This window comes from Leeia speluncae (assembly GCF_020564625.1).
GTDB lineage: Bacteria > Pseudomonadota > Gammaproteobacteria > Burkholderiales > Leeiaceae > Leeia > Leeia speluncae.
This window is the reverse complement of sequence record NZ_JAJBZT010000004.1, coordinates 288,357-345,895: the sequence shown is the minus strand read 5'-3', so window position 1 is coordinate 345,895 and position 57,539 is coordinate 288,357. Positions and strand designations below refer to the sequence as shown.

The 57,539-nt window shown below is 43.9% G+C and carries 61 protein-coding genes and 1 other RNA gene (2 of these 62 cut by a window edge); 14 read left to right on the top strand and 48 right to left on the bottom strand.

Going from position 1 to position 57,539, the window contains the following annotated elements; genetic code table 11:
- A protein-coding gene (locus LIN78_RS09600; protein ID WP_227180569.1) for a CHASE domain-containing protein crosses the window boundary here: on the bottom strand, positions 1–1,598 show its 5' portion. Its footprint begins 1,405 nt before the window's first position; 1,598 of the gene's 3,003 nt are visible here — the first part of the coding sequence; the start codon lies at positions 1,596–1,598; its stop codon lies beyond the left edge, outside the window.
- Between the two features lie 259 nt (positions 1,599–1,857).
- On the opposite strand from LIN78_RS09600, the gene LIN78_RS09595 reads away from it, so the two are divergent.
- The 4 genes from LIN78_RS09595 (at position 1,858) to LIN78_RS09580 (ending at position 7,241) form a co-directional block, all read left to right on the top strand.
- Positions 1,858–3,138 (top strand): S1C family serine protease, encoded by a 1,281-nt coding sequence (locus LIN78_RS09595; protein ID WP_227180568.1) that lies wholly within the window; start codon positions 1,858–1,860, stop codon positions 3,136–3,138.
- Positions 3,126–4,124 (top strand): FHA domain-containing protein, encoded by a 999-nt coding sequence (locus tag LIN78_RS09590; RefSeq protein ID WP_227180567.1) that lies wholly within the window; start codon positions 3,126–3,128, stop codon positions 4,122–4,124. The genes LIN78_RS09595 and LIN78_RS09590 overlap by 13 nt, the downstream gene beginning before the upstream one ends.
- Before the next feature lie 20 nt (positions 4,125–4,144).
- Positions 4,145–5,308, top strand: coding sequence for a pyridoxal phosphate-dependent aminotransferase (locus LIN78_RS09585; RefSeq protein WP_227180566.1), 1,164 nt, complete (start codon positions 4,145–4,147; stop codon positions 5,306–5,308).
- 313 nt (positions 5,309–5,621) lie between these two features.
- Positions 5,622–7,241 carry a cyclic-di-GMP receptor FimW-related protein gene (locus LIN78_RS09580; protein WP_227180565.1) on the top strand — a complete coding sequence of 540 codons (1,620 nt, stop codon included), beginning with the start codon at positions 5,622–5,624 and terminating at the stop codon, positions 7,239–7,241.
- A gap of 37 nt (positions 7,242–7,278) precedes the next feature.
- On the opposite strand, the gene LIN78_RS09575 is transcribed toward LIN78_RS09580, so the two are convergent.
- Positions 7,279–9,057 (bottom strand): AsmA family protein, encoded by a 1,779-nt coding sequence (locus LIN78_RS09575; protein WP_227180564.1) that lies wholly within the window; start codon positions 9,055–9,057, stop codon positions 7,279–7,281.
- 381 nt (positions 9,058–9,438) lie between these two features.
- Between LIN78_RS09575 and ffs the strand changes: the two genes are divergently transcribed.
- An RNA gene (gene ffs / locus LIN78_RS09570) (signal recognition particle sRNA small type) lies at positions 9,439–9,536 on the top strand.
- A 141-nt stretch (positions 9,537–9,677) separates the two neighbouring features.
- Positions 9,678–10,004, top strand: coding sequence for a helix-turn-helix domain-containing protein (locus LIN78_RS09565; protein WP_227180563.1), 327 nt, complete (start codon positions 9,678–9,680; stop codon positions 10,002–10,004).
- Between the two features lie 144 nt (positions 10,005–10,148).
- On the opposite strand, the gene hslO is transcribed toward LIN78_RS09565, so the two are convergent.
- The 4 genes from hslO to LIN78_RS09545 all read right to left on the bottom strand — a co-directional run bounded on the left by hslO (position 10,149) and on the right by LIN78_RS09545 (position 13,479).
- Entirely contained in the window at positions 10,149–11,018 is an 870-nt protein-coding gene (hslO, locus tag LIN78_RS09560; RefSeq protein WP_373307747.1) for an Hsp33 family molecular chaperone HslO, read from the bottom strand.
- A gap of 72 nt (positions 11,019–11,090) precedes the next feature.
- Positions 11,091–11,669, bottom strand: coding sequence for an Ntn hydrolase family protein (locus tag LIN78_RS09555; protein ID WP_227180561.1), 579 nt, complete (start codon positions 11,667–11,669; stop codon positions 11,091–11,093).
- Positions 11,670–11,734: 65 nt separating this feature from the next.
- Complete coding sequence (locus LIN78_RS09550) at positions 11,735–12,397, bottom strand: class I SAM-dependent methyltransferase (RefSeq protein WP_227180560.1); 663 nt, start codon at positions 12,395–12,397, stop codon at positions 11,735–11,737.
- A 134-nt stretch (positions 12,398–12,531) separates the two neighbouring features.
- Positions 12,532–13,479: a D-2-hydroxyacid dehydrogenase gene (locus tag LIN78_RS09545; protein WP_227180559.1), complete on the bottom strand. Its 948-nt coding sequence runs from the start codon at positions 13,477–13,479 to the stop codon at positions 12,532–12,534.
- A 181-nt stretch (positions 13,480–13,660) separates the two neighbouring features.
- Between LIN78_RS09545 and LIN78_RS09540 the strand changes: the two genes are divergently transcribed.
- Positions 13,661–14,404, top strand: coding sequence for a beta-ketoacyl-ACP reductase (locus LIN78_RS09540; RefSeq protein WP_227180558.1), 744 nt, complete (start codon positions 13,661–13,663; stop codon positions 14,402–14,404).
- 46 nt (positions 14,405–14,450) lie between these two features.
- Here the strand turns inward: LIN78_RS09540 and LIN78_RS09535 are convergent, their stop codons facing one another.
- Positions 14,451–15,251 carry a class I SAM-dependent methyltransferase gene (locus LIN78_RS09535; protein ID WP_227180557.1) on the bottom strand — a complete coding sequence of 267 codons (801 nt, stop codon included), beginning with the start codon at positions 15,249–15,251 and terminating at the stop codon, positions 14,451–14,453.
- A gap of 4 nt (positions 15,252–15,255) precedes the next feature.
- On the opposite strand from LIN78_RS09535, the gene LIN78_RS09530 reads away from it, so the two are divergent.
- Complete coding sequence (locus LIN78_RS09530) at positions 15,256–17,589, top strand: DNA internalization-related competence protein ComEC/Rec2 (RefSeq protein WP_227180556.1); 2,334 nt, start codon at positions 15,256–15,258, stop codon at positions 17,587–17,589.
- On the opposite strand, the gene LIN78_RS09525 is transcribed toward LIN78_RS09530, so the two are convergent.
- Complete coding sequence (locus LIN78_RS09525; protein WP_227180555.1) at positions 17,551–18,513, bottom strand: hypothetical protein; 963 nt, start codon at positions 18,511–18,513, stop codon at positions 17,551–17,553. The two genes, LIN78_RS09530 and LIN78_RS09525, sit on opposite strands and share 39 nt — an antisense overlap.
- Before the next feature lie 142 nt (positions 18,514–18,655).
- On the bottom strand, positions 18,656–19,432 hold the full coding sequence (locus tag LIN78_RS09520) for a ParA family protein (RefSeq protein ID WP_308443954.1): 777 nt from the start codon (positions 19,430–19,432) through the stop codon (positions 18,656–18,658).
- A gap of 266 nt (positions 19,433–19,698) precedes the next feature.
- On the opposite strand from LIN78_RS09520, the gene LIN78_RS09515 reads away from it, so the two are divergent.
- Together LIN78_RS09515 and LIN78_RS09510 are read left to right on the top strand one after the other, a co-directional pair.
- Complete coding sequence (locus LIN78_RS09515) at positions 19,699–21,927, top strand: RelA/SpoT family protein (protein ID WP_227180554.1); 2,229 nt, start codon at positions 19,699–19,701, stop codon at positions 21,925–21,927.
- Between the two features lie 122 nt (positions 21,928–22,049).
- Positions 22,050–23,354, top strand: a complete 1,305-nt coding sequence (locus LIN78_RS09510) for a DEAD/DEAH box helicase (RefSeq protein ID WP_227180602.1) — start codon at positions 22,050–22,052, stop codon at positions 23,352–23,354.
- 38 nt (positions 23,355–23,392) lie between these two features.
- Here LIN78_RS09510 and LIN78_RS09505 read toward each other — a convergent pair whose 3' ends face one another.
- Both LIN78_RS09505 and adh read right to left on the bottom strand, forming a co-directional pair.
- Positions 23,393–23,764: a DUF779 domain-containing protein gene (locus LIN78_RS09505; RefSeq protein ID WP_227180553.1), complete on the bottom strand. Its 372-nt coding sequence runs from the start codon at positions 23,762–23,764 to the stop codon at positions 23,393–23,395.
- A gap of 127 nt (positions 23,765–23,891) precedes the next feature.
- A complete protein-coding gene (gene adh / locus LIN78_RS09500) occupies positions 23,892–25,412 on the bottom strand; it encodes an aldehyde dehydrogenase (RefSeq protein ID WP_227180552.1) in 1,521 nt (506 codons plus the stop codon).
- A 381-nt stretch (positions 25,413–25,793) separates the two neighbouring features.
- Here adh and LIN78_RS09495 point away from each other — a divergent pair, with 381 nt between their 5' ends.
- From LIN78_RS09495 to LIN78_RS09480, 4 genes are all read left to right on the top strand, one after another.
- On the top strand, positions 25,794–27,653 hold the full coding sequence (locus LIN78_RS09495) for a sigma-54-dependent Fis family transcriptional regulator (RefSeq protein ID WP_227180551.1): 1,860 nt from the start codon (positions 25,794–25,796) through the stop codon (positions 27,651–27,653).
- Positions 27,650–28,621: an NAD(P)H-quinone oxidoreductase gene (locus LIN78_RS09490; RefSeq protein ID WP_227180550.1), complete on the top strand. Its 972-nt coding sequence runs from the start codon at positions 27,650–27,652 to the stop codon at positions 28,619–28,621. The genes LIN78_RS09495 and LIN78_RS09490 overlap by 4 nt, the downstream gene beginning before the upstream one ends.
- Before the next feature lie 7 nt (positions 28,622–28,628).
- Positions 28,629–29,468 (top strand): HDOD domain-containing protein, encoded by an 840-nt coding sequence (locus LIN78_RS09485; protein ID WP_227180549.1) that lies wholly within the window; start codon positions 28,629–28,631, stop codon positions 29,466–29,468.
- 112 nt (positions 29,469–29,580) lie between these two features.
- Positions 29,581–30,357, top strand: a complete 777-nt coding sequence (locus LIN78_RS09480) for an oxygen-binding di-iron domain-containing protein (RefSeq protein WP_227180548.1) — start codon at positions 29,581–29,583, stop codon at positions 30,355–30,357.
- A gap of 60 nt (positions 30,358–30,417) precedes the next feature.
- Here LIN78_RS09480 and rplQ read toward each other — a convergent pair whose 3' ends face one another.
- From rplQ to rplJ, 37 genes are all read right to left on the bottom strand, one after another.
- Positions 30,418–30,810 carry a 50S ribosomal protein L17 gene (rplQ, locus tag LIN78_RS09475; protein ID WP_227180547.1) on the bottom strand — a complete coding sequence of 131 codons (393 nt, stop codon included), beginning with the start codon at positions 30,808–30,810 and terminating at the stop codon, positions 30,418–30,420.
- A 10-nt stretch (positions 30,811–30,820) separates the two neighbouring features.
- Positions 30,821–31,804 carry a DNA-directed RNA polymerase subunit alpha gene (locus LIN78_RS09470; RefSeq protein WP_227180546.1) on the bottom strand — a complete coding sequence of 328 codons (984 nt, stop codon included), beginning with the start codon at positions 31,802–31,804 and terminating at the stop codon, positions 30,821–30,823.
- A gap of 28 nt (positions 31,805–31,832) precedes the next feature.
- Complete coding sequence (gene rpsD / locus LIN78_RS09465) at positions 31,833–32,456, bottom strand: 30S ribosomal protein S4 (protein ID WP_227180545.1); 624 nt, start codon at positions 32,454–32,456, stop codon at positions 31,833–31,835.
- 24 nt (positions 32,457–32,480) lie between these two features.
- The gene (rpsK, locus tag LIN78_RS09460) at positions 32,481–32,873 is read right to left on the bottom strand and encodes a 30S ribosomal protein S11 (RefSeq protein WP_018149798.1); all 393 of its coding nucleotides are present in this window, start codon (positions 32,871–32,873) and stop codon (positions 32,481–32,483) included.
- 19 nt (positions 32,874–32,892) lie between these two features.
- Complete coding sequence (gene rpsM / locus LIN78_RS09455; protein ID WP_227180544.1) at positions 32,893–33,255, bottom strand: 30S ribosomal protein S13; 363 nt, start codon at positions 33,253–33,255, stop codon at positions 32,893–32,895.
- Positions 33,256–33,310: 55 nt separating this feature from the next.
- Positions 33,311–33,424 (bottom strand): 50S ribosomal protein L36, encoded by a 114-nt coding sequence (gene rpmJ, locus LIN78_RS09450; RefSeq protein ID WP_227180543.1) that lies wholly within the window; start codon positions 33,422–33,424, stop codon positions 33,311–33,313.
- 27 nt (positions 33,425–33,451) lie between these two features.
- Positions 33,452–33,670, bottom strand: a complete 219-nt coding sequence (gene infA, locus LIN78_RS09445) for a translation initiation factor IF-1 (RefSeq protein WP_227180542.1) — start codon at positions 33,668–33,670, stop codon at positions 33,452–33,454.
- A 15-nt stretch (positions 33,671–33,685) separates the two neighbouring features.
- The gene (secY, locus tag LIN78_RS09440) at positions 33,686–34,999 is read right to left on the bottom strand and encodes a preprotein translocase subunit SecY (protein ID WP_227180541.1); all 1,314 of its coding nucleotides are present in this window, start codon (positions 34,997–34,999) and stop codon (positions 33,686–33,688) included.
- Positions 35,000–35,007: 8 nt separating this feature from the next.
- Positions 35,008–35,442 (bottom strand): 50S ribosomal protein L15, encoded by a 435-nt coding sequence (rplO, locus tag LIN78_RS09435; protein ID WP_227180540.1) that lies wholly within the window; start codon positions 35,440–35,442, stop codon positions 35,008–35,010.
- A 1-nt stretch (position 35,443) separates the two neighbouring features.
- Positions 35,444–35,629: a 50S ribosomal protein L30 gene (rpmD, locus tag LIN78_RS09430; protein ID WP_227180539.1), complete on the bottom strand. Its 186-nt coding sequence runs from the start codon at positions 35,627–35,629 to the stop codon at positions 35,444–35,446.
- 6 nt (positions 35,630–35,635) lie between these two features.
- Positions 35,636–36,142, bottom strand: coding sequence for a 30S ribosomal protein S5 (gene rpsE / locus LIN78_RS09425; protein ID WP_227180538.1), 507 nt, complete (start codon positions 36,140–36,142; stop codon positions 35,636–35,638).
- A 12-nt stretch (positions 36,143–36,154) separates the two neighbouring features.
- The gene (gene rplR, locus LIN78_RS09420) at positions 36,155–36,508 is read right to left on the bottom strand and encodes a 50S ribosomal protein L18 (RefSeq protein ID WP_227180537.1); all 354 of its coding nucleotides are present in this window, start codon (positions 36,506–36,508) and stop codon (positions 36,155–36,157) included.
- A gap of 13 nt (positions 36,509–36,521) precedes the next feature.
- Positions 36,522–37,055, bottom strand: coding sequence for a 50S ribosomal protein L6 (gene rplF, locus LIN78_RS09415; protein WP_227180536.1), 534 nt, complete (start codon positions 37,053–37,055; stop codon positions 36,522–36,524).
- A gap of 10 nt (positions 37,056–37,065) precedes the next feature.
- Positions 37,066–37,464 carry a 30S ribosomal protein S8 gene (rpsH, locus tag LIN78_RS09410; protein ID WP_227180535.1) on the bottom strand — a complete coding sequence of 133 codons (399 nt, stop codon included), beginning with the start codon at positions 37,462–37,464 and terminating at the stop codon, positions 37,066–37,068.
- A gap of 15 nt (positions 37,465–37,479) precedes the next feature.
- Positions 37,480–37,785: a 30S ribosomal protein S14 gene (gene rpsN / locus LIN78_RS09405; protein ID WP_227180534.1), complete on the bottom strand. Its 306-nt coding sequence runs from the start codon at positions 37,783–37,785 to the stop codon at positions 37,480–37,482.
- A gap of 7 nt (positions 37,786–37,792) precedes the next feature.
- On the bottom strand, positions 37,793–38,332 hold the full coding sequence (rplE, locus tag LIN78_RS09400; RefSeq protein ID WP_227180533.1) for a 50S ribosomal protein L5: 540 nt from the start codon (positions 38,330–38,332) through the stop codon (positions 37,793–37,795).
- Between the two features lie 2 nt (positions 38,333–38,334).
- Positions 38,335–38,652: a 50S ribosomal protein L24 gene (gene rplX / locus LIN78_RS09395; protein WP_227180532.1), complete on the bottom strand. Its 318-nt coding sequence runs from the start codon at positions 38,650–38,652 to the stop codon at positions 38,335–38,337.
- 9 nt (positions 38,653–38,661) lie between these two features.
- On the bottom strand, positions 38,662–39,030 hold the full coding sequence (rplN, locus tag LIN78_RS09390; protein WP_227180531.1) for a 50S ribosomal protein L14: 369 nt from the start codon (positions 39,028–39,030) through the stop codon (positions 38,662–38,664).
- Between the two features lie 137 nt (positions 39,031–39,167).
- Positions 39,168–39,425 (bottom strand): 30S ribosomal protein S17, encoded by a 258-nt coding sequence (gene rpsQ / locus LIN78_RS09385; RefSeq protein WP_227180530.1) that lies wholly within the window; start codon positions 39,423–39,425, stop codon positions 39,168–39,170.
- Between the two features lie 2 nt (positions 39,426–39,427).
- On the bottom strand, positions 39,428–39,616 hold the full coding sequence (rpmC, locus tag LIN78_RS09380; RefSeq protein WP_227180529.1) for a 50S ribosomal protein L29: 189 nt from the start codon (positions 39,614–39,616) through the stop codon (positions 39,428–39,430).
- Positions 39,616–40,032 carry a 50S ribosomal protein L16 gene (gene rplP, locus LIN78_RS09375; RefSeq protein ID WP_227180528.1) on the bottom strand — a complete coding sequence of 139 codons (417 nt, stop codon included), beginning with the start codon at positions 40,030–40,032 and terminating at the stop codon, positions 39,616–39,618. The genes rpmC and rplP overlap by 1 nt, the downstream gene beginning before the upstream one ends.
- The gene (rpsC, locus tag LIN78_RS09370; protein ID WP_227180527.1) at positions 40,016–40,717 is read right to left on the bottom strand and encodes a 30S ribosomal protein S3; all 702 of its coding nucleotides are present in this window, start codon (positions 40,715–40,717) and stop codon (positions 40,016–40,018) included. The genes rplP and rpsC overlap by 17 nt, the downstream gene beginning before the upstream one ends.
- 9 nt (positions 40,718–40,726) lie before the next feature.
- A complete protein-coding gene (rplV, locus tag LIN78_RS09365) occupies positions 40,727–41,056 on the bottom strand; it encodes a 50S ribosomal protein L22 (RefSeq protein ID WP_227180526.1) in 330 nt (109 codons plus the stop codon).
- 9 nt (positions 41,057–41,065) lie between these two features.
- The gene (gene rpsS, locus LIN78_RS09360) at positions 41,066–41,341 is read right to left on the bottom strand and encodes a 30S ribosomal protein S19 (RefSeq protein WP_018149816.1); all 276 of its coding nucleotides are present in this window, start codon (positions 41,339–41,341) and stop codon (positions 41,066–41,068) included.
- Between the two features lie 5 nt (positions 41,342–41,346).
- Positions 41,347–42,180 (bottom strand): 50S ribosomal protein L2, encoded by an 834-nt coding sequence (gene rplB, locus LIN78_RS09355; RefSeq protein ID WP_227180525.1) that lies wholly within the window; start codon positions 42,178–42,180, stop codon positions 41,347–41,349.
- A gap of 10 nt (positions 42,181–42,190) precedes the next feature.
- On the bottom strand, positions 42,191–42,487 hold the full coding sequence (gene rplW / locus LIN78_RS09350; RefSeq protein WP_227180601.1) for a 50S ribosomal protein L23: 297 nt from the start codon (positions 42,485–42,487) through the stop codon (positions 42,191–42,193).
- A gap of 2 nt (positions 42,488–42,489) precedes the next feature.
- On the bottom strand, positions 42,490–43,110 hold the full coding sequence (gene rplD / locus LIN78_RS09345; RefSeq protein WP_227180524.1) for a 50S ribosomal protein L4: 621 nt from the start codon (positions 43,108–43,110) through the stop codon (positions 42,490–42,492).
- On the bottom strand, positions 43,110–43,754 hold the full coding sequence (gene rplC, locus LIN78_RS09340) for a 50S ribosomal protein L3 (protein WP_227180523.1): 645 nt from the start codon (positions 43,752–43,754) through the stop codon (positions 43,110–43,112). Before rplC ends, rplD begins: the two co-directional genes overlap by 1 nt.
- 98 nt (positions 43,755–43,852) lie before the next feature.
- Entirely contained in the window at positions 43,853–44,164 is a 312-nt protein-coding gene (gene rpsJ, locus LIN78_RS09335) for a 30S ribosomal protein S10 (protein WP_227180522.1), read from the bottom strand.
- Between the two features lie 12 nt (positions 44,165–44,176).
- Positions 44,177–45,367, bottom strand: coding sequence for an elongation factor Tu (gene tuf, locus LIN78_RS09330; RefSeq protein ID WP_227180510.1), 1,191 nt, complete (start codon positions 45,365–45,367; stop codon positions 44,177–44,179).
- Between the two features lie 20 nt (positions 45,368–45,387).
- On the bottom strand, positions 45,388–47,484 hold the full coding sequence (fusA, locus tag LIN78_RS09325) for an elongation factor G (protein ID WP_227180521.1): 2,097 nt from the start codon (positions 47,482–47,484) through the stop codon (positions 45,388–45,390).
- Positions 47,485–47,530: 46 nt separating this feature from the next.
- Positions 47,531–48,001 (bottom strand): 30S ribosomal protein S7, encoded by a 471-nt coding sequence (gene rpsG / locus LIN78_RS09320; RefSeq protein WP_227180520.1) that lies wholly within the window; start codon positions 47,999–48,001, stop codon positions 47,531–47,533.
- A gap of 105 nt (positions 48,002–48,106) precedes the next feature.
- The gene (gene rpsL, locus LIN78_RS09315; RefSeq protein ID WP_227180519.1) at positions 48,107–48,481 is read right to left on the bottom strand and encodes a 30S ribosomal protein S12; all 375 of its coding nucleotides are present in this window, start codon (positions 48,479–48,481) and stop codon (positions 48,107–48,109) included.
- A gap of 123 nt (positions 48,482–48,604) precedes the next feature.
- A complete protein-coding gene (rpoC, locus tag LIN78_RS09310; RefSeq protein ID WP_227180518.1) occupies positions 48,605–52,780 on the bottom strand; it encodes a DNA-directed RNA polymerase subunit beta' in 4,176 nt (1,391 codons plus the stop codon).
- Positions 52,781–52,829: 49 nt separating this feature from the next.
- Positions 52,830–56,939 (bottom strand): DNA-directed RNA polymerase subunit beta, encoded by a 4,110-nt coding sequence (rpoB, locus tag LIN78_RS09305; RefSeq protein ID WP_227180517.1) that lies wholly within the window; start codon positions 56,937–56,939, stop codon positions 52,830–52,832.
- Positions 56,940–57,095: 156 nt separating this feature from the next.
- Positions 57,096–57,467: a 50S ribosomal protein L7/L12 gene (gene rplL, locus LIN78_RS09300; protein ID WP_227180516.1), complete on the bottom strand. Its 372-nt coding sequence runs from the start codon at positions 57,465–57,467 to the stop codon at positions 57,096–57,098.
- 53 nt (positions 57,468–57,520) lie between these two features.
- A protein-coding gene (gene rplJ, locus LIN78_RS09295) for a 50S ribosomal protein L10 (protein WP_227180515.1) crosses the window boundary here: on the bottom strand, positions 57,521–57,539 show its final stretch. The gene runs 482 nt beyond the window's last position; the window shows 19 of its 501 coding nt (coding positions 483–501); the start codon falls outside the window, past its right edge — the gene reads right to left on this strand; its stop codon occupies positions 57,521–57,523.

Genomic DNA, 57,539 nt, shown 5'->3' with positions numbered 1-57,539 from the left:
ACAGAGACATGCTTACCTAACACTTCGCGTTTAGATTTTGCACGAAGCATATCCAGCGTTGATTGATTGCAATCTAAAATGCCATGTTTATCTGAATGTAGTAAGTGTGCGTTTGGGGAGTAATCGAACATGACTTTAAAACGCGCTTCGTTTTGCAAGCGCTCGGTCACGTCTAACATTAACCAAACTTCGCCAAACGCCCACTCGCAGTGAGTGATTTCAACTTGCTTCTGCTCTCCGTCTTTACGGTGAATAATGAGCGAGGTTCGATCTGAATATTGTTGAGACTGCTTGAGCGCATCTAAATTATCGACGGGATCCGTTTCAACATCGGCAAACAAAATTTTGGCCCAGTCCGCTTTCGTAATCACTTCCGAGCGACCAAACCCGGTTATTTTTTCAGCCGCCGCATTTAGCATCATGCGCTTACCATCCATCAGCGCCGCACCAATTGGCATGTTTTCAACAATCATTCGAAAGCGTGCTTCACTATGCTGGAGAGACAATAATGATTTGGCGGCATGTTCCACTGCATGTTGTCTAGTTTTCAGGGCAAGTAACAGCAGCAACCACAAGAGCAGCGACATCACACAACCAACCGTAGCGGTGACAATCGTGACCTTTTCGCTAAAACGTCCATCAATCGTCGAATAGGCACTGGTTACTAATCGCCAATGAGCGCCGGCAAACTGCAGATCTCTATTGGCCACAAATGCCCGATTTTTCAAATAATCGTCAGCGTGTTCCTCTTTGCCTCTTGCGCCATCAGCTTCGAATAGCAGCGTCTCTTTACCCTTGTGTACGCTAAAAATTTCTACATCAATTTGCTTACCACTATCGGTGTAGATATCGCCCAATAACCTTGGCGCACTAATTGGAAGATATACCCAACCTAGCAAAGCCTCTTGACGATCCGCAAAAGAATCAACCAGCATCGTTGCCTGGAATACTGGCAGCATCAATAAAAAACCCAATTCTTTTTCTTTGGTAAACTCAAGTATTACGGGTTTTGTCATGATGGTTTTGTTTAATTTAACCGATTCCATCAAGGCACTTAGACGAAACGGCTCAGTTGCTAAATTAAAACCAATCACCGCTTGATTATGCTCAATCGGTTCCAACATCTCGACCAAGTCATATTCTTCTAAGCTAGATCGAGACGGCATTTTTACATCTAAGCCAGACTCCTGTTTTAGCTGCTGCAAATAAATGCCCAACATATCTTTCGGGACATGCCTAACAAATCCTAAACCAATGGCGCCAGGAAAGTTTTTGTAAAATTCAGCCATGCGTAGGTAATCTCGAAAATCTGCTCGAGATACCTTTTGACTGCCTGAAAACAACCCTCTAGCTCCCATTAAACCAAGTTCATAACGTTGAACTCGATCTTTAATGGCGGCTTCAATTTTATTGGTTTGTTGATGGAAGTAAATTTCAGCGTCTGCACGTTGCTCACTATGCACATACCAAGCCATCCAGAAGCTAGCAGCAAATCCAACCAGCAATACGAATAGCAAAAAGCAACGCGCTACCAAGCCAAGCCCTGCTTCAGGCCCAGCCTTTAGATCACGGTGCAAAATTCGATCTAGAATATCCAATCCGTTTACTCAATAACTTGTTAAGTTTGCGCTATGTTGGCACCAAGACGCTGGTGGAGCCGTCTATCAGATGCTTTGACCGTCAGCACAATTTGAAACCTGCATTCCTCTTCGTAAAGGGATACAATGCTTTGTTGCTTAACTAGGTGCTTTGCGTTATCCCAAATGCAATCTCATGCGGCTAGGCTAATCGCTAAATTTTCTTAGTGACCACCATTACAACTGAAAAATCATTTTAAAAGACATTTATACACCGTTGATGATAGCCCTTTTCCAACGCACCAAATGGATAATTTGGTCGATTATTGTCCTGATTATAGGCATTTCTGCAAAAACTGCCGTTGCGAATGAAGAACCCGCAACTGAGGCAGTTTTTGCGAATAGCCGTACAAAAATTGCACAAATTCGTATCCTTGAAAAAAGCTCTAACGCGAAAGCGTCATTAGGCTCCGGTTTTATTGTTAGCCCCCAAGGACTACTGATTACCAATTACCACGTGATATCCGACTTAGTCTTTCGACCAGATCTCTATCGAGGCGAAGTTTTTTTTGACGATGGCGAAAGCCGCCCGCTAAAACTAGTCAACTTTGACGTAGTGCATGATTTAGCCTTGCTATCCACCAATAAGAGTAGCCCACAATTTTTTGAAATCAATCCTGCTCCACAACCTAAGGGAAGCAGGGTGTATGCAATTGGCACGCCACACGATCTTGGCTTCACTATTGTAGAGGGAACATATAACGGGCTTCTTACAGGTAGCCTGTATGAGAAAATCCATTACACCGGAGCGATCAATAGCGGCATGAGTGGTGGCCCAGCCATCTTGCCGGATGGAAAAGTAGTGGGTATTAACGTGGCAACGGCGGGTAACCAAATTGGTTTCCTAATCCCATCTGTTTACGCGCTTCGATTAATTAAGCGACCGCCACAAACCCACCCCCACCCAATTGAATGGCTGCGCCAACAATTAATCAACAATCAAAGCAATATCGCCAACACCATTACCAAACAACCGATGCAAACCGCGAATTTCCATGGTTATCGCGTACCAGTGACGCTTGGTGATTTTTCAAAATGCTGGGCCGATACCGATCAACCCTCTGGCGGTGTTTTCGAGCGATTCTCCCAACAGTGCTCAACAGAGGACGATCTATTCTTATACCGTGATTACAGCACTGGAAAACTAGAGTTTCAGCACGACTTTATTCGTGCAGACAAATTAAGCCCACTTCGTTTTTACAACCTGTACCAACAGTTTTTTGCTCGCCCCTATGATGATATGGGCGGCCCACCAGAGGACATGGGGCAATTCGATTGCAAAACAGACTTTGTCAATCCTAATGGGCTAAAAATGAAATTGGCGTTTTGTGTTCGGCCATATAAACGCCTACCCGGTCTATACGACATGATCGTTAAACTAGCGACACTCAATCAAAACCATGCAGGCTTAATTAGTTCCTACCAAGTATCTGGAGTTAGCTTTATGAATGCCAGAAAACTGGCATACCAATACGTAGGAGCATTCGCATGGCAGAAGTAGTCTTTGTAGAAGTGCTCGACACGCATGGAAAAGTGTTTGAGCGCTATCGATTAGTCGACTTGCCCATCACGATTGGTCGCGATTATAAAAATACAATTATTATCGACGATCAAACCGTCTCCTTGCTGCACCTTTCCATTCAAAAAAATGAGGATGGGAAACTAGGTGTTTTAGATTGCGTGAGTGAAAATGGCACATGGCACGAAGAACGGCCAATCAAGTCAATTTTGGTTGGCAATGATCTTACGTTGCGCTTAGGTGAGAGTGAAGTTCGCATTCGAACAGAAGATACCGTACTCCCACCCACCATCCCTATCGACCCTGCGCGTTTACTTCGTCCAACCTTAAATAAAAAGCTCATCTTTTTTGCCTTATTTCTGCTTAACATTGGCGAAGCGGCTTTTGATGGATACTGGAATAGCTTTGCGCCTAAAGCACTCCCAGATATTTTGTTGACGCTAGCGCCTATTTTGATAGGGCTACCACTTTGGGCAACCATCTGGGGGATTATCGGCAGGATTTTTGCGGGCCGAGCTTTATTCTTTACTCACGGAAGTATCGGTGCAATTGCACTACTTTCATTACTGCTGGCGATCAAACTTCAGCATTTTATTGCCTTCGCCTTTAACGCCCCCGAATTAGCCAAATGGCTCGACCTAGGCCTATATGGAATAGGTATAGGGCTAACGAGTTACTTCCATTTACGTTTAGCTAGTCGACTAAGCCCCAACTTATTGAAAACAGTCAATGGCATCCTCATCGCTATGTTCTGGAGTGTCTGGCTACTAGGAGATTACGCATTTGGATTAACCTCTGAGGGTGAATTAGATGTTGATACGACATTGCTCCCACCTGCAGCACGCTTAACGCCAGAAAAATCTCTAGAGGAATTTATGCTAGAGACGGAAACACTAGGGGAAGACCTCCCCGAAGAACGCACGCCAGCGGTTAACCTCAGCCAGAATAATTCCGCATCAACAAAGTAACTAATATAGAAGTCACCCCCATGAGCCATTTTGCAGAACGTCTAAATCACATCGCCCCGTTTCATGTTATGGAACTGTTAGCTAGAGCCAAGGCACTTCAAGCAGATGGGCACGATGTGATTCATATGGAAATTGGCGAGCCCGACTTCACCACCCCCGCAACGATTGTCGAAGCGGGTATCGCAGCGTTGCAGTCAGGCAAAACAGGGTACTCTCCGGCATTAGGTATTCCAGAACTACGGGAAGCTATTTCACAGTTTTACAAAGATAAGTTCGGAGTGAATGTGCCGGCAAGGCGAATTGTGGTGACTGCAGGCGCATCTGGCGCACTCATGCTTGCGCTTGGTGCACTCGTTTCATCCGGATCAGAAGTATTGCTCACAGACCCAGGCTACCCTTGCAACCGGCACTTTGTTCGTACGCTAGAAGGCACTCCCATCAATATTCCTGTTGGTCCAGATAGCAAATATCAACTCACAGTCGAAGACATTGCACAGTATTGGACAGATAAAACGGTGGCAGCACTTGTCGCCTCTCCGGCCAATCCGACAGGGACGGTGCTAAGCCAAGCAGAAATTCAATCACTACATCAAGCATGTGCTCACAAAGGTGGCACCCTTATTGTTGATGAGATATATCAAGGATTAACTTATGGGTTTGAGCCACAAACAGCGCTAGCTATTTCAGACGATCTATTTGTAATTAATAGTTTTTCCAAATACTTTCAAATGACCGGCTGGCGACTCGGTTGGATGGTAGTGCCAGATGCGTATTTAGATGCGGTCACTAGACTGGCACAAAACCTATTTATTGCCCCACCAACCCCCGCACAATACGCAGCACTTGCAGCATTTACCCCGACCACCATCGAAATATTAGAGTCTAGAAGACATATCTTTGCTGAAAGAAAAGCCGCGCTGAAACCCGCCTTACTAGATATTGGATTTCAAATTCATGCAGATCCACAAGGCGCATTTTATTTTTATGCTGATTGCCAGCATATTGCAGAAGATAGTTACGCATTAGCTAAAAATGCGCTAGAAAAAGCCTATGTCGCCATCACCCCTGGCATCGATTTTGGCTCGCACTTAGCAAGCCAGCACATTCGGATTGCCTATACAGCAGAGACAAATATCCTGCTAGCGGCAGCAGAAAGACTCCAAAAGCTGATCAAGCAGGGCTAATGGTCAATTCCAGCGTATAAATAACCTTGCGAAACGCCAATTCGCTTTCTATGATGATAGTTGACTTTATGCATTTTGATAGCAATATGCATAAAGCATAATATATACTGAGCGTATTGATGAATACCTCCGCCATCATAAGCAATCGATGATGAACCAAGTGGTCTTTTCGCAGTCCATCAGACAGCGCATCACGCTTGCATAATATGATTTAGGCGCGAAAAAACAGCGTCGTACCTAGTTGATTTCAACACGGCAAAATTAGCGATTTGGGCAAGCTAATTGATAAGCCAGATAAGAAGAAGTAGACCACATGATCGAATTAAAAGATTTAGTCACCGCCTTATTAAGAAAACCCAAAGATGGGGAAGTTTATAATCTGGATACAGCAACCCAGATGATGAACAACATCACCACGCAAGAAATAGGCACTGCTCATCAAGCAATTCGACAATCGATAAAAGACCTAAACGAAAACGATAGCATCAATGCGAAAGAGCGATTTCGCACCCTAAAATATATTGATGACAAAGCACAGTCTATCCAACGCGGCCTAGAAACCGACGCACTTCGGCATATTGTGCTTCACCCTAAAACCAGCCGCCAAATGATCCTCTCGATTGCGGGTTATTGGCAATTATTGTCAGATGGTTATCGCATTCTGCTGCAAGAAATCCAAAGAAAAGGCGGTAAACTGCTCGTTCAGCAAATGCCTGAAATTACGATTCGAGCCATCTTTGGTTTTACAGAACAGGCACGCTGGAAAAGCATCTTATACCAACCAATTGACGACAAAATTTGGCGTAATCTAGACCGTCTGTTTTCGCTTGCAGAGCAAAACAAGTACGAGAAAGAAACGATCATCGTACATGGCAGAACGGTGAGTTGCGAATCGCTCTTTCTTCGCCCTCATCTACTCAATCTTGCGCAAACCGACACAATGACGCCAGGGCAAATCGATTCACTCGATAGATGGCTTCAAGCAAACTTACTGTCTCTTTCATTAGAAAAAGAAATCAAACCGCATAAACAAATTTATGCAATTAATTTAGAAGCACACCAGCCGGCACATCGATTACGAAGAAACATGATCGATGCAGGTTATCGCTATCTAAACACCACCCCTCTAATCGATGCAATGCAAGTCACCATGCAACGCGTGAAAAAGGGCGATACGCCTGTCCACCTTAGCTTGAGTGAACGATTTAGTGTAGAGCACGATCTAGCCGCTTTAGACAAAGCCGCACACTGCTGGTCTAAAGAAAATTATCCAAACCGTAAATTTGAGCGTAAACCCATTAATAAACCTGCCGTTGTTAAGTTTGGGCTGAACGGCATTTTTGAATTGCTAGAAGGTAAATATACCCCGCCTACTGGCACCCAAAGCACTGACAAACCTACTAGTATTGAATACGATATTCTAAAACGTCGTGGCGTTGGCCAATCACTAGGGGGTCATACCGAATCGCCACCACTATTTGACGAGAAAGAACTCACTAACTGGAGTCTATTGGACGAAAGCCAAAGTGGGGTGGGAATTGTTGGAGATGGAGAATTACCTAAAGGCGTAAAAATAGGTGAGCTAGTTGGCATCAAAAAAGACACCTTATTTTTTATTGGCATCGTTAGAAGAATCCAACGTAATAATTTATTGAAAATTGGTGTCGAGCTTTTCACCCATCAAGCAAGGTTAGTTTCTCTCTCCTTAGTAAATGGAGGAGAATCACACCTAGCCGTCTACTTAACCGAGGATAGCGAATCCCAGTTACCTCGAAACTTACTAACTAACAACTCTGAAGTCTGGCAATCAGCGAAGCCTTATGTACTTCAAGCAGGCAAGCAGAAATACAAGATAGAGCTAACCACCAATAATAGTAATCACGCAAATTATGGAAGATTTGCTTTCAAAGTCTTAGAAAAACTGGAAGGCTAGCGATAGCCCCTCAATAAAAAGCACTATCCAGTGCTTTTTATTGATCTGTATCTGTGACTGTATCCGCCACTTCCGTAGAAGCTTTACTAGTATCGACAGTTGAAACAGGCAACTTTACTCCGCCATGTCGAATAAACTTCCAAGCACCAGGAATACCATTTACTTGCCAGCCACTATTTGGCAAATGAAGCTTGCTAGAGGCTATAGACAAATTACCGGTAATTTTTTCCCCATCCGCAACCAGTGCGCCATTCGCCTCGACGGCCGCACCAATCAGACTCAGGTTAGATAAATTCCACTTACCATCACTAAGAGACAATTGAGTGGATAGCGAAAGAAATAGTGTTCGCCCACTCGCCTGGAACATTTTTTGATCCGATTGAGCTACGTCTAATAAGTCAGCACCAGACAAACTGCCGTTTGTCATTCTCATCTGACCAGTCAGTGCCATTCGTTTTAGAAGAGGCTCAGTGGCATTCAAGCCTAGTTGCATTTGAAGATTGCCAGACACATCGGCATCTGAAATTAATTGCAACGACTTAAACAAAGAAGTGCGTGATGGCACCCCTTTAATCCCTAAGTTAGCACTTAACATATCAGGAGATTGTGAAATTCTTGCAGAGCCAGAAATTTTTCCGCCATCTAATACGGCAGTCAGTTTTTCTATAACAACACCTTGCTTTGCCCACAAACCAGATACATCCGCGTTGTTTACTACAATGCCACCAATCGACATTTGTGGCGCAGCCCAATTAAACTGATATCCAACCGGTGAACGGTTTAGTTCTACCTGAACCGTTTTATCAGAATCCGACAAATTCAGTTTAGTTAAACGACCATTCTCAATACTGCCAGAACCAAACAAACCCGCCATCTCTCCGACAGAAGTGCCAATTTTAATGTTACTAAAGTCCACGGGTAATGTCGCCGGATAGCTAACATGCAGACCCTCCAGTAAATCCATAAGTTGAGCGGATTGCACCTCCACCCCACTAACAGAGAGAGAGGTAAGCTCTGTATCTTCTGCCCATAAACCAGACAACGATGTGCCAACCCCTAACTCTGACATCGCAGGGCACGCACCAGCCGCAGTAAGACCTTCGGCCTTGATATTGACCGAGGGTAGTAGTTGAAGTCGCACACCTTGATAGCTCGGCGCCTCTCCACATACTGCATTTAAGTGATGATTAATTGCAGTTGGATGCAAAGGTAAGGTGACAAATTGCATCCCGATCACACCTAGGACGCTAACAGCAACAATGGCACCGCCACTAATGATCAGCGGTTTAAATAACCGACGCACAGAAATAGTAGGGATTGTCAGTTTAGGTTTTTCTTTTTTTATCGGCTTTGGCGCAGGCTCAAATGCAGGAAACTGACTATCAATCTTACTTGTATTGATCGGTTTGTATGAACCAAATGAAGGATGCTGCGACGATGTAATCGGTTTCGATGTATCAACCATTGGCCTAGCAACAAGAAAGCTAGGCTCTACTCTTTCTTCTAGAATGGCAGATGCGGTAAGTTCATGAGCCGCCCCTTCTTCATGCACACTCGTCGGGGCAAGAACAGGACTCTCATCGATGGGACCAAAACTTCCGGCAGGAGCAATCAGCCCATCTCGCCATAATGAAGCAATATAGGCAGGGACATTATCTGTGCCTGGTAGCTTTTCAATTAATTCAGCAGCACTAATCTGGCCATCAATCAAGATCAACACCAACCTGGCATTTCTATCTAATTGAAGCCCCCGAGTACGAACCTCGTCTTCACCCTGCGGGGTTTTTTCAAAGATGAGCCCTTGCTGAATATTCATATTGTACTTTTTCGCCTAACAAACGATTCATCGACAAATGTCGATCTTACCCTTATTGAGAGTAAGTTTATTACAAAGAAAGGGGCATGCGTTACATACATCAAATTAATACTGAAAAAACACTTGCATGCGCCAATATATTTACATATTCATTACGAATATCACACAAAAACTCACTCCCGCTCAAGCGAGAGCCGAATGAGAAATTACGGCTTAAAACCTAGTACAAAGCACTAAAGCATGACCATCTGGTCAGTTGTTTACGTATGAAATGTCGAAATAATATGACATTGATTTATATCATAATTTTTTTTGAATAAACAGCATTAAAAGAATTGCTTTTTAAGAAATTTAGCTAGATAATCACGGGCTTGTATCAATGGTGGGCCGCCCCGCATTGCAAGATTGGAACCTGGTCAGGTCCGGAAGGAAGCAGCCATAACAGTTAACTGCAAGTGCCGGGGGAACGGCTCGCCACCTCACCGTCATAATTTTATTGCATTTGCAAGAAATTTGGTCTATATAGAAATCATGGGTGCCTGGATTTCGAACTTGACTCTTATTGATGTCTACAGGCATGAATGTGTTTAATAGGCAACTACTGGATCAAGGACCTCACCATGAAATTATTCGATAAAATCCCTAATCCTAGAGATATTCGTAAAAAACTAGGTCTGAACCAAGAAGAGTTCTGGACAAAGATCGGTGTGACACAAAGTGGCGGTTCTCGCTACGAAAGCGGTCGTAACATTCCAAAACCAGTTCGCGAGTTATTACGTCTTGTGCACGTTGAACACTTGGATCTAAGTAAAGTTCGTCGCGAAGATTTCGAAATTGTTGAATACCTAAGAGAACAGCATCCAGAACTATACAAAAAGCTGAAAAAAGCAGCTAAAGGCTGGAAAGCTGGCGGTGACGGCAAGATGGATCTTGAAGGCGATCTGTAAGTCTATCCCACAATTAAGCCTGTTAGTGCCCCTCGCCCGACAGGCTTAATGAAATCACATTACAACTAGATTTTGTAATGCGCATAAAAAAACCATCTATTTCCAGTAATAGATGGTTTTTTTGTTGCTAGCAAAGTCATTTGATCAATGCGCAGTAGCCCCAGCAGCCCCTTCATCACCAGAGAACAAAGCAACCACATCTGAAGTATCAAATACATAGCGAGTACGACAAAACTCACAAGAAATTTCAATGCTGCCTTGCTCTTGCAAGACATCTACCGCCTCTTCTTGTCCCATCATCTTGATCATATTGCCCACTTTGTCTCTTGAACAACGGCAGCCAAATTCGACAGCAGACTCGGTTAGCAACTTCACTGTATATTCATTGAATAAACGATAAAGCACTTCTTGTGCATCTAGATTCAATAACTCATCTGCTTTTAAGGTGCGAGCCAAATGGCCAACGGTTTCCCAATCTTCAGGCTCTCCATGTCCTTGTGGCAGCTTTTGAACCAAAAGCCCGCCGACACTCGTTTCACTAGAGGCCAGCATTAGGCGGGTATCTAGCTGCTCGGATTGCTTCATATAGTTTTCAAGCACTTCAGCAACGGTATTACCCTCCAAGGCCACAATCCCTTGATAAGGTTGTGCAACACCGATTTGGTCAATGGTAATCACAAACTGCCCATTACCCACCATTTCCGAAAAGCTTAAGCCGGCAAGTTCGCCATCCCACTTGGCTGTAGCTCGCACCACCAAATCGGAAGTACATTCCACTACGGCAAGCTTTAACTGACCTACACCTTGAATCTGTAAAATCAAGCTACCTTCAAACTTTAAGTTTGCACAGAATAATGCACTCGCCGCTAACAATTCGCCCAGAATGGTTTTTAACACCGCAGGGTATTCATGGCGCTTTAAGACTTCTTGCCAAGACTCTTCTAATTTAACGATGGCGCCACGAGATGGTGCATTATCAAAAATAAAACGCTGTAACTGATCAGACATATACATTCCACTAAAAAAACAAAACCTACCTGCCGAGAGTAGATTGCAGATAGGTAATTTACGCTATTCAACGAGGGATTAACGCGATTCACTCTCTGATGTCACGGAATACAGTGTCATCGGCAGGCTAGAGTTAATATCAAACATACAACCTGCTTCAACGCCAATCTTAGCGATCTCTTCGGCTGTTTCGCATTGGTCATAAACGGCATTCATAGCACCAATTGCAAATTCACGCCCACTACCAATCGCCCAAAAACGGGTATATTCGTACACCTCTCGCATTGAAAACACACCAAAAATCCCTTTGGGATTGGCTAGCAAGATAGACATATGATTCGACTCGTAGGGATCGTCCTCTTCTTCTTTGGGATTTAAGAAGAAATCATCCTTTAGCTTTGGATGTAGTTTTCGGAAGGTCTCAAATATTTCCGACCGACTGCCTAACGCCAATGATTTTTGCTTTTTCAATAACTGCTGCATCACTAAATCATGGGCTGCACTGCCAGAGATTCCCATGTAAGAACCTTTGATGGAAAAAATCTTATTCCAAGCAGCATCTAAACCAGATGAAATTCTTGTTTCACCAAATGTAGATTGGCTATCAGCAGCAATGACCATCTGATTATGCTTACGAACGACTACAATTGTCGTCATCAATGAGACTTTCTATTTTAATTTTCAATGGCTTATTTTAGCCGATGTTACAACGGCTGACACGCTTAACGCACATAAGCCAAGGTCATGCCATCGCCTAATGGCAACATTGCAATTTGAACACGCTCGTCTTCGTACACCATTTTATTAAATTCGCGCATGCTTTCAGTATCTTTATCGTCGAACTCTTCTTTTGCCACATTGCCATGCCAAAACACATTATCAATGATAATTAAGCCGCCTTTTTTCACCAGCCTTAAACATGACTCATAGTATTCAGGATAATGTGGTTTATCGGCATCAATAAATGCTAGATCAAAAGAGCCGGCAGCCCCTTCGCTTTCAAGTTCTGCCAGGCTTTCAACCGCTGGTCCAATACGTAAATCGACCCGATCAGAAAAGCCCGCTTTGTCCCAGAATACTTGCGCAATTTCAGCGTATTCTTCCCGACGTTCTAGTGCAACAATCGATGCATCACTGGGTAAGTTCAACCCAACTGCTAAGCTACTCCCCCCGGTAAAAACGCCAATCTCTAAATAACGCTTCACATTAAGCAACTTGACTAATAGTGCAAGCAATTGCCCCTGTTCAGGTGCTGTCGCCATACGGGACATCACCATGTCACTCGTATCTTCACGCAACTCTTTTTGCAGCGGGTGCTCTTTCACTGAATGCTGAATAAAATAGTGATAGAGATCTTCGGTTAGGGGGAGGGTTTTTTGTGTCATCGGCTTCCTCGCATTCTGACTGTTCTCAATATAAAGTGTGACTCACTTTAAATGCCGAAAGTTTTTATATTTACCTAGTGTAGATGCAATTAAAGAGGAGTTCAAACTCCCCCTTAATCGTAAAATCTGGATGGTTATTTCACCGTGTTTCTGGGGGTGCCATTGAAGAATGCTTCAATATTGCCAACTAGCTGTTTTGCCAAGCCATTCATTGCTTGCTGGCTTGACCATGCCACATGCGGTGTCACTATCAAGTTAGGTAACTGCACATTAATCAATGGATGACCCTTTCTTGGTGGTTCTTCTGGCAACACGTCAATCCCCGCACCACCAATTTTACCTTGTTGCAAAGCGCTAATTAATGCTTCTGCATCCACTAAGCCACCACGCGCGGTATTAATTAGAATGGCGGATGATTTCATCATCGCCAATTCATCATTAGAAATTAAATGCTTGGTTTCTGCGGTTAACGGACAGTGCAGGCTAATTACATCACTCTGTTTAAGTACGTCTTCAAATGACATTAACCCGTTTCGAATCGTCGTTTCACCTTTACGCTCTGCATAAACAACATTCATCCCTAGTGCTTCAGCTTTTGCAGCAAGCGCCTTTCCTAACTCGCCTCTGCCGATGATACCCAAGGTGCTACCGGCAATATCAAAGATAGGTTGATCAAACATACAAAAATGATCTGCCGTTTGCCAAGTGCCTTCAGATAACCGTTGTTGCCAGAGAGGCAATGCTCTACGCAAAGCCAATATCAATGCCAGTGCATGCTCCGGAACGGTTTGCAATGCGTAGCCTCGAATATTCGATACGTACACGCCATTCGCTCTACACCATGCCACATCAACATTATCTGTCCCTGTCGCGGCGACGGCGATTAATTTTAAATCTGGCAATTGAGCGAGTATTTCGCTCGTCATTTTTACCTTATTTAAGATAGCAACCGTAGCACCTGTTAATCGCTCAACAATTTCATCTGACGACGTTTTGTCGTATGTAATTAGCTCAACCTCGTAGGGAATCGTTGGGAGAGGTACAGGCAAAGATCCTTGGTCAAGAAAGACAACTTTATGCATCATGGCATCCAAATTTCATCAATGTTTGGAGGATAGCACAGGCCTTAACGCAATTTTTCGGCAAAAGTTGTAAAAGTCGCCTTTCGGATGTCATGTTTGCATGCTAGGATGATTTTGGGCCTCCAGCCTGAAAAGCGCGATTTCGCGCCATTAAACTAGACAAAGTTACCTGGAGAGGAACATGACTGCACAACAAAAAATTGCTTTAGTCACTGGTGGTATGGGTGGTATTGGAACAGCAATCTGCCGCAAATTAGCAGATGCCGGTTTTAAAGTAGCAACCACTTATAGCCGCCCAGGGAAAGAAGCGGAATGGCTGTCAGCACAAGCCGCAGAGGGTTATCAGTTTTACGCGTATCAATGTGATGTAACCGATACAGATGCAACAGCAGCTGCCATTCTGAAGCTCACCTCAGAACTAGGCTCAATCGATGTTCTTGTGAATAATGCCGGTATTACTCGTGATGGCACTTTCCGCAAAATGTCGAAGGATGCTTGGGACGCAGTAATTTCCACCAACCTTGACTCATTGTTTAATGTAACCAAACCAGTGATCGAAGGCATGTTGGAAAAGAGCTGGGGCCGTGTCATTAATATCAGTTCAATTAATGGACAAAAAGGCCAGTTTGGTCAAGCCAACTACTCTGCAGCAAAAGCAGGTATGCACGGCTTTACCATGGCATTGGCTCAAGAAGTTGCGAAAAAAGGCATTACCGTTAACACCATTAGCCCAGGCTACATTGGTACCGACATGGTAATGGCGGTAAAAGAAGAAGTACGTAATCAAATTATTGCTGGTATTCCAGTTGGCCGTTTAGGCAAGCCAGAAGAAATTGCAGGTTTGGTTGCTTACTTGGCAAGCGAAGATGCTGGCTTTATGACTGGTGCAGACCTTGCTATTAACGGTGGTCAGCACATGATGTAAGCGTCGTCTAACGACTGAGAAAAACGCCAGTTCTGCTGGCGTTTTTTTATGGTTTGATTGGTGCATATAAATCAAAGCGCGTACTTTCTCCAGATTGAGACCCTGAAGGCTTTAACCCAGCAAGAAAAGGCGCTTGTTTTGGCCGCTTCACCACCACTCGCTTCTTCGCCACTCGTCTAGCCAAATCTAATAAGCTATCCGCATCTGGGTCGCCACTTAGCAACTGCTGAAAAATAAACATGCTTTTTTTGGCTTTTGCTTGCTTCCCCTTTTCTGGAAACATGGGATCAAGAAAAACCACATCAAATGAAGCAGGCGCTTGTTTGGCAAGAAACTCATGTGCATCCACATGATTTAGCGTCATCCGTTGGATGATATGGCCCACCTCAGCATCATGAATCGCTCGGCGTAAACCATCTTCGAGCAATGCTGCCGCCAAGGCAGTGCGCTCACATAAAGTGACATGACACCCTAGACTAGCCAACACATAAGCATCCCCACCCAGTCCAGCAGTGGCATCCAACACTGTCAGTTGCTCGCCCGCTTTAGCACCCACCGCCCTTGCAACAGGTTGGCCAGCACCACCACCAAATTTGCGACGATGTTCATGCGCACCTTCTGCAAACTCGACTTTTAAAGGGCCTGGGGCTTGCGGACCACCAGACATTAATTGCAAACCTAGCTCATCCAGCATCAACCAAAATGCTAGATCGCCAGAAGGTTCCGCCTGAGAACACCATTCAAACCCATACGTTACAGAGATCTCTTTACCCAACTCTGACAGCGCAGCACTAGAAAATAGTGGCAATTGAGCAGATAAATCATTTATCATATTTTCATTTGTCATATAAATGCTTTTATTTGTTGCTAGTTGGCTACTTGGTGTCGTCATTTCGCTATGCTTACCTAGTTTGCCACCCTTCTCTTGGCTGTCTATTTTACTGGCTTTCGTTATTATTGGCGCTGGTATTCTGCAGCAACACTTTCGCTCACTGACAATCGCTGGTGTGGCCATATTATTCGCTCTAGGGACTACAATCCCAAGATTAGCTAGTCAGCAGCACCAGCAAATAGTTGTCTCAGAATTTCTCGACCACCATCTCAATCAGGCATTTACGGTTACTGGCCATATCGCCTCTATACCTGTCGTCAAACCACATTATCGCTCCGCCTTATTCACCGTTGACGCATCCGAGCAACTACCGGAAGCGCTTCATTTAATCAAAATATCTGCAACAGATGAAAGAGGCGCATCGCTTCCACAATGGCAAGCTGGTGAGTACGGTAGTTTTACGCTACGAATTCGCCCCATCCAAGGACAACTAAATCCGGGGCTACAAGATAAAGAAACGTGGAGTTTTCGAGAAGGTATTCAAGCAGAAGCCTACGTGGAAAAATATGCCCCAATTACCGCACAAGAAAGTTACGCATGGAATAGATTATTACTTCGCATGCGACATTATTTCCTAGCAAGTATCCAGCAAACACTAAAATCCGAGTCACAGTTTGGCATCATTACCGCACTCACGATTGGTGATCAGCAATATATTAGTCAGGACGAATGGAATTTATTTAGAAAGACAGGTATCACGCATTTAGTGTCTATCTCTGGATTACACATCACCCTATTTGCTTGGTTAATGAGCAAACTCAGCCTATTTCTCTGGAAACGGTCAGCCTATCTTTGTCGCCACATCCCAGCACCAACCGCCGCGCTAATTTCCGGCATGTGTTTGGCGACGATGTATACGGTGCTATCCGGGTGGTCGGTCCCGGCACAACGAACCTTATTCATGCTACTGATTATTGGCAGTATTCGACTAAGTGGCCGCCATATTCAAACCCTTCCACAATTGGCATGTGCACTTTGGCTAATTCTATTAATTGACCCGTTATCCGTGCTCGCACCTGGCTTTTGGCTATCATTTGGCGCTGTGGCTACCTTATTATGGGTCAGTGAGGGTTATTTAATATCACCTCATAAAATGACCATCTGGGTACGCACGCAATTAGGATTAACCTTGATTCTAACGCCCGCCCTACTTTTACTCTTTCAACAGTTTTCGATTATTTCTCCGATTGCCAATTTAGTCGCCGTCCCTGTTGTCAGTATTTTTATCACCCCTATTGCACTTGCGGGACTAATCTTTCATCCCCTCCTCATTCTTGCCGCGAAACTAATGACGTGCCTTATGTGGATCATCACGCCTTTAGGACAGCTAAGCTTTGCTAGTATCCAATTTGCCGCACCCAGTATTAGCCTAACCATACTCGCCACTTTGGGTGGAATCTTACTACTCACCCCAAAGGGATGGCCAGGCAAGTCGACGGCCCTCTTGTTAATTTCCCCGATCTTTCTACCAACCACCCAACGGCCAACAGTTGGGGATGTCCATATCGTCGTACTAGATGTCGGCCAAGGCTTATCCGTTTATATAGCGACAGCTGAACATGACATCATCTTTGACACGGGCCCCTCATTTAAAACTTACAAAGACAGTGGCCGGGACATCATTCTTCCGTTTCTGAAACAACAAGGGGTAAACCAACTGTCAGGATTAGTTGTCAGCCATAATGACAACGATCATAGCGGAGGGGCGAAAAGTATTTTAGAAACTCTGCCTGTGTCTAATTTTTATACCTCGCTAGACAGCCAACACCCACTGTCAAAGATTCAGGGACATCACGTCACGTGCAAAACTGGTTTAAATTGGAAGTGGGATGATGTTGCCTTTACCTTTTTATCCCCTGATCAATCGATTCTCGACGCAGAAAATATCGGGGACAACCACAAAAGTTGCGTACTTCGAATTAGCACCAAGTCTGGCGCCATACTTATACCTGGTGATGCAGAGATTCCAGAAGAAAATAGCATGATGGCAAACTGGGCCAAAGAACAATTGAAAAGTGACATTTTGGTTGCAGGCCACCATGGAAGCCAAACTTCCTCATCGCTAGCATGGATTCAAACGGTTCAACCCAAAGAAGTCATTTTTACGGCGGGAAAAAACAATCACTACCATCACCCTAATCGACAAGTCGTTGATCGCTTTAAAATGGAGAATGTCAGAACATGGACAAGTGCAACGGATGGGGCAATCTCGATTGATTTAAAAGATGGCAGGTATGAAATCAGTAAAATGAGATCAAGCAAGGCCAGTTTCTGGCATACACGTCACCACTGACACACCTAGACAATGTTTCTCACCTGACATTTCAAAAGAAGCTCGATGCAATGAAGACAACGTTGCAGGTGTTTTTCCAGGACGAGTCAGCGTAACAATGCAGTTGGCTAATTTCGTATGCATAACCGCATCTTTCGCGCCAACGCCAGGCATCGTAAACCGGGCAAAAAAGGCCGCAGGCGCTTGTACCTGCCCCTGAATTCTCACCCCCGCCTGCTTGGCATCAAACCGCCAAACCAACGATCCGGAATTATTATCTTCCATGATGCCATCACACAGACTATTGATTGCGTAAACACTTCCCGCATAGGTCAGGGTGAACATACTCATCCAAGGAGACCATTTTGCACCTAGCATCATTCTTTGTGTAGAACACTCAAAAAAAGCATGCGGATTATTATCAAACCCAACAACTTGTGCCCAAGCTAGTCTTCTAAATGTTTTTTGCCCTTGGTCATCCACCCTACTACCAAACCAACTACGCACCTCGATGGGTTCACCATCTAACCAGATCGTGCCATTAAACATTAAGTGTGATTGAACCGACTCGGTATCGACAGAAAGTAAAGGATTCGATTGCAATTGCTCAGTCAAAGGATGCATTTGCAAATCCCAAAACAAATGGCAATTATTACCAGGGGCAGAACCAGAAACTTGATCAGGCGTTAAGGTTGACTCATCTAAGCGAAGCTCATCAGTTTCATAGTTGATACGACAAAAAGAGTTAGGCACCTGCTGGCGTACATGCCACACAGCATTATGTTCACCATCGAAAAAGGCGGCTGCCACTTCTCCATTGCCAGATGTACCCGCTTGCGGCCCTGTATATGAAAGCCAAAGCGCTAGAGGACGAGTGGGATGATTCGCCCGAAGCACATGCACCTGAAACGGATGCGTCACCGCTGCCACACCATCTGCTGTCATTCAAACACCTATTCAAGTCTTTAGCTGGCAAATCTGAAGCGGGCGAATATATCGCTTCCAACACCGACTTGCAATCAACTTTTCGATAACTTGAGTATAGAATTTATCCTTGGCTTCGCAAGCCAAAATGGTGCAAAAAACCTTAAAGTGCCGCCTCCAAACAATCAAACAGTGATTGATAAGATTGGGTTAGCTTATGTTTCTTATCTAAGAAAATGAGTGGTGTTGATAATTGATGAGACTCACGAACAATCACAGAAGCGCCTAAATAAGCCGGCAATACTGGTAAGCCATCATTCGTTAATTGTTCGACTAACTGCTTAGGCAAACTCGCTCTCGGTTGGAATTGATTCACGACAATGCCTTCAATATCTAAGCTAGCATTGTGATCCTCTTTTAACTCTTTTACATTCCCCATCAAATGATGCAAGGCTTGCTGGGAAAACGTATCACAGTCAAAAGGTATCAAACATCTGTCTGCAGCTATTAATGCAGAGCGGGTGTAAAAACCTAATGCTGGTGGGGTATCAATATAAATACGATCAAATTCACTAGACAACTCTTCTAATACACTTTTTAGTTTATAGATCTTATATCTAGCTTCTAATTTATCCTCTAACTCAGCTAGCCTCGGACTAGAAGGCATGACAGATAAGTTTTCAAATCGGGTAGCATGGACAAATGCATTAGCCGGTTTGGCAAACACACTAACATTTAAGACTTGATCAAACATGTCGCAAGCAGTTGCTTCTAATGCATTCACTGCATCGCCTAGCAAATAGTGGCTAGCATTCCCCTGCGGATCTAAATCAACGACCAATGTTTTTAATCCACTTGCTGCGCTAACGGCCGCTAAGTTACATGTAATCGTGGATTTCCCCACCCCGCCCTTTTGGTTAAAAATCACACGTTTAATCACACATCCCCCTCATCACGCTTTGCGAACACAGTAGATTGATCGAATCCAATTGATTGTCATGCTGCAGTGCATTATTGATGAATAATAACGCAATTTCCAGCAAAAACATCAGCAATACTGAACGTTAGCAAGCAAACTAGGTACAAGAGAGTACAAAAGCAGCCTGCATATTCCCGAAATGCATTAAAAAAGTACAAAAGGGCATAGCAAGAGAGGCTGACGTCATGCAAAATATAAAGATTAGACGCTAGAATAAAATACACACCATGGTCTCTGTTGCTCATCCGCTCGCCAATCCTGATCCTCATTTACCAGATAACTTACTGGATGAGCTCGACCAAATTTGTGCACGCTTTGAAGAAAGCGAACAAAGAGCGATTCGTGCAGCCGCAGAAGTCGTACGTACCATCTATGCAGATCGCCTCAACAGCATTACCAACCTCCCACTGCTACAACATGCAATCGCGACCGCCGTCATGGTGGCCGATTTAAAACTCGATTATCACGCGGTGTGTGCCACCCTACTCTTTGCCACACCAGACTACTTGGTTAATTGGGAAGAAAATCTTGCGGACTTTGGTGCAGAAGTTGAAAAACTGATAGATGGCATCAATAAGGTAAGACAACTGCCATTACTAGCTGGCGACCATCTTACCGACCCGAAGCTCGCCACAAGACAAATCGAAATCATGCGCAAAATGATGTTAGCCATGGTAGAAGATGTCCGTGTGGTCTTGATTAAACTATGCTGGCGTACTCAAACCATGCACGGTTTGAAATACGCAGATCCGGAAAATCAAACCCGCGTTGCTAGAGAAACAATGGACTTGTTTGCACCGTTAGCAAACCGCCTAGGCGTCTGGCAAGTCAAATGGGAGCTAGAAGATCTCTCTTTTCGCTACCTAGAACCTATCCGCTATAAAAAAATCGCCCAACTGCTAGATGAAAAGCGGATGCAGCGCGAAGCGTACATTCAAGAAGTCTTAGATGTACTACGCAATGAACTAGCTGCAGCAGGCATCGAAGCAGACGTCGCAGGCCGCCCAAAGCACATCTACAGTATTTGGCGCAAAATGCAGAAAAAGCGCCTTGAATTTAGCGAACTATACGATATTCGAGCCGTTCGCATTTTGGTAAAAAGCATCAAAGACTGCTACACCGTCTTAGGCATTGTTCACCATTTGTGGCGCCCCATTCACGGCCAGTTTGACGATTACATCTCCCATCCAAAAGGAAACTTCTACCGATCCTTACATACGGCAGTTGTTGGCCCACATGAAAAAGGAATGGAAGTTCAAATCAGAACATTCGAAATGCACCAACATGCAGAAATGGGGGTTGCTGCACACTGGCGATATAAAGAAGGCGGACATCAAGATAATGCCTACGAAGAAAAAATTGCCTGGCTACGTCAACTATTGGCTTGGCGAGAAGAGATCAGCAAAGAGTCTGCCAATGCCGATACTCAAACAGAAATGGCAGAACAGTTTAAAAATGAACTGTTCCAAGATACTGTCTATGTGCTAACGCCTCAAGGCCGAGTAATTGATCTACCTGAAGGGGCAAGTCCTATCGACTTTGCCTATCACCTACATACAGACCTTGGCCATCGTTGCCGGGGGGCAAAAGTAAATGGACATATCGTCCCGCTAAGCTATGCGCTGCAAAATGGCGATCGTGTTGAAATTTTAGCAGCAAAAGAAGGTGGACCAAGTTTAGACTGGTTACGTCAAGGCATGCTAAAAAGCAGCCGTGCGATTGCCAAAGTACGCCAATGGTTAAAACAGCAACATCAAGATGTGCTCATCGAACATGGCAAGCAAGTCTTCGATAAAACCCGCCAAAAATATCATCCTGGTCAATTAGACCAAGAGAGAGTAGCGGAGAAACTCGGCTTTAAAAAACCAGACGAACTTTTTGCCGCCCTCGGTCGTGGTGAAATTGGTCCGAAAGCCCTATCAGAAGCGATGCTAGAAATTCCTCAAGTCACCCAAACAGTAGAGGTGACGGCAGAGGGAATGGTCAGAGAAAGCAGAACACCGCAAAACCAACAAGGCATCTTAATTGAAGGGGTAGACAACCTAATGACCTTGCTCGCCAAATGCTGCAAACCCGTCAAAGGGGATCCAGTAATTGGCTTTGTGACAAGAGGCAGAGGCATCTCCATTCATCGCCAAGGCTGCAAAACACTCGAACGCTTAGCCGCAAAAGACGAAGAGCGTTTAATCTCTGCCAATTGGGGCGTATTCAAAGAAGGTCGCTTCCCGGTCGATATTATCGTAGAAGCAACTGATCGGCCGGGTTTACTGCGTGATGTTTCAGAAGCGTTTAGTCGAGATAAATGCTACATCACCGCAGCGCAAACGCTCTCTCGCAACACAGAAGCAAGCTTACGCTTTACTGTCGAGATCACCGATCATGATCAATTACGCCAAGTACTCTCTCATTTGGCTAGTGTGCCAGGCGTAACAAAAGCGATGAGAAGACACTTATAGTCGAAATACAGCACGCCACTACAGCCCGCTTGTTGTAAATAGCACAAAGTAAACTATCGCAGTGAGTACTTCACGCTATAGCACTAGGTCTATTGTTGTCGCTCCGCTACAATACACTTAGCATGCTATTTAACGACTTACACCTATGTGATGAAATTATGCGCGCCATCACAGATCAGGGTTATGACGCGCCAACGCCCATTCAGGCAGCTGCCATTCCTATGGTAATTGCAGGTTCAGACCTGCTCGCCGCTGCTCAGACAGGAACAGGAAAGACAGCAGCGTTCACGCTGCCGATGCTTAACCGACTCCGTCCATATGGAAATACCAGCCCATCCCCTGCAAGGCATCCTGTCAGAGCCGTTATTTTAACGCCGACACGAGAACTAGCAGATCAGGTATATACCAACGTTCAAAACTACAGCAAATATTTACCCTTGCGTAGCACTGTGATCTTTGGCGGTATTTCAATGGACCCTCAAACCCAGGCTTTGCGTAATGGGGTTGAAGTCGTGGTAGCTACACCTGGCCGTCTATTGGATCATTTGAATCAAAAGAACATATCACTCGCACAAGTTGAATTTCTAGTGCTAGATGAAGCCGACCGTATGTTGGATATGGGCTTCATTAATGACATCAAAAAGCTGATGTCATTACTTCCATCTAAACGACAAACACTTTTATTTTCGGCGACATTCTCACCAGAAATTAAAGCGCTGGCAGATCAGCTACTCAAACAACCAGAAATTATTGAGGTAGCGAGACAAAACACCACTGCCGAAACAGTTACTCAGCAACTCTTCAAAGTTGAGGATGCTCAGCGTTACCGGCTACTCACCAAATTGCTTCGCCACCATGAGATGAAGCAAGTATTGGTGTTCACCCGCACGAAGCAAGCGGCAGAACGTTTAGCAAAGTCTTTGGTGAAAGATCGTTTTACCGCAGTTTCTATTCACGGCGACAAAGTTCAGTCCGCCCGATTAGAAGCACTTGCTGCATTTAAAGAAGGTAAGGCAACCGTCATGGTGGCCACCGACGTTGCTGCTCGCGGTATTGATATTGATCAACTACCACATGTGATCAATTACGAGCTACCAACATCGCCCGAAGATTACGTTCACCGTATCGGAAGAACAGGACGAGCCGGTGCAAAAGGCCACGCAATTTCTTTGGCTTCTCCAGAAGAAGAAAAGCAGTTACAAGGCATTGAAAAGCTGATTGGAAAACCAATTCCGCTAGAAGATAGCAAAGCAATGCTGTACAGCAGCCATAGTTTTGCAGCAACTCGCTCTCCACTCTATGTTGATCCAGGCATTATCCCTGGCCGAGCAGGTAGGCCAAGAGAAATTCCTGCTCTATTTCTACCGCCAAGACAGCCAAACGCAAATTCACTGACTGCTGTTAGCCAAGAAAACACAGAGCAATAATCCAACAAAAAAGCGCGACATTAAATGCCGCGCTTTTTTTACACCTTACCGGCCGAAACTAATTCCGCCCATTCATCATCTGCATACAACCTAGAACGCGTTAGAAATCGAACCCCTTCAGGCCCCTCAAGAGAAAACATTCCTCCACGCCCTTCTACAACATCAATAATTAAATGAGTATGCTTCCAGTATTCAAACTGTGGCTTACTCATATAAAACTCAGCACCGCCAATTTCGCCAAGGCAAATATCACTGTCACCTACTTGGAACTCACCCTTTTGGAAGCACATGGGCGAACTGCCATCACAACAACCACCAGACTGGTGAAACATTAATTCACCATATCGGGTTTTCAATTTAGTAATTAAAGCCAACGCTGCATCTGTCGCACTTACTTGAGTAACAGCCATCATAGACTCCTTCTCAAAAAAAGCGGCGTATCGACGATAGAAATCGTGATACGCCCAGTCACTGCCAGCATAAAGAGAGCCCTACTACCTCATTGGAGACAATAAAAGAGGTAGTAGACAACTACGATTAGAAGAAGCCCAATGGACTTTCGCTATAGCTCACCAACAGATTCTTAGTTTGCTGATAATGGTCAAGCATCATTTTGTGTGTTTCACGACCAATACCAGATTGTTTGTAACCACCAAAAGCAGCGTGAGCAGGATAAGCATGGTAGCAGTTAGTCCACACGCGACCAGCCTGAATACCACGCCCCATACGGAAAGCGGTATTCATATCACGAGACCAAACACCAGCACCCAAGCCATATAAGGTATCGTTAGCAATTGAAAGTGCTTCTGCCTCATCTTTAAAGGTAGTGACAGATACAACTGGTCCAAAAATTTCTTCTTGGAAGATACGCATCTTGTTATGACCTTGGAACACAGTTGGTTTCACATAATAACCACCAGCCAAGTCCCCCTCTAGGCTTGCAGCAGAACCACCAGCCAATACTTTTGCGCCTTCTTCACGACCAATATCCATGTAAGACAAGATCTTTTGCATTTGCTCATTAGAAGCTTGCGCACCAATCATAGTATCTTTGTCTAGTGGGTTCCCTTGTTTAATAGCTGCCACACGTTTAAGTACGCGCTCCATGAACTGATCATAGATTGACTCATGAACTAGTGCACGAGATGGGCATGTACACACCTCACCTTGGTTCAGTGCAAACAATACAAAGCCTTCAATCGCTTTATCTAGGTAGCCATCATCTTTTGCCATCACGTCTTGGAAGAAGATGTTAGGAGACTTGCCACCTAGTTCCAAAGTAACAGGAATGATGTTTTGAGCCGCATATTGCATAATCAAGCGGCCAGTTGTGGTCTCACCAGTAAAGGCAATTTTTGCAATACGGCTATTAGATGCCAATGGTTTGCCGGCTTCTAAACCAAAGCCGTTAACAATGTTCAACACACCTTTTGGCAGTAGATCTTGAATCACTTCCATTAAAATCAAAATAGATACTGGTGTTTGTTCTGCTGGCTTCAGTACCACGCAATTACCTGCAGCAATCGCTGGCGCCAATTTCCACGCAGCCATCAGAATCGGGAAGTTCCAAGGAATAATTTGACCAACCACCCCCAATGGCTCATGCAAGTGATAAGCAAAAGTGTTGTGATCCACTTCACCAATACTACCTTCTTGTGCACGGATACATGCAGCAAAGTAACGGAAGTGATCAATAGCTAAAGGAATGTCAGCAGCCATGGTTTCGCGAATTGGCTTACCGTTATCCCATGTTTCTGCAGTTGCTAATAACTCTAGATTTGCTTCCATGCGATCCGCAATACGGTTTAATACATTTGCGCGATCGGTAGTAGATGTTCTTGCCCAGCCATCTTTTGCAGCATGAGCAGCGTCCAATGCTAGTTCGATATCTGCGGCATTAGAACGAGGAATTTCACAAAATACTTTACCGGTAACTGGCGTGATGTTTTCAAAATACTCACCGCTTAATGGAGCAACCCACTCACCATTGATGAAGTTACCGTAACGAGTCTTGAATGGAACTTTAAAGCCATATTGTCCTGGAACGATAGTAGACATTTGTGCATCTCCTCTTTGGATTTATTAGTGTCCTGCAAGAACGTCTTTGCGTTTTGCATGCATTAACTATTGCACAAAGCGTGCCATCTTCAAGGCATTTGCATCGCAACAACCCTCAACCCTTTACTAACAAAGGGAAAAATATTTTAAATATTGCAACGCACCAAATTATTTTTCAGAAAATGCCAGATAGTTAAACTACTAAGTATTTTTTACTGCAACACAACGTCGTTGCAAATTGCAACACATGCAACAGTCCGTGCGACAGACAAGTTAAAACTCACAAAAAATCACTCGCCCAACGTGTTCGAATCAGATACATTTATATAAAAATCAAGCTGCTAACTACTATTTCTAAAAAGCAGCATAGGAGAACACAAGATGTCATTAACTGGCACGCCCTCTGCCAATGCCATCAAGAAGGCCCGTTATCAGTTCTTCGAAAAAGGAGAGCTCCCTCCCTTCTTGCCAATTTCAATTGCGCGCTCTTGGCAAAGATGTGCAGCATTAGGCATCAATTCACACTTAAGCAATAGTGAGCCCGTCACACGTTATGAACTCGATATTGCAAAAGAGCGCAGCACCTATCTTTTAAAACTTGCCGAGCCAGAATTAGATGTATTAGGTGCAAGCGTCGCAGACTCTGGCAGCATGATTTTGCTTACCGATGCGGATGGATTAATCCTAGATCGCAGAGGGGAAGGTACTTTTTTAAGAAAAGCAGAGCAAGTTGCTTTAAAACCAGGTGTGAATTGGAGTGAAACAGACAAAGGGACCAATGCAATTGGCACCGCATTAGCCGAAAAATCGATGGTGGAGGTTTGGGGGGGTGAACACTACCTACACCCAAATCAAGTTCTATCGTGTACTGCCGCACCTATTTTAACTCCGCAAGGAGAGCTTGCTGGAGTATTAGATATATCAGGAGACGCTAGACTACCGCAAGGCCATGCCAAAGGCCTCATTCAAATGGCAATTCGCCAAATTGAACATCGTTGGTTTTTAGAATTAGCGGAACAACATGCGCACATCCGCTTTCATACCAACCCAACATTACTCGGCACGCCTCAAGAAGCACTAATTATCTGCAACGATAATCAGATACTGTTTGCAAATAGAGTGGCAAAACAAACATTAAACCTAGAACAACAAGATGAAGGCGTTGCTTTAAATACTTTATTTATACGCGTACCCACACAATCAGAAATCGTTCAAATCATTCAGTTAAAAAATGGCCAGCAATATTCTGCCATTGTTAGAACAGCACAGCCTAAAACAAAAACAATCCCGACACCAGCGCCAGTAACACGCCCAGCACCTGCAGGCATTTACTGGGATAACGCCAGTCAACATCAATTAAGTAAAGCAACTAGAGCAATCAATGCAGAAATTCCAGTACTCATTTTAGGAGAAACCGGTACAGGTAAAGAAATATTTAGCCGTGCATTACATGCAGCTTGTAGTAGAAGAGACAAACCTTTTATTGCAATTAATTGTGCAGCAATACCTGAAGGATTGATTGAAGCAGAACTATTTGGTTATGAAGAAGGTGCTTTTACAGGGGCGCGCAAAAAAGGTGCCCCGGGGAAACTTAAAGAAGCGGATGGTGGCGTTTTATTTTTAGATGAAATTGGCGATATGCCGCTTAGCTTACAAGCCAGGTTATTAAGAGTACTGCAAGAAAAAGAAGTGAGCCCACTCGGTGGAGGTAAAGCAACTAAAGTAGACTTTATTCCGATCTGTGCGACACACAAAGACCTCACAGAAGCCGTCGCACAAGGTACATTTAGAGCAGACCTCTACTATCGATTACAGCATTTTGTTGTTAATCTTACCCCGCTTCGTGAACGAGAAGGGCTGCCCGATCTACTTGATACATTGTTTGAAAGTAGCGGAGCCAAAAAGCGAAACATCACATTGTGCGATAAAGCTCGGCTCCAATTACTATCCTATGAATGGCCAGGAAATGCACGTGAGTTAGCCAACCTTCTAAAAACACTAGTCGCACTAGCAGATGACCAGACACAAATTATCACATCAGACTTACCTGTCTACATACAGAATTTTAATCCATATAAACAGCAAATTAGCAACGAAGTTTCAGGACTAAATACAGTAACTGACAATGCGATAGAAGAAGCGCTAGCTAAATATGATGGCAATATTAGTGCGGCGGCGAAAGCGCTAGGAATCCACAGAAGTACAATTTATCGCAATATAAAAAGAAAAAATGCAACATGAAACAAATCCAAGTTAATCCAACAGATCAGAAGCTCATCGTTACAGAGGTCGAAATCCCGACACCAGCAAAAGATGAAGTACTAATTAAAGTATTTGCATGCGGTGTAAATCGAATGGACTTGCTACAAAGGCAAGGGCATTACCCCATCCCACCAACAGATAGCACAATACTAGGTGTTGAGGTTTCTGGTGAAGTGATTAGAGTAGGAAGTGAAACAAACTCAGGATTAATCGGTAAACCAGTATGCACACTAGTAAATGGTGGTGGCTATGCAGAATTTGTAGTTGCTAAAGCAAGAATGCTCATGCCAATACCTGAAGGATGGACAGTTGAGGAAGCTGCCGCCTACCCTGAAGCAGCGCTAACGATTCAAAATACCGTTCATCAAATAACACTCAAGCAAAATCAAAACCCAACCATCTTAGTGCATGGAGGCACAAGCGGGATTGGCGTTTTTGCAGTACAACAATTAAAAGGACTAGGTTACAAAGTCATCACAACAGTTGGCTCTGAAACAAAGAAAAAAACAGCATACGCTTTAGGTTGTGATTTAGTCATAAACTACAACACAGAAGATTTCGAGCTCCTCATTAAAGAGCTAGCTTATAAAGTAGACGTAGTCTTAGACATGGTAGCAGGGTCATACACCCAGAAAAACATCAACGTACTAAATGAATTCGGTCACCTCATTATTATCGCATTTCAAGGCGGGAGAAAAAGTGAAGTAGACATTGCAAAATTACTTAGCAAGAAAATTACAATCAAAGCAGTTACACTAAGAAGTCTGGAAACAGTAGAAAAAGTGAAGTTAGTAAATGACGCAATAAGACTTAACAACAACCTCTTTAAGATGAACAAAATTAAGCCAGTAATCGGTAGTACATTTAGTCTACAAGAGGCAGAGAGGGCCCACGAAGCACTCGCAAAACATAGCCACGTAGGAAAAATAATACTAAAGCCATATTGAGGAGCCCATGATGTTACAAGAACCCTTACCGAATTTAAAATCATGGGTGCTCTACTTTGAAAATGCAGAAATCCCAGTACTAGAAAGTACAAAGAAAACGCTCTTAGCACTAAATGAAGTTTCAGAAAGTTTAACAGCAAAAACATTATCAGAAGTGGTGCTACGAGACCCTTTAATGACAATACAAGTCCTCAGAAATATCCAAAAAAATACGACGCAAAACATCACCCCAATCACAACCGTAGCACATGCAATCATGATGCGAGGCGTAGAGCGTTTCTTTCATGAACACCAACCACAAAAAACAGTTGAAGAAACGTTACGTTTACATTTTGAAGCACACACACATTTAACAAAACTCATTCAAAGAGCACACATCGGAAGTTATCTAGCTTTATTGTGGGGAAAAATTAGGCATGATATTGAATCAGATGAGTTAGTAATCGCAGCACTACTCTACGATCTAGCAGAAATAATTTTATGCTTAACCGCACCCAGACTTACAATAGAGATACAAAGAGTTTTACAAGCAACACCTGGTAAACGTAGCGCAGAAGCACAAAAAACTGTACTAGGTGTAACATTTCAAGAGATTCAAGTTGAATTAGCGAAAAACTGGAAACTTCCTGAATTACTGCTCATTTTATTAAATGAGCAAGAAGACAAAATAAATTCTAGAGCACATATTGTAGCTTTAGCTAATAGAGTCGCTAGACATATACTTTACAGTCCGACAGACCCGGCACTGCCAGATGACTATAAAGCAATTGCAGAATTAACAGGGCAAAGCCTAGAGCAAGTACCTGAATACCTCGTACGAATCTTAACAAACAAACAATTGCTGTAAATCAAAGACCCCATCAACAAGAATCATATCTTTTCAGAATATTATTTGATATAAATCTAAATTCAACTGTCATGTACATGCTTCAATCATCAAATAATCAAGGAAAAGAAATATGGCGATAGAACTATACAATGATGGCAAACACGTCTGCTTAATGTTCACAGATTTAGTGGATGATGAAGCCGATCACGCCATACAAGCAAACCAGTTTTTGATTGTAGATAACGGACACGGTTGCTTGATAGACCCTGGGGGCAATATGACATACAACGCCCTAAGAATGGCAATGTATGAGCATTTTCAGGCAAGTGAATTAGACTATGTATTTGCCTCACACGCAGACCCTGATATCGTTGCCTCAGTAAATAAATGGTTAGTTCATACAGATTGTAAAGTTGCAGTATCAAAGATTTGGTCACGCTTTATCCCACACTTTTGCACAATAGGCAGCACAGAAGGCAGGATTATTCCTATTCCAGATCCAGGAATGCACTTCAAACTTGGCGCAAGTAGAATCGTAGCTGTGCCAGCCCACTTCCTTCATTCAGAAGGTAACTTCCAATTTTATGACAGTGTTTCTAAAATACTCTTTACCGGTGACATGGGTGCATCTTTAGTCGCACACGAAGATGCTGGAAAACCGATAGAATCACTAGAGAAACATGTGCCTTACATGAAGCCATTTCACCAAAGGTATATGTGTAGTCAAAAAATTGTACGCTATTGGGCAGACATGGTAAGAAGACTAGATGTGGAGTGGTTAGTGCCACAGCATGGAAGCCCAATTAAAGGGCAAAAAATGATTGAAGAGTATTTAAATTGGGTGGTAGAAATACCATGTGGCGTAGACATCATGACACAAAACAATTACCAACTACCACTAAAATAAAAATCCTCAGGTAATAAAAAAGCCCGCTAAGCGGGCTTTTTTATTACCTGAGGTAGCTTATTAAGCTTCAGAATCTTCCACAGCAACAGCTGTATCTGGACGATCTACAAGCTCAACAATAGCCATAGGCGCATTGTCACCTTGACGGAAACCGAACTTCAACACGCGAAGGTAACCACCATTACGTGCTTGGTAACGTGGACCAAGAACATCAAATAGTTTAGTTACAATTTCACGGTCGCGAGTGCGAGAAAACGCTAGACGACGATTAGCCAATGATGGCTTCTTACCTAAAGTAATCAACGGCTCAGCTACACGACGCAGTTCCTTAGCTTTTGGCAATGTAGTTTTGATAACTTCATGCTGCAATAATGCATTTGCTAAGTTACGTAGCATCGCTTGACGATGGCTGGACGTACGATTCAACTTCCTGTTGCCATTACGATGACGCATAATAAAACCCTTAAGCTTTTTCTAAATTAGCAGGTGGCCAGTTCTCTAGCTTAACACCTAGCACTAAGCCTTTAGAAGCCAAGACTTCTTTGATCTCGTTAAGAGATTTACGGCCTAGATTAGGTGTCTTGAGCAATTCTGTCTCAGTACGCTGGATCAAGTCACCAATGTAATAGATGTTCTCAGCTTTCAAACAGTTTGCAGAGCGAACTGTTAACTCTAGATCATCTACTGGGCGCAGAAGAATAGGGTCAAACTGAGGCGCTTCAGGTTGAGCGACTTCAGCAGTAGTACCTTCTAGATCTGCAAACACAGACAACTGATCAACAAGAACTCTTGCTGCGTAGCGAACTGCTTCTTCAGGATCAATTGAACCATTAGTTTCAATATCCATCACCAGTTTATCTAAGTCAGTACGCTGCTCAACACGAGCGCTTTCAACAGCATAACTAACACGACGAACAGGACTAAAAGAAGCATCCAGCAACAATGTTCCTAAAGCACGAGACTCATCACCCTTACCACGATTGTAAGAAGGCTGATAACCACGACCAGCTTCTACACGCACTTCCATCGACAATTTACCATTGTGCGAAAGATTTGCGATAACGTGGTCAGGGTTGATCACTTCTACATCATGGCTCAGCTGAATATCACCAGCGGTAACTGGGCCTTGCCCCTCTTTCTTAAGAGACAATACAACTGAATTACGCCCGTGCAGTTTAAAAACGACACCTTTCAGGTTCAAAAGAATGTCAACAACATCTTCCTGAACACCGTCTAGTGTTGAATATTCATGCACAACACCATCGATTTTGACTTCAGTTACCGCATACCCTGGCATTGAAGACAGAAGAATGCGGCGAAGCGAATTACCCAGCGTGTGCCCATAACCACGCTCGAAAGGTTCCATTACAACTTTTGCATGTTCTGCTGTAAGGTTTTCCACTTCGATAACGCGTGGCTTCAAAAATTCTTGTGCACTGCTATGCATAGTCGTTTCCCAGTAATATCCGGATCAATTACTTGGAATAGTATTCAACAACCAACTGCTCATTGATGTCGCTAGATAATTCAGAGCGATCAGGAGCGGTCTTGAACACACCTTCCATCTTTTTAGAATCAACAGATACCCAAGAAGGGAAACCAATTGACTCTGCTAGTGCAAGCGCTTCAACAATACGTGTTTGCTTTTTCGATTTTTCACGAACAGCAACTACGTCAGTAGCTTTAACTTGATATGAAGCGATGTTTACACATTGGCCATTTACTACAATAGCCTTATGGCTCACTAGCTGACGTGCTTCTGCACGTGTCGAGCCAAAACCCATACGGTAAACAACGTTGTCAAGACGACTTTCCAAAAGCTTTAACAAGTTTTCACCTGTTGAGCCCTTACGGCGAGCAGCTTCTTCGAAATAGCGACGGAATTGACGCTCCAATACACCGTAAATACGGCGAATTTTTTGCTTTTCACGCAACTGTACAGCAAAGTCAGATTGACGCTGACCGCTCTTAGCACCATGTTGGCCAGGAGCAACGTCAATTTTACACTTAGAGTCGATTGAGCGACGAGCGCTCTTCAAAAAGAGGTCAGTGCCTTCCCGGCGGGAAAGTTTACACTTAGGACCGATATATCTTGCCACGAAAATTCTCCAATCGAAAAATGATTAGATGCGACGCTTTTTCGGCGGACGGCAACCATTATGAGGCACCGGCGTCACGTCAGAAATGCTAGTAATCTTGAAACCAAGGGCGTTTAATGCACGAACGGCAGATTCACGACCTGGGCCAGGACCCTTGATACGCACTTCTAGATTTTTTACACCATACTCCTGAGCAACTTTACCAGCATGCTCAGCAGCAACCTGCGCTGCAAACGGAGTACTCTTACGAGAACCCTTAAAACCTGCACCGCCTGCTGTCGCCCAAGACAAAGCATTGCCTTGACGATCAGTAATAGTGATGATTGTGTTGTTGAAAGAAGCGTGAACGTGCACGATACCTTCAGCTACACTTTTCTTCACTTTCTTGCGCACACGCGCAGTTGAAGCCTTAGCCATGAGTAACCCTTACTAATAATTACTTCTTGTTAGCAATAGCCTTACGTGGACCTTTACGTGTACGAGCATTAGTTTTCGTACGCTGACCACGACAAGGTAGACCACGACGATGGCGTAGACCGCGATAGCAACCTAAGTCCATCAAGCGTTTGATACTCATGGTAATTTCACGACGCAAGTCACCCTCTACAGTGAACTTAGCAACTTCGTCACGAAGTTTTTCCATGTCAGCATCGCTAACATCTTTCATTTTGGTGTTGAAAGCAACACCAGCTTTTTCACAAATCAAACGTGCACGAGTACGACCAACACCATAAATGGCTGTCAATGCGATCTCAGCATGCTGATGATTCGGAATATTTACACCGGCAATACGGGCCATAAATCACCCCACGAAAAATCAGAGATTATATACAAACAGGCAACACTTGGTCAAATTAACCTTGACGTTGCTTGTGCCGAGGATCGCTACAAATCACACGAACGATACGATTGCGGCGAATAATTTTGCACTTACGGCAAATTTTCTTTACTGATGCTTGAACGCGCATGATAAATCCTACTTAATTAGCCAAAAATTACTTAGCACGGAATGTAATTCGGGCCTTGGTCAGATCATAAGGTGTCAGTTCTACGGTCACTTTATCGCCTGGTAAAATTTTAATGTAGTGCATTCTCATTTTACCGGAGATGTGACCAAGAATTACATGGCCATTTTCCAACTTGACTCGAAACGTTGCATTTGGAAGGTTTTCAATCACCTCACCCTGCATTTGAATTGTTTCTTCCTTTGCCATAACTGAACCTAATGATTAATTTGAGCCTTTAAAATTGGCTTTCTTCAACAAACTTTCATATTGCTGAGACATTACATGCGCTTGCACTTGGGCCATGAAATCCATGGAAACCACTACAATAATTAGTAGCGAAGTACCACCAAAATAAAAAGGCACACTAAATTGACTCATCAATACTTCAGGTAATAAACAAACTGCAGTTATGTACAGAGCTCCAATAAGCGTTAAACGCAAAATCACAGACTCAATATAGCGACCAGTTTGTTCACCAGGACGAACGCCAGGAAGAACCGCACCACTCTTCTTCAGGTTATCCGCTGTTTCCTTAGGATTAAAAACCAATGCAGTATAAAAATAGCAAAAGAAAATAATCGTGACTGCATATAAAACCATATGCAGAGGCTGACCAGGAACCAGCATTGAAGAAAGATCTTTTAGCCAATAAAATTTTTCATTTGAGCCAAAGAAACCAGCAATAGTTGCAGGGAATAAAAGAATACTCGAAGCAAAAATTGGAGGAATAACACCAGCCATATTAAGTTTTAAAGGCATATGACTAGATTGACCCTGCATCACTCGATTACCAACTTGGCGTCTTTGATAATTAACAATTAACTTTCGCTGCCCTCGTTCAACAAAAACAACAAAAGCGATAATTGCCAATACAATCAAAACCAAGAAAATTACAAACAAAGGAGACATAGATCCCTGACCAACTAAAGTCAGAGTATGCCCAATTGCTGAAGGTAATCCAGATACAATACCAGCGGTAATGAGAACAGAAATGCCGTTACCTAATCCACGTTCAGTAATCTGCTCACCAAGCCACATCATGAACATAGTTCCGGTTACTAAAGCAACTACAGTAGTTAAGTAAAACTCGTATTTACCCACCATCACAAGACCTGGTTGCTTAAAGAGCATGACAGCAATACCAAAACTTTGGAAGCCGCCTAAAACCAGAGTTGCATAACGGGTATATTGAGTAACTTTTCTACGACCTGCCTCACCGTCTTTCTTCAATTCTTTCAATTGCGGCAGTATTTCAGCCGCCAATTGAAAGATAATTGAAGCAGAAATATAAGGTGTAATTCCCAGCGCAAACACTGTAAATCTAGAAAGCGCACCTCCTGAGAACATGTTAAACATGTCTAGCAAGCCACCTCTTTGCGAATCAAAAAGCTTTGTTAGCTCATCAGGATTCACGCCAGGTACAGGTATGTGTGCACCGATTCTGTAAACAATTAAAGCACCTAATAAAAATAGAAGCCTTGCTTTCAGATCGGCAAACTTTCCAGATACAGAAGAAAGCGTATTGGAATTAGCCATATATTTTATTACTCAGCGATAGAGCCGCCAGCTGCTGTAATTGCAGCAGCCGCACCCTTAGTCACCAACAAACCTGAAACTGCATACGCCTTATCAACAGCGCCAGAAAGAATCAGTTTTGCACCTTTTGCACGTCCAGAAACAAGACCAGCTTGTTTCAGAACTAACAAATCGATTTCAGTAACTGGAAGGGTTGCAAGTTCAGACAAACGAACTTCAACAACATCGCCACGAGTCAATGAATTAAAACCACGCTTAGGCAAGCGACGTTGCAAAGGCATTTGACCGCCTTCGAAACCAACTTTATGAAAACCGCCTGCACGAGACTTTTGACCTTTATGACCGCGACCTGCAGTTTTACCTAAACCACTACCGATACCACGACCAACACGACGTTTAGCGTGCTTAGCACCTTCTGCAGGCTTAACTGTATTTAAAAACATATTAGCCCTCACACTTCAGCAGATAATGCACTTTATTGATCATGCCACGGTTTTCTGGTGTATCTAAAACCTCAGATGAACTACCCACACGACGCAAACCTAAACCACGAACACATGCGCGATGAGACTCTAGTCGACCAATAAGGCTTTTAACCAAAGTAACTTTGATTGTTTTCTTTTCAGTCATTTTCTATTACCCCAAAATGTCTTCAACAGACTTGCCACGTTTAGCAGCAATTTCTGATGGTGTAGACATAGCAAGCAATCCATTGATTGTTGCACGAACTACGTTGTAAGGGTTTGTAGAGCCATGGCATTTTGCTGATACATTGTGCACGCCCATTACTTCAAACACTGCACGCATCGCACCACCTGCCTTGATACCAGTACCTTCAGCAGCTGGTTGAATCAACACAGAAGTCGCACCATGACGACCAACAACAGGGTGATGGAAAGTACCATTTTTCATGGTAATTTTAACCATCTTACGGCGAGCCTCTTCCATTGCTTTCTGAACAGCAACAGGAACCTCTTTAGACTTACCTTTACCCATACCAATGCCACCATCACCATCACCAACAACGGTAAGTGCAGCAAAACCTAAGATACGACCACCTTTAACCACTTTAGTAACGCGGTTAACAGAGACCATCTTTTCACGCAAACCTTCGTTGCGATCTTCCAATTCTACCTTGGCCATGATTACCCCTAATTAGAATTCAAGACCATTAGCACGAGCAGCTTCTGCTAATGCCTTTACACGGCCGTGATACTGAAAGCCAGAGCGATCGAATGCAACTTTAGTTACACCAACTGCTTTAGCCTTTTCAGCAATACGCTGACCAATCACTTCAGCAGCTTTGATGTTTCCACCATTAGCAAGCGTTTCACGCACTTCTTTCTCTAAAGAAGAAGCTGAAGCAATTACTGACAATCCATCAGCAGAAATTACTTGAGCATAAATGTGCGTATTAGAACGATACACCGTCAGGCGGATCTGATTCTGATCTGCAATGCGAGCGCGAGTTTTAAGAGCTCGGCGCAGACGAGATTGTTTCTTATCCATGACCAGGTCCTAATTATTTCTTCTTGGTTTCTTTAATAACCACAACTTCATCAGCATAGCGTACGCCCTTACCTTTATAAGGCTCAGGAGAACGGTAAGCACGAATCTCAGCTGCAGCCTGACCGATAGACTGCTTGTTAGCACCCTTTAGGATAATTTCAGACTGAGAAGGAGTTTCTGCTTTTACGCCTTGTGGCAATTTGTAAGCTACAGGGTGTGAAAAACCTAAAGTAAGGTTCAACACATCACCAGCAGCAGCGGCACGATAACCCACACCAACCAATTGAAGTTTCTTTTCGAAACCTGCGCTAACACCTTTTACCATGTTAGCCACTAAAGCACGCAATGTACCAGACATAGCACGTGAGTGTTTAGTTTCTTCTGATGCAGCGAATACCAAGTCAGAGCCTACTTGCTCAACTTTTACCACACCAGTCAATGGCTGTACTAGATTACCCAATGGGCCTTTAACTTCAATTTGAGATGCAGTAATTGCAACAGTAACACCTGCTGGCACTGCAACTGGATTCTTAGCAACGCGTGACATTTATCTCTCCTTACGCCACGATGCACAACAGTTCGCCACCCACGCCAGTTGCGCGAGCTTTACGATCTGTCATAACACCTCTAGAAGTAGAAACAATAGCCACACCTAGACCATTCATGATCTGAGGAATGTCACTTGAACCTTTGTAAACGCGTAGACCTGGCTTAGAAACACGTTCTAAACGTTCAATAACTGGGCGGCCTGCGTAATAACGCAATTCGATGTTCAGCGTGTGCTTGTTGCTTGCATCGTCAGAAACATTGAAACTATCAATGTAACCTTCTTCTTTTAGTACGGCCGCAATAGCAACTTTCAATTTAGAAGATGGCATAGCCACTACTTCTTTACCAGCCTGCTGTGCATTACGAATGCGAGTCAGCATATCCGCAATTGGATCACTCATACTCATATACTGTTACCTCGCTTACCAACTTGCTTTTGTCAGGCCAGGAATTTCGCCGCGGAAAGCAACTTCACGCAGTTTAATACGAGCCAAACCAAATTTACGGAACACACCACGTGGACGACCAGTCAATTGGCAGCGATTACGCTGGCGTACTGGACTTGAATTACGTGGCAAACCTTGCAGCTTGATACGAGCTGCAAAACGCTCTTCTTCTGTCAGAGAATTATTGTTGATAATCTCTAGCAAAGCTGCGCGCTTAGCTGCAAATTTTGCAACCAATTTAGCACGCTTTAATTCGCGATTAATCAAAGCAACCTTTGCCATGACATCCTCAATTCTTAAACGGGAAACGGAAAGCAGCCAATAAAGCACGTGCCTCTTCGTCCGTTTTCGCAGTTGTAGTGATTGTAATGTTCATACCACGCAGAGCGTCGATTTTATCGTAGTCGATCTCTGGGAACATGATCTGTTCCTTAACACCCATATTGTAGTTACCACGACCGTCAAAAGATTTTCCTGACAGACCACGGAAGTCACGAATACGAGGAATCGAAATTGTAATCAAACGATCCAAGAACTCATACATGCGCTCACGGCGCAATGTAACTTTACAACCTACTGGATAGTTGTCACGAATCTTGAAACCAGCAATTGATTTCTTAGACAATGTAACCACTGGTTTTTGACCAGAAAGTTTCTGCATATCGCCAACAGCGAATTCAATTACCTTCTTATCAGCAACTGCCTCACCAACACCCATGTTAAGAGTGATTTTTTCGATGCGAGGCACTTCCATGATTGACTTGTAGCCAAACTGCTTAACCAGCTCAGGCACAATTGTCGATTTGTAAACATCATACAAACGAGCCATTATTACGCCCCAACCTGTTCACCGTTAGATTTGAAAACACGCACTTTCTTTCCATCTTCCAAAAGCTTAAAACCAACACGGTCAGCTTTTTGAGTTGCTGGATTGAATAATGCAACGTTTGAAACATGGATAGGCTTCTCAACAGCTACAATGCCACCTGCCACACCTTTTACAGGATTAGGCTTGACATGTTTTTTGGCTACATTTACGCCTTCTACAACAACGTATCCGTTGTCTAGAATAGACTTAACTACGCCACGCTTACCCTTGTCTTTACCAGCAATGACTAACACATCATCGCTTTTGCGGATCTTTTGCATGGTAACCTCTTAAATAACTTCTGGAGCCAAGGAAACAATTTTCATAAAGCGCTCAGTACGCAACTCACGCGTAACTGGGCCGAAAATACGTGTACCAATAGGCTCTAGTTTATTATTCAGCAACACTGCCGCGTTACCATCAAAACGTACTAGTGAACCATCTGGACGACGAACACCTTTGGCTGTACGAACCACAACTGCATTGTAAACATCACCTTTCTTAACACGACCACGAGGAGCCGCATCTTTGATAGAAACCTTGATGATATCGCCAATAGTTGCGTAACGACGCTTAGAGCCGCCCAAAACCTTGATACACATTACTGAACGTGCACCAGTGTTATCGGCAACATCTAGCCTGCTTTGCATTTGGATCATGATTTATATACTCCAACTTATTCCGGCTGCACCATTGCATTCGGCTAGTTTTGGACCCGTTAAAGGGATGTGGCGCGAAGATCGCGCCACAAAGAACCAGCATTGTACTGCAACCGAATAACGCTTGCAACTACAAATTAACGAGCCTTTTCAACAAGCTCTTTAACTCGCCATGTTTTGGTTTTTGACAACGGGCGACTCTCTTCGATAATCACCACATCACCAATACCAAATTCATTGTTCTCATCATGAGCATGGTATTTCTTAGAAAGACGAATAACCTTGCCATAAAGAGGGTGTTTTACACGGCGTTCAACCAAGACGGTAACAGTCTTATCCATCTTATCGCTAACTACACGACCAGTTAATGCGCGGATAATTTTGCTATCACTCATTTTCACACCGCTTTCTGCTTAAGAACTGTGCGTACGCGCGCAATATCACGACGCACTTTACGAAGCTCACTTGTTTTCGACAACTGCTGAGTTGCGTGCTGCATACGCAGTCCAAATTGAGCCTTCAATAAAGAGATCAATTCTTCTTGCAACTCAGAGACACTTTTTGAAGTCAAATCTGAAGCTTTCATTATTGCCCCACCATTCTAACTACGAAAGTTGTAGCAAAAGGAAGTTTAGCTGCAGCAAGACGGAATGCCTCACGAGCCAACTCTTCACTTACACCATCCATCTCGTACAATACTTTACCAGGTTGGATTTCAGCTACCCAGTACTCTGGACTACCTTTACCATTACCCATACGAACTTCAGCTGGCTTAGAGCTGATCGGCTTATCAGGAAACACGCGAATCCAGATACGTCCACCACGCTTAATGTGACGGGTCATAGCACGACGAGCAGCCTCGATTTGACGAGCAGTTAAACGACCACGACCAGTAGCCTTTAAACCAAACTCACCAAAACTTACTGAAGCACCACGAGTAGCAACACCAGTATTACGACCTTTTTGTTGCTTACGGAATTTTGTTCTAGTTGGTTGCAGCATGCTTAGCCCCCGACTTACGAGATTTCTTCTCTGGCTCTACTGCAGCAACAACAGGTTGAGAACCTTGTTCGCCTTTATAGACCCAAACTTTAATACCAATAATACCGTAGGTAGTTTTGGCTTCTGAAGTAGCATAGTCAATATCAGCACGAAGAGTATGCAAAGGCACACGTCCTTCACGATACCATTCAGTACGCGCAATATCGATACCATTTAGACGGCCAGAACTCATGATTTTGATACCCTGAGCACCTAGACGCATTGCATTCTGCATAGCACGCTTCATTGCACGACGGAACATCACGCGCTTTTCAAGCTGAGCAGCAATACTATCCGCAATTAGCTGAGAATCTAATTCTGGCTTACGAACTTCTTCGATATTCACGTGAACAGGCACACCTAGCAATTTTTGCAGGTCAGCGCGCAACACCTCAATATCTTCACCTTTTTTACCAATTACAACACCAGGACGTGCACTGTGAATGGTAATTTTTGCATTTTTTGCTGGACGCTCAATAACAATACGAGCAACAGCTGCGTGCGCCAATTTCTTCTTCAGATATTCACGAACCTTGATATCTTCGTTCAACATAGCGCCGAAGTTACGACTACTAGCGTACCACTTAGAAGACCAGTTTTTGGTCACTGCCAGTCGGAACCCGGTTGGATGAATTTTCTGTCCCATGGTTATTCCTTACTCACCAACAGTTAGCGTAACGTGACAAGTTTGCTTCTCGATACGGTTTCCACGACCCTTAGCACGGGCAGAGAAACGCTTCAAAGAAGGTCCTTTATCAACATAAATAGTAGTAATCTTCAGCGTATCGATATCCGCACCTTCATTGTGCTCTGCATTTGCAATCGCAGACTCTAGAAGTGCACGAATCAATTCAGCACCTTTTTTAGGTGAGAACTGAAGAATATTCAAAGCTTGGTCAACAGATTTACCACGAACCAAGTCAGCCACCAGTCGGCACTTTTGCGCTGACAGGCGGGCATTTTTCAAGACAGCAGAAACTTGCATAAAACCCCCTTAACGCTTAGCCTTTTTATCGGCAGCATGACCTTTAAATGTTCGAGTCAAAGCAAACTCGCCCAATTTGTGACCAACCATGTTTTCGTTAACATAAACTGGAACATGTTGACGACCGTTGTGAACAGCGATTGTCAGACCAACAAAATCAGGAAGAATTGTTGAACGACGAGACCAAGTTTTGATTGGACGCTTATCATTAGTCGAACGCACGGTTTCCACTTTCTTCAGCAGATGGCCATCGACAAATGGGCCTTTCTTAATAGAACGTGCCATGAAAATTACCCTTTATTCGAATAACGACGACGCACGATCATATTAGAAGTGCGTTTGTTGCTACGTGTACGTAGACCCTTGGTTTTTTGACCCCATGGGCTAACCGGATGACGACCAGCAGAAGTACGTCCTTCACCACCACCGTGTGGGTGATCAATAGGGTTCATAGCCACGCCACGAACTGTAGGACGAATACCCAACCAGCGCATTACACCAGCCTTGCCGTATGAACGCAGGTTATGCTCTTCATGACCCACTTCACCGATGGTTGCGCGGCAGTCAACATGAACCTTACGGATCTCACCTGAACGAAGACGCAACTGAGCGTACAAACCTTCACGAGCTAGCAACTGAACCGAAGTACCAGCAGAGCGTGCCAACTGGGCACCTTTACCAGGCTTCATTTCGATACAACAAATAGTAGAACCTACTGGAATATTGCGCAAAGGCAGTGCATTACCCACCTTGATAGGCGCCTCAGAACCGCTCATTACCTGAGCACCAGCCTTTAGACCTTTGTTAGCAATAATGTAACGACGCTCGCCATCTGCATAGCAGACCAAAGCAATGTGCGCAGTACGGTTTGGATCGTATTCGATACGCTCAACAACCGCAGGAATTCCATCCTTGTTACGACGAAAATCGATTACGCGATAATGTTGCTTATGACCACCACCCATATGACGGGTAGTAATGTGACCATTATTATTACGACCAGCTGTCTTAGTCTTACGCTCAAGCAATGCTGCGTGTGGACGACCTTTGTACAGCTCTGGCGTTACGACCTTAACAACAGCACGACGACCTGCTGATGTCGGTTTAACTTTAACGATTGGCATAACCTACTCCTCACTCACCGGCCGCGAAGTTAATCTCTTGACCAGGCTTCAAGCAAACAAATGCTTTCTTCCAGTCTTTGCGACGACCAACTGTACGGCCAAAGCGTTTCTGCTTGCCTTTCATATTGATCACTTGAACAGACTCAACCTGAACTTTAAACAGCATTTCTACTGCCGCTTTAATTTCTGGCTTAGTTGCATCAGTTGTCACCTTGAAAACAACTTGCTCATATTTTTCAGCAATACGAGTGCTTTTTTCAGAAACTTGTGGCGCCAACAAAACCTGATATAGACGTTCTTGACTCAAGCTCATGCTAACAACTCCTCAAAACGCTTAACCGCATCACGAGTTAGCACAACTTTGTCATACTTAACCAGACTAACTGGATCCGCTTCACGAACTTCCAACACCAAGGCATTAGCTACATTGCGTGATGACAAAAATAAGTTCTCGTCGATTTGATCAGCAACAAACAGTGCGCTATCAAGACCCAAAGACTTCAATTTACCAGCGAAGATTTTGGTTTTTGGTGCATCAACAGCAAGCGTATCAAGCACAACCAAACGCTCTTCACGAACCAATTGAGACAAGATAACCGCAACACCTGCACGATACATTTTACGGTTTACTTTTTGTGTAAAGTTTTCCTCTGGAGAATTAGGGAAAATCTTACCACCCCCACGCCAAATTGGGCTTGACGCCATACCAGCACGTGCACGGCCGGTACCTTTTTGACGGAAAGGTTTACGAGTAGACTTAGCAATCTCACTACGACCTTTTTGAGCGCGATTGCCTGAGCGGCCATTTGCGCGATACGCAGTAATAATTTGATGCACTAAATCTTCATTATAGTCACGTGCAAACAATGCATCAGAAACATCCAACGCACCAACAACTGCACCTGAATCGTTAACAACTTTCAATTCCATTATGCACCCGCCTTCACAGCTGGACGAATCACAACACGCCCTTCTTTTGAGCCAGGGACAGCACCCTTAACCAAAAGCAATTGACGCTCCACATCTACACGCACAACTTCTAGATTCTGCACTGTACGCTTTACATTACCGTACTGACCAGCCATACGCTTACCAGGGAAAACACGACCTGGATCCTGCGCTTGACCAATTGAACCTGGAGAATTATGAGAGATAGAGTTACCGTGAGAAGCACGGTTAGAGCTAAAGTTGTGACGCTTGATAGCACCAGAAAAACCTTTACCAAGACTAGTACCAGTCACATCGACCAACTGTCCTGCAGCAAAAATTTCAACTGACAACACCTGTCCAGGCTGCAAAGAAGCCAAAGCCTCTGCATCCAATGGAAACTCAACTAATTCGCGAGCAGCTTCAACACCTGCTTTTGCAAAATGTCCTGCCAACGCCTTATTTACACGGCTAGCCTTTTGCTCACCTGCTGCAACTTGCACAGCAGAATAACCATCGGTTGCTAGCGTTTTAATTTGTGCCACGCGGTTTTTAGACACATCAAGCACTGTTACCGGGATAGAAATTCCATCATCAGCAAAAATGCGAGTCATGCCAACCTTGCGACCAACAAGTCCTAGACTCATATTAATTTCCTTTTCAGGTTCGGTTACGATTGACCGAATAATAAAGAAAAACGGGCTCACTTTAGGAGTGAGCCCGCTATTCTAACTACAAATCAAATTTATTGCAACTTGATTTCTACATCTACACCAGCTGGCAAATCCAACTTCATCAATGCGTCAACAGTTTTATCCGTTGGGTCAACAATATCCATTAGACGCATATGAGTTCTAATCTCAAACTGATCTCGCGATGTTTTGTTTACGTGCGGTGAACGCAAGATATCAAAACGCTCGATTTTTGTTGGCAACGGAACCGGACCTTTTACAACAGCACCAGTGCGCTTTGCAGTATCAACAATCTCTTGAGCAGAACGATCAATTAACTGATAATCGAAAGCTTTTAATCTGATACGAATTTTTTGGCTTTGCATCATTAACTCCAATTACTCGATGATCTTAGCAACAACGCCCGCACCTACGGTACGACCACCTTCACGAATAGCAAAACGCAAACCGTCTTCCATCGCGATCGGAGCAATCAAAGCAACTTTGATTGACACGTTATCACCTGGCATCACCATTTCTGTACCTTCTGGCAATTCAACTGCACCAGTTACGTCTGTTGTACGGAAGTAGAACTGTGGACGATAGCCATTGAAGAATGGTGTATGACGACCACCTTCATCTTTAGACAACACGTAAACTTCTGCGCTGAATTTTGTGTGTGGGTTGATAGATGCTGGCTTAGCCAATACTTGACCGCGCTCAACGTCTTCACGCTTTGTACCACGCAACAATACACCAACGTTATCACCAGCTTGACCTTGATCCAACAACTTACGGAACATTTCAACACCGGTACATGTTGTTTTCTGAGTTGCTTTCAGACCAACAATCTCAACTTCTTCACCAACTTTAACGATACCACGCTCAATACGGCCGGTAACCACTGTACCACGACCAGAAATTGAGAATACATCTTCAACTGGCATCAAGAAAGTACCATCAACTGCACGCTCTGGCTCTGGAATATAAGAATCCAAAGCTTCAGCTAGCTTGTGAATTGCTGGCTCGCCGTATTGACCTTGATCACCTTCCAACGCCAACTTAGCAGAACCGATAACGATTGGAGTATCATCACCTGGGAAGTCGTAGCTAGATAGCAATTCACGAACTTCCATCTCAACCAACTCTAGCAACTCAGCATCATCAACCATGTCTGCTTTGTTCAAGAACACGATGATGTATGGAACACCAACCTGACGAGCCAACAAGATGTGCTCGCGAGTTTGTGGCATAGGACCATCAGCTGCCGAACATACTAGAATCGCGCCATCCATCTGCGCTGCACCAGTAATCATGTTCTTAACATAGTCAGCGTGACCTGGGCAGTCAACGTGAGCGTAGTGACGTGTTTCTGTCTCATACTCTACGTGTGCTGTGTTAATCGTAATACCACGCGCCTTTTCTTCTGGCGCGCTATCAATCTGATCGTAACCCTTAGCTTCGCCACCAAATTTCTTAGAAAGAATTGTAGTGATCGCTGCTGTCAATGTAGTTTTACCATGGTCAACGTGACCGATAGTACCTACGTTTACGTGCGGCTTCGTCCGCGTGAATTTTTCCTTAGCCATTTGCCATATCCTTTATTAAATTATTTCTTGCTGTTTACAACAGCTTCAGCCACGTTACGCGGAGCCTCTGAATAGTGTTTGAATTCCATTGAGTAGGTTGCACGACCCTGCGACATAGAGCGCAGTGTAGTTGAGTAACCAAACATTTCAGACAACGGAACTTCAGCCTTAATCATTTTACCACCAGCCGGATTGTCATCCATACCCTGAATAATACCGCGACGTGATGACAAGTCACCCATGATATCACCCATGTATTCTTCTGGTGTTTCAATCTCAACCGCCATCATTGGCTCTAGCAGCACCGGCTGCGCCTTACGCATACCATCTTTGAAAGCCATTGAAGCAGCTAATTCGAACGCCAACTGAGACGAGTCAACATCGTGGTATGAACCAAAGATCAAGCGCGCACGAACATCCACAACCGGATATCCAGCCACCACACCGTTCTTCAATGTATCTTGAATACCTTTGTCGCAAGACGGGATAAATTCACGAGGAATTACACCACCCTTGATCTCATCAACAAACTCGTAGCCACCACCTTCACCCATTGGCTCAAGCTTCAGTACAACGTGACCGTACTGACCCTTACCACCAGACTGCTTAACGTGTTTCGCTTCACTCTCAACAGATTGGCGAATAGTTTCACGGTAAGCAACTTGAGGCGCACCAACGTTCGCTTCAACACTGAATTCACGCTTCATACGGTCAACAATAATCTCAAGGTGCAATTCACCCATACCTGAAATAATTGTCTGGCCAGACTCTTCATCTGTACGAACACGGAATGAAGGATCTTCTTTTGCCAAGCGACCCAATGCAAAACCCATTTTTTCTTGGTCAGCTTTTGTCTTCGGCTCAACAGCCACGTGAATTACTGGCTCAGGGAACTCCATGCGCTCAAGGGTAATCACTTTATCCAAATCGCAAAGTGTCTCGCCAGTAGTCACATCCTTCAGACCAATGGCCGCGGCAATATCACCTGCACGAACTTCTTCGATCTCTTTACGATCCGCTGCATGCATCTGAACAATACGACCAATACGTTCTTTCTTACCCTTCACAGAGTTGTAAACTGTATCACCAGACTTAACAACACCAGAATACACACGGAAGAAGGTTAACTGACCAACGTACGGATCATTCATTAGCTTAAATGCCAATGAAGAGAATGGCTCGCTATCCTGCGCCTTACGCTCAGCAGGGGTACCATCTTCATTCTCACCTTTAACCGGTGGAATGTCTGTTGGTGCTGGCAAGAATTCAATAACGGCATCAAGCATAGCCTGAACACCTTTATTTTTAAAAGCTGTACCACAAAGCATTGGAATGATTTCGCAACCAATAGTGCGATGGCGAATACCAGCTTTGATATCTTCAACAGACAAATCACCTTCTTCAAGGTATTTATTCATCATTTCTTCTGAAGACTCAGCTGCAGCCTCGACCATTTTCTCGCGCCATTCATTAGCTTCGTCAGCCAAGTCAGCAGGAATGTCACGCAATTCAAACTTCATACCTTGAGAAGCATCATCCCAGTAGACAGCTTTCATGCTGATCAAGTCGATCACGCCTTCAAACTTGTCTTCCGCACCGATAGGTACCTGCAATGGCACAGGGTTAGCTTTCAAGCGTTGACGCATTTGATCATGCACACGGAAGAAGTTTGCACCCTGGCGGTCCATTTTATTAACAAAAGCAAGGCGAGGAACACCATACTTGTTTGCTTGACGCCATACAGTTTCAGACTGCGGCTGAACACCACCCACAGCACAATACACCATACATGCGCCATCAAGCACACGCATTGAACGCTCAACTTCAATTGTGAAGTCTACGTGTCCTGGGGTATCAATAATGTTGATGTGATGCTCTGGAAAACGGCCATCCATACCTTTCCAGTAACAAGTTGTAGCAGCAGAGGTAATAGTAATACCACGCTCCTGCTCTTGTTCCATCCAGTCCATGGTCGCTGCACCGTCATGAACCTCACCAATTTTGTGAGACACACCGGTATAAAATAAAATACGTTCTGTCGTAGTTGTTTTACCAGCATCAATGTGAGCACTGATACCAATATTACGATAACGTTCGATAGGGGTTTTACGTGCCACGGCTCGCTACCTTATCCAATAGTTAAAAATCTTTACTTGCTATTGCTTAGAAGCGATAGTGTGCAAACGCCTTGTTAGCTTCAGCCATACGGTGAACTTCGTCACGCTTTTTCATCGCGCCGCCACGGCCTTCAGCCGCATCCAATAGCTCACCAGCAAGACGCTGACCCATAGACTTTTCACCACGCTTACGTGCTGCTTCGCGAATCCAACGCATCGCCAATGCCATACGACGAGAAGGACGAACTTCAACAGGCACCTGGTAGTTTGCACCACCGACGCGACGACTTTTCACCTCAACAATAGGTTTTGCATTGCCGATTGCTTGAGTAAACACTTCCAAAGCATCTTTACCGGTCTTTTTCTCAATCTGCTCTAACGCACCATAAACAATGCGCTCTGCTACAGATTTCTTGCCATCTTCCATGATTACATTCATGAATTTAGACAAGTCTTTGTTACCGAACTTTGGATCCGGCAATACCTCACGTTTCGGTACTTCGCGACGACGTGGCATGTTACTTCCTCTCAAATTAATTCAGTTGAGCTAACGCTCAAAATCTACATCAGTAGATCACTTACTCGACGAATAGATTCGCCTATCTGTCAAAACGACCAGCAATTAAGCCTTAGGACGCTTTGCACCATATTTAGAACGTGACTGCTTACGATCTTTAACACCTGCAGTATCCAAGCTACCACGAACTGTGTGATAACGAACACCTGGCAAATCTTTTACACGACCACCACGGATCAATACAACAGAGTGCTCTTGCAAGTTGTGGCCTTCACCACCAATGTAAGAAATCACTTCAAAACCGTTAGTTAGACGCACTTTACATACTTTACGCAAAGCAGAGTTTGGCTTTTTAGGTGTTGTTGTGTAAACACGTGTACATACACCGCGCTTTTGTGGGCATGCATTTAATGCAGGCACCTTGCTTTTCACCACTTCACTTTTACGTGGCTTGCGAACAAGCTGGTTAATTGTTGGCATTGTTTCTTCCTAAATATAAAAACACGGCGAATAAAAAATTCCGCCGAATCTAAAGGTCAAAGATTTTAGCCCCCGGCAAAGTTCCATGTCAAGAACCATGCAAGGGGCCAAAGGCTTTTCACTTTATTCTGTTACTTCTACGTCAACTTCTTGGGTAGATTGAACTTCTTGATTTTCAACTGCTTCGGCACGATGTCTAGCACTGTGGTATGCCAAACCTGTACCTGCTGGGATCAATCGACCAACGATTACGTTTTCTTTCAATCCACGTAAGTCATCTTTCTTGCCCATGATCGCAGCTTCAGTCAACACGCGAGTTGTTTCCTGGAACGACGCAGCAGAAATGAAAGAGTCAGTTGATAGAGATGCCTTAGTAATACCTAGTAGAATATTTTCATATTCTGCCGGTTCTCTTCCTTCTGCAACTGCTTTTTCATTTTGAATTAATACGTCAGCACGCTCTACTTGCTCACCCTGAATAAAGGCGGTTTCACCAGAGTTTGAAATGATAACGCGACGAAGCATCTGACGAACAATTACTTCAATGTGCTTATCGTTAATTTTCACACCCTGCAGACGGTAAACCTCTTGAACCTCTTCAGTAATGTAGCGAGATAGTGCTTCGATACCTTGCAAGCGCAAGATGTCATGCGGATCTACTGGGCCGTCGACAATCGTTTCACCTTTATTTACCACTTGACCATCATGTACTAATACATGCTTGTCTTTTGGAATCAGGTACTCATGTGCAACACCATCAAGATCTGTCAATACTAGACGTTGTTTACCTTTGGTATCTTTACCAAATGAAACTGTTCCAGTAATTTCTGCCAACATACCTGCATCTTTTGGTGAACGAGCTTCAAACAACTCTGCAACACGCGGTAGACCACCGGTAATATCACGAGTCTTTGAAGACTCTTGTGGAATACGTGCAAGCACATCACCAACATTTACAGACTGACCATCTTTAACAGAAATAATACATCCTACTTGGAATGTAATATTTACTGATGTATCTGTACCTGTCAGCTTAACTTCGTTACCTTGTTCATCTAGCAGTTTAACCTGTGGGCGAACACCTTTTGTAGAGCCAGCTCTACGCTTAGGATCGATAACAACCAATGTTGAAAGACCTGTTACTTCGTCAATCTGCTTAGCAACAGTTACACCTTCTTCAACGTTTTCAAACTTAACTTGACCAGCGTACTCAGTAATAATTGGACGTGTGTGCGGATCCCATGTTGCCAGTACTTGACCAGCCTTCACCACTGCACCATCAATTACTTGCAAAGTAGCTCCATAAGGCACTTTGTGACGCTCACGCTCACGACCACTATCTTCGGTAATGACCACTTCACCGGAACGTGAAATCGCAACCAACTCACCTTTAGCGCTCGTTACATAACGCATATTGGCAAAGCGAACGATACCATTAGACTTAGTCTCAACTTGGCTAGCCATCGCCGCACGAGACGCTGCACCACCGATGTGGAACGTACGCATTGTAAGCTGAGTACCTGGTTCACCAATTGACTGCGCAGCAACCACACCAACGGCTTCACCTACGTTTACGATGTGCCCACGACCTAGATCACGACCATAACACTTAGCACATAGACCATAGCGTGTTTCACATGTCAGCGCGGTACGGACCTTCACTTCATCGACACCAATTGCTTCGATCTGCTCAACTTCATCTTCACCAAGCAAAGTACCAGCTTCGAATACTGTCTCACCACTCTCTGGGTTTACAACATCAGTTGCGGCGACACGACCTAGAATACGATCACGTAGCGCCTCAAGAACGTCACCGCCTTGTACAACGGCTTTCATTGCCACACCATTCTTAGTGCCGCAATCCTGCTCAATTACTACTAAATCTTGTGTCACATCCACTAGACGACGTGTTAAGTAACCAGAGTTCGCTGTTTTCAGTGCCGTATCCGCCAAACCTTTACGTGCACCGTGAGTAGAAATAAAGTACTGTAGAACGTTCAGACCTTCACGGAAGTTTGAGGTAATCGGCGTTTCAATAATCGAACCATCCGGCTTGGCCATCAAACCACGCATACCTGCCAACTGACGAATCTGAGCTGCAGAACCACGGGCACCTGAGTCAGCCATCATGTAAATCGCATTGAACGACTCTTGATCGACAGTATTGCCTTCTTTATCTACAACTTTTTCTGTCTTCAGCGCAGACATCATCGCATTAGCTACGCGATCCCCTGCACGACCCCAGATATCCACCACTTTGTTGTAACGTTCACCTTGTGTCACAAGACCCGAAGTGTATTGTGCCTGAATTTCGTTAACTTCTTTTTCTGCCTCTGCAAGTAGCTTCTGCTTATCTGTAGGAATCAGCATGTCATCGATACAGATTGAAATACCAGCACGGGTTGCATAAGTGAAACCGGTGTACATCAATTGATCAGCAAAAATCACCGTATCACGTAACCCACAACGGCGGAATGAAGCGTTAATCAGCTTTGAAATTTCTTTCTTTTTCAGCGCTTTATTCACGTAAGTGAACGGCATGCCTTTAGGTAAAATTTCAGAAAGAATAGCGCGACCGACAGTTGTTTCGTAACGAGAAATCTTTAATTCGAACTCATCTTCTTCGTTACGAATCCACTCACGAATACGTACTTTAATACGAGTATTTAGTTCGATTACTTTATTTTCATAGGCACGGATTGCTTCAGCAACATCAGCAAATGCCATACCTTCACCACGACCATTTACTTTATCTCTCGTGATGTAGTAGAGACCCAACACAATATCCTGAGAAGGAACAATAATTGGATCACCGTTACTTGGAGATAGCACATTATTTGAAGCCAGCATCAATGTGCGTGCTTCCATTTGCGCTTCTAGAGACAACGGTACGTGCACAGCCATTTGGTCACCGTCAAAGTCGGCGTTAAATGCTGAACAAACTAGAGGGTGCAACTGAATTGCTTTACCCTCAATTAGTACTGGCTCAAATGCTTGAATACCTAAACGGTGTAGAGTAGGCGCACGGTTTAGCAGAATCGGATGTTCACGAATGACTTCTTCAAGAATATCCCAAACCACAGGAGTTTCTTGCTCAACTTCACGCTTCGCCGCTTTGATTGTGGTAGCAATACCTAGCGCTTCTAGTTTATGGAAAATGAATGGCTTGAATAATTCAAGCGCCATCTTCTTCGGAAGACCACATTGGTGTAAACGTAACTGTGGTCCAACCACAATTACCGAACGACCAGAATAGTCAACACGCTTACCTAGCAAGTTTTGACGGAAACGACCGCCCTTACCTTTAATCATATCGGCAAGAGACTTCAACGGACGCTTATTCGCACCAGTCATTGCCTTACCGCGACGACCGTTGTCTAACAATGAGTCGACCGCTTCTTGCAACATACGTTTTTCGTTACGTACGATAATTTCAGGCGCCTTCAACTCTAACAGGCGTTTTAAACGATTGTTACGGTTGATTACGCGACGATAAAGATCGTTTAGGTCAGAAGTTGCAAAACGGCCACCATCCAATGGAACCAATGGGCGTAGATCTGGAGGTAATACAGGAAGCACCTCCATTACCATCCAATCTGGTTTAATGCCAGAACGCTGGAAAGCCTCAAGCACTTTCAAACGTTTTGCAATTTTCTTAATTTTAGTATCTGAACCAGTTGCGGCTAACTCGCGACGTAGCTTTTCAACCTCAGACTCTAGATCAATAGCGCGAAGTAAATCACGAACGCCTTCTGCACCCATTACAGCACGGAACTCATCACCGTACTCTTCAACTTTGTCTAGATAATCTTCCTCAGTCAACAACTGTGCTTTGCTGAGCGGCGTCAGACCTGGTTCGATCACAACGTATGCTTCAAAGTACAATACACGTTCGATATCACGTAGAGTCATATCTAAAACCATACCTAAACGAGAAGGTAATGATTTTAGGAACCAAATATGAGCCGTAGGTGAAGCTAACTCGATGTGACCCATGCGATCACGACGAACTTTAGCTAAAGTAACCTCTACGCCACATTTTTCGCAAATAACACCACGATGTTTTAAACGCTTATATTTCCCGCACAAGCACTCGTAATCCTTAATAGGACCAAAAATACGAGCACAAAATAGGCCATCACGCTCAGGCTTGAATGTACGATAGTTGATAGTCTCAGGCTTTTTAACTTCACCGAAAGACCATGAGCGGATTTTCTCAGGCGAAGCTAAGCCAATCTTAATGGCATCAAACTCTTCGTCTTGTGTTACTTGCTTGAATAAATCGAGCAAACCTTTCATATATCCTCCACATAGCCAGAACGTTTAGTTCTGGCTGTCCTTCGATAAATTAAAAACGTTCCAGATCAATATCGATACCAAGAGAACGAATCTCTTTTACCAATACATTGAATGATTCCGGCATGCCAGCATCGATCTTATGATCGCCTTTGACAATATTTTCATACACTTTTGTACGACCAGTAATATCATCGGATTTAACCGTCAACATTTCCTGCAAGGTGTATGCAGCACCATATGCTTCCAGCGCCCAAACCTCCATCTCACCGAAACGCTGACCACCAAACTGTGCTTTACCGCCCAATGGTTGCTGAGTAACTAATGAGTACGGTCCAGTTGAACGTGCATGCATCTTGTCATCAACCAAGTGATGTAACTTAAGTACATGCATGTAACCAACCGTTACAGGGCGCTCAAAAATCTCTCCAGTGCGGCCGTCATACAAGCGCAACTGTGTTTTAGTAGGTGTAAAACCTAATGCATGAGTGCGCGGATCTTCATCTGGGAATGCTAGATTTAGCATTTCACGAATTTCAGACTCTTTTGCACCATCAAACACCGGCGTAGCAAATGGAACACCGTTACGTAAGTTTTGAGCAAGTTCTTTAATCTCTGTATCTGTAAACTCATCTAGCGTTTCAGCTTTACCAGTTGAGTTATAGACTTTTTCTAAGAAAGAACGAACTTCTTCTACATTGCGTTGCTGGCGAATCATCTCATCAATGCGACGACCCAACCCTTTAGCAGCCCAACCCAAGTGAGTTTCAAGAATCTGACCAACGTTCATACGTGATGGAACACCTAGTGGGTTCAACACAATATCCATTGGCGTACCGTCTGCCATATGCGGCATATCTTCAATTGGTACAATACGTGAAACCACACCCTTGTTACCGTGACGACCAGCCATCTTGTCACCAGGTTGTAAGCGGCGTTTAACAGCAATGTAAACTTTAACCATCTTTTGAACACCAGGTGACAATTCATCACCTTGTGTCAACTTACGGCGCTTTTCATCAAACAATTGATCAAATTCTACGCGTTTCTGCGCCAGAATTTCTTTTTGCTGTTCCAACTGTCTAGCAGCATCTTCATCTGCTAAACGGATATCAAACCAGTCATGAGGCAATACTGAATCCAGATAGGCAGAATCAAGCACCGCACCCTTAGCTAGCTTTTTAGGTCCACCATTGGCTGTTTTTCCAGTAAGCATCTTTTTGATACGTTCAAATGCATCACTTTCCAAAATACGCATTTGGTCAGCTAGGTCAATCTTAAAGCGCTTCAGCTCGTCATCAATAATTGATTGAGCGCGAGCATCACGCTGAATGCCTTCGCGTGTAAAGACTTGAACACCAATAACGGTACCACTCATGCCTGTTGGAATGCGAAGCGATGTATCCTTAACATCAGAGGCCTTCTCACCAAAGATCGCACGAAGCAATTTCTCTTCAGGGGTGAGTTGTGTTTCGCCTTTAGGTGTTACCTTACCAACAAGCACATCACCCGCCTCTACTTCCGCACCAATATGAACAATGCCGCTCTCATCTAAGCGAGATAGCATGCGCTCTGATAGGTTCGAAATATCACGAGTAATTTCTTCAGGGCCAAGCTTAGTATCACGCGCAACAACTGATAATTCTTCAATATGAATTGTTGTATAGCGATCATCTGCCACAACTTTTTCAGAGATTAGAATCGAATCTTCAAAGTTATAACCGTTCCATGGCATGAAGGCTACTAGCAAGTTTTGACCTAGCGCCAGTTCACCCAAATCTGTTGAAGCACCATCAGCGATCACATCATGACGTGCAACACGATCGCCCACCTTAACGATAGGACGCTGGTTGATATTAGTGTTTTGGTTTGAACGGGTGTATTTAACTAGGTTGTAAATATCAACACCAACTTCACCTGCACTTGTCTCATCATCATTCACACGAATAACAATACGACCAGCATCAACATAATCTACAACACCACCACGACCAGCCTTAACCGCCGTTCCCGAGTCGACCGCAACAGTACGCTCAATTCCGGTACCAACAAATGATTTTTCTGGTCTTAGGCATGGAACCGCCTGACGCTGCATGTTTGCACCCATCAATGCACGGTTCGCATCATCATGCTCCAAGAATGGAATCAATGAAGCCGCAACAGAAACAATCTGACTTGGTGCAACATCCATGTATTGCACTTGGTCTTTATTAGCCAGAATCGTTTCACCTTTTTCACGGCAAGTTACGATTTCATCTAGCAGACTACCATCAGTGCCTAATGCAGCATTTGCCTGAGCAATCACATATCTACCTTCTTCAATGGCTGATAGATATTCAATTTGATCAGTAACTTTACAATCAACTACTTTGCGGTATGGTGTTTCTAAGAAACCATACTCGTTCGTGCGCGCATAGATCGCCAAAGAGTTGATCAAACCAATGTTTGGACCTTCAGGCGTTTCAATCGGACACACACGACCATAATGAGTTGGATGAACGTCACGAACCTCAAAACCAGCACGTTCACGAGTCAAACCACCAGGGCCAAGTGCTGAAACACGACGCTTGTGAGTAATCTCTGAAAGAGGGTTCGTTTGGTCCATAAACTGCGACAACTGCGAAGACCCAAAAAACTCTTTAATGGCAGCACTAACAGGCTTTGCATTGATCAAATCATGCGGCATCAAGTTTTCTGATTCGGCTTGTGATAAACGCTCTTTCACAGCACGTTCTACACGTACTAAACCTGCACGGAATTGATTTTCTGCCAACTCACCGACAGAACGGACTCGACGGTTACCAAGGTGATCGATATCATCAACTTCACCGCGACCGTTACGTAATTCAACAAGAATTTTAATGACGGCTACAATGTCTTCATTTGACAATGTACCTGCACCAATAATTTCATCAACGCCAATGCGACGGTTGAATTTCATACGACCTACTTTAGATAAGTCATATGTTTCTTCAGCAAAGAACAAACGAGCGAACAGTGTCTCTACTGCATCTTCAGTTGGCGGTTCACCTGGTCGCATCATGCGATAAATAGCGATACGTGCAGCATTCAGATCTGCAGTATCATCCAAGCGCATCGTTTGTGAAATAAATGCACCGTAATCCAAATCATTTGTATAGATTAGATCCAGCTCTTTAACACCTGCAATCTGAAGCTTATTCAGCAATGACTCTGTAATTTCTTCATTTGCCAGCGCCAATACTTCACCGGTCAATGGGTCAATTACATTACGTGCAAACACACGCCCTACAACCATTTCATCTGGCACTGACAACTCAGTTAAACCAGCTGTTGTAATATCTTTGATGTGTTTTGCAGTGATACGCTTGTCTTTAGCAACAATTACTTTGCCTGAAGCATCTTTAATATCAAACTTCGCAACTTCGCCTTTTAAGCGCTCTGGCACCAACGCAATTTTTACTTCTGAGCTACTTACAAATACCTTATCGAAAGAGAAGAACTCAGACAAGATCTGCTCATTATTGTAGCCAAGTGCACGAAGTAAAATAGTGACAGGCATCTTACGACGACGGTCGATACGGAAGTACAGAAGATCTTTCGCATCAAACTCAAAATCTAGCCATGAGCCACGATATGGAATAATTCTTGCAGAGAACAATAGCTTACCTGAGCTATGTGTCTTACCTTTATCATGCTCGAAGAATACACCTGGTGAACGATGTAACTGAGAAACGATCACACGCTCGGTACCATTAATAATAAAAGAACCTGCTTGAGTCATCAGAGGGATTTCACCCATATAGACTTCTTGCTCTTTTACTTCTTTAACAGTCGGCTTGCTTGCCTCACGGTCCATGATAGTTAGTCTGACACGAGCCCGTAGTGGTGCTGCATAGGTAATACCACGCTGTTGACATTCAGTCATATCAAACGGAGGGGTACCTAAGGTATAGCTAACAAATTCTAATCTTGCATTACCAGTATGGCTAGCAATTGGGAAGATCGAATTGAAAGCTGCTTGCAGACCTTCAGATTTTCTATTTTCAGGATTTTGATCCGCCTGCAAGAATGCAGTGTACGACTGAATTTGCGTAGCAAGCAAAAAAGGAACTTCTAAAACACTCGCACGCTTCGCAAAACTCTTACGGATGCGCTTTTTCTCTGTAAAAGAGTAACTCATAGAGACTCCAAGGAGGTAAATGCCGCAGAAAGCAAAGAACAGCTTACTTGTTCGGCCGACAAATTAGGCTGTTGTTTGGTAACTGCACAACCAAAAAGTACAAAGCAAACAAGGCCGACGGTTTCCCGCCAGCCTGATTTGCTACGTTCAAGTAGATTACTTGATCTCAGCTTTAGCGCCTGCTTCTTCAAGTTGTTTCTTGATAGCTTCAGCATCAGCTTTAGATGCACCTTCTTTAACTGTCTTAGGTGCGCCATCAACTAGGTCTTTAGCTTCTTTCAAGCCTAGGCCAGTAATAGCACGAACTACTTTAATTACGTTAACCTTGTTGTCGCCTGCTGCAGTTAGCACAACGTCAAATTCAGTTTTTTCTTCAGCAGCAGCAGCACCGCCAGCAGCTGGAGCAGCAACTGCCATTGCAGCAGCTGAAACACCGAATTTTTCTTCAAATGCCTTAACAAGGTCATTTAATTCCATCACAGACATTGCGCCTACGGCTTCAAGGATATCGTCTTTAGTAATTGCCATTTGTAAATCACTCCAAATTCAAAATCGTTAAGCAAAACTCAGTTTATTTAAAATTAAACTGATTCAGTTTCG

What these genes read in the sequence shown, in the direction of transcription:
- LIN78_RS09595 (WP_227180568.1), top strand. Translation starts at nt 1,858, where the DNA reads ATGATAGCCCTTTTCCAACGCACCAAATGGATAATTTGGTCGATTATT.
- LIN78_RS09590 (WP_227180567.1), top strand. Translation starts at nt 3,126, where the DNA reads ATGGCAGAAGTAGTCTTTGTAGAAGTGCTCGACACGCATGGAAAAGTG.
- LIN78_RS09585 (WP_227180566.1), top strand. Translation starts at nt 4,145, where the DNA reads ATGAGCCATTTTGCAGAACGTCTAAATCACATCGCCCCGTTTCATGTT.
- LIN78_RS09580 (WP_227180565.1), top strand. Translation starts at nt 5,622, where the DNA reads ATGATCGAATTAAAAGATTTAGTCACCGCCTTATTAAGAAAACCCAAA.
- LIN78_RS09575 (WP_227180564.1), bottom strand. Translation starts at nt 9,057, where the DNA reads ATGAATATTCAGCAAGGGCTCATCTTTGAAAAAACCCCGCAGGGTGAA.
- LIN78_RS09565 (WP_227180563.1), top strand. Translation starts at nt 9,678, where the DNA reads ATGAAATTATTCGATAAAATCCCTAATCCTAGAGATATTCGTAAAAAA.
- hslO (WP_373307747.1), bottom strand. Translation starts at nt 11,018, where the DNA reads ATGTATATGTCTGATCAGTTACAGCGTTTTATTTTTGATAATGCACCA.
- LIN78_RS09555 (WP_227180561.1), bottom strand. Translation starts at nt 11,669, where the DNA reads ATGACGACAATTGTAGTCGTTCGTAAGCATAATCAGATGGTCATTGCT.
- LIN78_RS09550 (WP_227180560.1), bottom strand. Translation starts at nt 12,397, where the DNA reads ATGACACAAAAAACCCTCCCCCTAACCGAAGATCTCTATCACTATTTT.
- LIN78_RS09545 (WP_227180559.1), bottom strand. Translation starts at nt 13,479, where the DNA reads ATGCATAAAGTTGTCTTTCTTGACCAAGGATCTTTGCCTGTACCTCTC.
- LIN78_RS09540 (WP_227180558.1), top strand. Translation starts at nt 13,661, where the DNA reads ATGACTGCACAACAAAAAATTGCTTTAGTCACTGGTGGTATGGGTGGT.
- LIN78_RS09535 (WP_227180557.1), bottom strand. Translation starts at nt 15,251, where the DNA reads ATGACAAATGAAAATATGATAAATGATTTATCTGCTCAATTGCCACTA.
- LIN78_RS09530 (WP_227180556.1), top strand. Translation starts at nt 15,256, where the DNA reads ATGCTTTTATTTGTTGCTAGTTGGCTACTTGGTGTCGTCATTTCGCTA.
- LIN78_RS09525 (WP_227180555.1), bottom strand. Translation starts at nt 18,513, where the DNA reads ATGACAGCAGATGGTGTGGCAGCGGTGACGCATCCGTTTCAGGTGCAT.
- LIN78_RS09515 (WP_227180554.1), top strand. Translation starts at nt 19,699, where the DNA reads ATGGTCTCTGTTGCTCATCCGCTCGCCAATCCTGATCCTCATTTACCA.
- LIN78_RS09510 (WP_227180602.1), top strand. Translation starts at nt 22,050, where the DNA reads ATGCTATTTAACGACTTACACCTATGTGATGAAATTATGCGCGCCATC.
- LIN78_RS09505 (WP_227180553.1), bottom strand. Translation starts at nt 23,764, where the DNA reads ATGGCTGTTACTCAAGTAAGTGCGACAGATGCAGCGTTGGCTTTAATT.
- adh (WP_227180552.1), bottom strand. Translation starts at nt 25,412, where the DNA reads ATGTCTACTATCGTTCCAGGACAATATGGCTTTAAAGTTCCATTCAAG.
- LIN78_RS09495 (WP_227180551.1), top strand. Translation starts at nt 25,794, where the DNA reads ATGTCATTAACTGGCACGCCCTCTGCCAATGCCATCAAGAAGGCCCGT.
- LIN78_RS09490 (WP_227180550.1), top strand. Translation starts at nt 27,650, where the DNA reads ATGAAACAAATCCAAGTTAATCCAACAGATCAGAAGCTCATCGTTACA.
- LIN78_RS09485 (WP_227180549.1), top strand. Translation starts at nt 28,629, where the DNA reads ATGATGTTACAAGAACCCTTACCGAATTTAAAATCATGGGTGCTCTAC.
- LIN78_RS09480 (WP_227180548.1), top strand. Translation starts at nt 29,581, where the DNA reads ATGGCGATAGAACTATACAATGATGGCAAACACGTCTGCTTAATGTTC.
- rplQ (WP_227180547.1), bottom strand. Translation starts at nt 30,810, where the DNA reads ATGCGTCATCGTAATGGCAACAGGAAGTTGAATCGTACGTCCAGCCAT.
- LIN78_RS09470 (WP_227180546.1), bottom strand. Translation starts at nt 31,804, where the DNA reads ATGCATAGCAGTGCACAAGAATTTTTGAAGCCACGCGTTATCGAAGTG.
- rpsK (WP_018149798.1), bottom strand. Translation starts at nt 32,873, where the DNA reads ATGGCTAAGGCTTCAACTGCGCGTGTGCGCAAGAAAGTGAAGAAAAGT.
- rpsM (WP_227180544.1), bottom strand. Translation starts at nt 33,255, where the DNA reads ATGGCCCGTATTGCCGGTGTAAATATTCCGAATCATCAGCATGCTGAG.
- rpmJ (WP_227180543.1), bottom strand. Translation starts at nt 33,424, where the DNA reads ATGCGCGTTCAAGCATCAGTAAAGAAAATTTGCCGTAAGTGCAAAATT.
- infA (WP_227180542.1), bottom strand. Translation starts at nt 33,670, where the DNA reads ATGGCAAAGGAAGAAACAATTCAAATGCAGGGTGAGGTGATTGAAAAC.
- secY (WP_227180541.1), bottom strand. Translation starts at nt 34,999, where the DNA reads ATGGCTAATTCCAATACGCTTTCTTCTGTATCTGGAAAGTTTGCCGAT.
- rplO (WP_227180540.1), bottom strand. Translation starts at nt 35,442, where the DNA reads ATGTTTTTAAATACAGTTAAGCCTGCAGAAGGTGCTAAGCACGCTAAA.
- rpmD (WP_227180539.1), bottom strand. Translation starts at nt 35,629, where the DNA reads ATGACTGAAAAGAAAACAATCAAAGTTACTTTGGTTAAAAGCCTTATT.
- rpsE (WP_227180538.1), bottom strand. Translation starts at nt 36,142, where the DNA reads ATGGCCAAGGTAGAATTGGAAGATCGCAACGAAGGTTTGCGTGAAAAG.
- rplR (WP_227180537.1), bottom strand. Translation starts at nt 36,508, where the DNA reads ATGGATAAGAAACAATCTCGTCTGCGCCGAGCTCTTAAAACTCGCGCT.
- rplF (WP_227180536.1), bottom strand. Translation starts at nt 37,055, where the DNA reads ATGTCACGCGTTGCTAAGAATCCAGTTGCAGTGCCAGCAGGTGTTACT.
- rpsH (WP_227180535.1), bottom strand. Translation starts at nt 37,464, where the DNA reads ATGAGTATGAGTGATCCAATTGCGGATATGCTGACTCGCATTCGTAAT.
- rpsN (WP_227180534.1), bottom strand. Translation starts at nt 37,785, where the DNA reads ATGGCAAAGGTTGCTTTGATTAATCGCGAATTAAAGCGTGCTAAATTG.
- rplE (WP_227180533.1), bottom strand. Translation starts at nt 38,332, where the DNA reads ATGGCTCGTTTGTATGATGTTTACAAATCGACAATTGTGCCTGAGCTG.
- rplX (WP_227180532.1), bottom strand. Translation starts at nt 38,652, where the DNA reads ATGCAAAAGATCCGCAAAAGCGATGATGTGTTAGTCATTGCTGGTAAA.
- rplN (WP_227180531.1), bottom strand. Translation starts at nt 39,030, where the DNA reads ATGATCCAAATGCAAAGCAGGCTAGATGTTGCCGATAACACTGGTGCA.
- rpsQ (WP_227180530.1), bottom strand. Translation starts at nt 39,425, where the DNA reads ATGAGTGATAGCAAAATTATCCGCGCATTAACTGGTCGTGTAGTTAGC.
- rpmC (WP_227180529.1), bottom strand. Translation starts at nt 39,616, where the DNA reads ATGAAAGCTTCAGATTTGACTTCAAAAAGTGTCTCTGAGTTGCAAGAA.
- rplP (WP_227180528.1), bottom strand. Translation starts at nt 40,032, where the DNA reads ATGCTGCAACCAACTAGAACAAAATTCCGTAAGCAACAAAAAGGTCGT.
- rpsC (WP_227180527.1), bottom strand. Translation starts at nt 40,717, where the DNA reads ATGGGACAGAAAATTCATCCAACCGGGTTCCGACTGGCAGTGACCAAA.
- rplV (WP_227180526.1), bottom strand. Translation starts at nt 41,056, where the DNA reads ATGCAAGTTTCTGCTGTCTTGAAAAATGCCCGCCTGTCAGCGCAAAAG.
- rpsS (WP_018149816.1), bottom strand. Translation starts at nt 41,341, where the DNA reads ATGGCACGTTCTATTAAGAAAGGCCCATTTGTCGATGGCCATCTGCTG.
- rplB (WP_227180525.1), bottom strand. Translation starts at nt 42,180, where the DNA reads ATGCCAATCGTTAAAGTTAAACCGACATCAGCAGGTCGTCGTGCTGTT.
- rplD (WP_227180524.1), bottom strand. Translation starts at nt 43,110, where the DNA reads ATGGAATTGAAAGTTGTTAACGATTCAGGTGCAGTTGTTGGTGCGTTG.
- rplC (WP_227180523.1), bottom strand. Translation starts at nt 43,754, where the DNA reads ATGAGTCTAGGACTTGTTGGTCGCAAGGTTGGCATGACTCGCATTTTT.
- rpsJ (WP_227180522.1), bottom strand. Translation starts at nt 44,164, where the DNA reads ATGCAAAGCCAAAAAATTCGTATCAGATTAAAAGCTTTCGATTATCAG.
- tuf (WP_227180510.1), bottom strand. Translation starts at nt 45,367, where the DNA reads ATGGCTAAGGAAAAATTCACGCGGACGAAGCCGCACGTAAACGTAGGT.
- rpsG (WP_227180520.1), bottom strand. Translation starts at nt 48,001, where the DNA reads ATGCCACGTCGTCGCGAAGTACCGAAACGTGAGGTATTGCCGGATCCA.
- rpsL (WP_227180519.1), bottom strand. Translation starts at nt 48,481, where the DNA reads ATGCCAACAATTAACCAGCTTGTTCGCAAGCCACGTAAAAGTGAAGTG.
- rpoC (WP_227180518.1), bottom strand. Translation starts at nt 52,780, where the DNA reads ATGAAAGGTTTGCTCGATTTATTCAAGCAAGTAACACAAGACGAAGAG.
- rpoB (WP_227180517.1), bottom strand. Translation starts at nt 56,939, where the DNA reads ATGAGTTACTCTTTTACAGAGAAAAAGCGCATCCGTAAGAGTTTTGCG.
- rplL (WP_227180516.1), bottom strand. Translation starts at nt 57,467, where the DNA reads ATGGCAATTACTAAAGACGATATCCTTGAAGCCGTAGGCGCAATGTCT.